Genomic DNA, 57,671 nt, shown 5'->3' on the forward strand with positions numbered 1-57,671 from the left:
AATATTTTAGAGGGAATACTGATTCCACATCAATATCCCCCTTAATAATTTAGAGCGAATTTCGCTAAAGCACTCGATTATTTAGAGCGCCTTTTTCTTATACTCTTCCATATTTTATATGATAAAGTGCTTCTAATAATTCAAAAATGTACGTAATCGAAAACTTACCAATCAAAGATAAATGATCTGTTCCTACTTGAATAATCATATCAAATTGCTCTTGATATGGTATATTTTCTACTTGAGTAATACATATTTTGTGTGCTTTACTTTTTGCAATCTCTCTTAACATATCTGGATGATCTTGCCAATAACCTCCTGCAATCGAAGAAACAATAATCAAATCATTTTCTGTTAAATCATGAACCACTTCTTTTTGACTTTGTAAAGGATACATCCCTGTACATTTCTTTCCTAAATAAGATAATTCAATTTGTAATTGCATGGAAACTGACTGAGTAAAAAAGTTTCCCGCAAAACAAATTTCATTACTTTGATAAATAAGATCTACCAGTTTTTCTAATTCTTCAAATTCGATCATTTCATAAGTTGATCTTAAGTTTTGTACAATATTTTCAAAATGATCGCTAAATAAATCTTTGGTTGTTTTTCCTTCAACAGGAAAAACAGGCAATTGATGATCAAATTGCATACGCATGGAATCATGATTAAAATAACGTAAATTCATGGTGACATCCATTTTAAAGTCACTAAAACTTTCATAATTTAATTTTCGACACAACCTTGAAATCGTCGCTGTAGAAACAAAACACATTTCTGCCACATCCGTAATATTATATTCTGGTATTTTATTAATATTTTCTAAAATCATCTTTGCTGCATTGGAATAAACATCATCTACTTTTGATGTATTGATAAAATTAATTAAAGCATAAAAAGCACTACGCATCGTTTACCTCACTCATTTTAAGGACAAATACTTGTCCATCATCTAAACAAATACAATTAAGTTGACCTCTTTCTCCTAAAGCAAGTCCCCCATCAATTCCAATTTTATTATGAAATTCATCATCATACCAAACATTAAAACTTTGATTTCTATTAATAAAACAAAGTGGGGTATGACCAAAAATATAAGTCTTATTTAAATCACATTCGCTTAAAAAGAAATAATCACGAATCCATAAAAGAGTATCCTCTTCTTGATCATCAAGATTTCTTTCAGGATCAATTCCAGCATGAACTAGAACATAATCTTTATTATTGACTGTTAATTCTAAATACAAAGGTAAGTTTTTAAGATAATTATAGAGATTTCTTAAAAAAACATTTCTTACAATGGTGTAATCACAATGATACAATTTCTTTTTACGTAGATATGAACGGATATTTTCAATCGTTTTTTCTCCGCCATTTTGTGACCAAAGCTTAAATTCACAACTTGGAAAATCAAAATCATCGTGATCAATGGCTTCTTTTAAAGCCTCTTGCATCATATATTCATGGTTTCCTTTGAGTAAGGTAATATTATCAAATTTTTGAATATAAAAATAAATATCCAAACTACAAGGTCCACGATCACAAATGTCTCCAAGTATATAAAGTTGATCATGACTATTAAATTGTATTTTATCTAACATTCTTTTGAATATTTCAAAATTACCATGAATGTCAGAAAGTACATATGTCTTGCCTTTCATGATGATCACCTAAAATTATCATAGCACAAAATTAAACAATTTGCTTAAAAAAGAGTTAATTTTAAAAAGATGCTTACGCATCTCTTCCAATTGTCGCTACCATAACTGCTTTAATTGTATGCATTCTGTTTTCAGCTTCATCAAAAACAACAGAATTCTTTGATCTAAAGACTTCATCTTCAACTTCACGAATATCGATTCCTTCGTCATGTTTTGTTTTAGCAACAGTTGTTTCAAAATCATGGAATGATGGTAAACAATGCATAAATAATGTTGAATCTTTACCTGTTTTACTCATCATTTCTTGAGTAACTTTATATGGTGACAACATTTCTACTCTTGGTTTATACAAGCTTTCATCTTCACCCATACTTACCCAAATATCTGTATAAATAACATCTGCATCTTTTACTGCTTCATCTACATTATCTGTCACTTCAATTGTTCCACCCGATTTTTTAGCTTCTTCCTTACAATAAGCAAGTACTTCTGGATCGATATGTAATGATTTTGGACCAAGGCAAACAAAATGCATTCCCATTTTAACAGCTCCATACATTAAACCATAACATACATTGTTACGAATATCTCCAGTAAAGACAAATTTAATATCTTCTAATGGTTTATCTAAATGTTCTTCAATTGTAAGAAAATCAGCAAGTGTTTGTGTTGGATGATCAACATCAGTTAAGCCATTCCAAACTGGAACTCCTGAATATTTAGCAAGAGCTTCTACTGTTTCTTGTTTAAATCCTCTAAATTCAATACCATCATACATTCTACCTAATACTTTAGCTGTATCTTCAATGGATTCTTTTTTCCCCATTTGTGAGTTACTTAAAAATGTAGCATGTCCACCTTCATCTAAAGCAGCCACTTCAAATGAACAACGTGTTCTTGTTGATGTTTTTTCAAAAATCAAACATACATTTTTCCCTAATAAATGTTGTCCAATTTTTCCTGCTTTTTTATCAGCTTTTAATTGATGTGCTAAGTCCAATAAATATCTAATTTCTTCTTTTGAATAATCTTTTAATGTTAAAAAATGTCTATTTTTAAAATTCATAATAATCCCCCTTTTAATAACCATAATTTTATCAAAATATTGATATTTCTTCAATATTGATAAATAATTATTATTTTGTTTAAAAATAAGACAAATTATATATAATAAGGAACAGGGAGAAAATGAAAGATGAGAAAAATTGGATTTAGTAACGAAAAATACATTGAATTACAATCAAAACATATCAAAGAACGTATCAAACAATTTGATAACAAGCTTTATTTAGAATTTGGTGGTAAATTATTTGATGACCACCATGCATCTCGTGTTTTACCAGGATTTGAACCTGATAGTAAATTAAAAATGTTATTAGAATTGAAACAAGATGCAGAAATTATTATTGTCATTAACGCCAATGACATTGAAAACAATAAAATGCGTGGTGATCTAGGAATCACTTATGATTTAGAAGTTTTAAGATTGATTGACGCTTTCCAAAACATTGGACTTTATGTTGGAAGTGTTACAATTACACGTTTTGAAAACCAAGTACATGCTATTGCTTTTCAAAAGAAACTAGAAAACTTAGGAATTAAAGTCTTTAGGCATTATCCTATTGCAGGTTATCCAAATGATATTGAAAAAATCGTCTCGGAAGAAGGATTTGGAATCAATGATTACATTGAAACAACAAAACCACTTGTTGTCGTAACAGCGCCTGGTCCAGGAAGTGGAAAAATGGCGACTTGTTTATCACAACTTTATCATGAATACACTCATGGTATTAAAGCAGGATATGCAAAATTTGAAACATTTCCTATTTGGAACATTCCTTTAAAACATCCTGTAAACTTAGCTTATGAAGCAGCTACAGCAGATTTAAATGATGTCAATATGATTGACCCATTCCATTTAGAAGCTTATAACAAAACAACTGTCAACTATAATAGAGATGTTGAAATCTTTCCGGTTTTAGAATCAACATTCAAAAAAATCATGTCAACTTGTCCTTATAAATCACCTACTGATATGGGTGTAAATATGGCTGGAAATGCAATTATTGATGATGAAGCATGTAAAGAAGCAAGTAAACAAGAAATCATTCGTCGTTATTATCAAACAAAACTTGATTTTAAACGTGGTCTTGTTGATAAATCAGCAATCTCTAAAATTGAAGCCATCATGCTTACTTTAGATTTAAAAGCTATAGATCGTAAATGTGTCAATCATGCATTAGAAATCGAAGAAAAAACCAACGAACCAGGATTTGCGATTGAACTTAATGATGGACATATTATCACTGGTAAAACAACATCTTTACTTGGAAGTGCTTCAGCATGTTTATTAAATGCATTAAAATATCTTGCCAATATTGATGATGATATTTTACTAATTGAACCTGAAGTTATTGAACCTGTTGCTAAACTAAAAAAGGGAATCTTAAAAAATAAGAATCCTCGTTTACATACAGATGAAATTTTACTTTCATTAGCTATTTCTGCAAATAATAATGAAAACGCTAAAAAAGCTTTATCATGTATTGAACAATTACAATACTGTGAAGCCCATTCATCAGTCATCTTATCTGAAACAGATATCGATACTTTAAAACGTTTAGGTATTCGTTTAACTTCAGAAGATAAATTCCAATTTAATCGTATATATCAAAAATAAGCCAATTTTGGCTTATTTTTTTAATGTTTTAAGCAATACTGTAAATAGTTCTTTATTTCTTGTTTTCTTGCTTCTATTTTCAAATAAATACTCTTTTCTAAGTATTCTATTTCTTTTACATAACAATGTTGATGTAAATATTTAAAATCTTCTCCTTGACTATAAGGAATAGAGAGTTCAAATACTTCATAATCTTTAAAGAGAAGATGTGAGATTTCATCTTCTAATAAATCAAGACCTCTTTTATATTTTGCTGAAATAAAAACATAAGGTGATTGTGGTTGGATATAAGCATATTTATTTAAATCAATTTTATTATAAACATAAATCATTGGTGTATTTTCAACGCCTAATGATTTTAAGACTTCATTGGTTGTTTCTATTTGCATTTGATAGTCTTCAAAACTTGTATCTACAACATGTAATAAAAGATCTGCTTCTTTTACTTCTTCTAAAGTGGAACGAAAAGCTTGAATTAAATGATGAGGCAATCTTTCAATAAAACCAACAGTATCTGTAAGTAAACAATCATGATTTTTTATTTTAATATGTCTTGTGGATGTTTCTAAAGTCGCAAATAACATATCTTTTTCAAAAACTTTCTTTTGTTTATCAGGACATAACGTATTCAATAAAGTCGATTTTCCGCTATTTGTATAACCTACTAAAGCAATAACCGGAATTTGGTTATTCTTTCTTCTTTGTCTTTGTACTTGTCTTTGTTTGACGATTTCGGCCAGTTCTTTTCGAGAGCGGGCAAGCTTTCTAGCAATGATTCTTCGATCAAGTTCAATTTGTTTTTCACCTGAGCCCCTAAAACCTGAACCACCTTGTTGATGAGACATATGTTCTTGCATTCCCACAAGACGTGGTAATAAATACTGATCACGAGCAATTTCTACTTGCAATTTAGCTTCTTTTGTTTTAGCACGCTCATTAAAAATACGTAAAATCAAATCTGTTCGATCTGTAACTTCTGTTTCAAGTAAATCCGTTAAGTTTTTAACTTGTAGTGGTGTCAATTCATCATCAAAGATAACCATTTCATCTTGAAGTTTTAATTTAATTTCTTCAATTTTACCTTTACCAATATACGTTGCTGGATTTATTTTTTCTAATTTTTGAATCACAACATCAATCACTTCAATATGACACGCCTCACATAAAGATTTTAATTCTTCTTCATAAAAAGGATTTGTTGATGTTAATACTAAGATTGCTTTCATTCTTTCACCTCTTTAAGTATTCTACCAATTAGGAGACGCTATGAAAAGATATAATGACTATTTTACTTTACTCTTTGTCACATTTTTAACACTTTTTTCTTTTTTTCATATGTCAACAATTGTTGATGTCAGCCATGATGTCATTACCATTGTCTTTAAAAATCTTCTACCCTCTTTACTTCCGTTTATGATTCTTGTTTCACTTTGTTTAAATCTAGGTATTTTAGATATCCTTGCTTATTTTTTACAAATTCCTTTTTATAATTTATTTTCATTGACACCAATGATGTCCTCTCTTTATTTTGTCTCCTTTTTTTGTGGTTATCCAACCAATATCAAAATTATTAAAGAAGCTTATGAACTTCATTATATCGATCTTGATGAACTTCAACATCTTCTCTCCATTGCTTCTTTTAGTTCCATCTCTTTTATTTTTGTTTCCTTAAACACACCCTATTCTCTTTTGATTTTTATTTGTCATCTTCTACCAAGTCTCATACTTGCCCTATTTTATCACCATCCTCAAAAAAAACTTACCTTTAAACAAGTACGACAAACTTTAAAACAACCACATCTTTCTTTTGTAAAAGCCTTTAAAAAAAGTGTTCTTTCCAGTGTCTATGCTTTCCTCTTTATTTTAGGATATATGTTGATTTTCCAATTTTTTGTTTCTTTTTTACAAGATGTTTTTCCTCAATTTTCTTTTGATTATCTTAAAGGAATTTTAGAATTTAGTAGTGGCTCTTTAAAGATCATTCATCAGTCCAAAAAAATGCTTCCTTTTGTATGTTTCTTTCTCTCTTTTAGTGGTTTTTCCGTTATGATGCAAGCTGATAATCTCTTAGAAGCTATTCCCTATTCTTTTAAAAAATATTTTCTTTCTCGTCTCTATCATGGAATTCTTTCTTTTATTCTTTGTTTACTATTTCTTCAATTTGGATTGATTTGACAGATGTATGGTATTTATTTATAATAATAGTAACCATTACTATTAGGAGAAAATTATGAAAGAAATTAAGATTCGATACTCTAAACAAAGAGAGCTCATTTTCAACAATTTAAAACATAGATACGATCACCCTACTGCAGAAATGATTTATCAGGACTTAAAAGTAGATTATCACCATTTAAGCTTAGGAACAGTATATCGTAATTTAAATCAACTTGTTGAAACAAAACAAATCAAAAAACTCGATTTAGGAGATACCATGGTTCACTATGATGGCAATATTCAACCACATATGCACTTTATGTGTAACTGTTGCCAAACAATCTATGATCTTGATAATAATGATAAAAAAATTATTAAACAATTTGAAAAAACGTACAAGCATCATATTGATGTTATTGATATCAATATGTCAGGTATCTGTGAAAAATGTTTAGAAAAAAAGGCAGCTTAATTGCTGTCTTTTAATTCACTTTAGATGGATTATAAACACTTGGTCTTTTTAAAGTTTTAACTAGTATATCACATTGTTGCTTATTTAAATCTATTGCGTCAATATGATAATAATATTGACTTGCTGCTTGAATCCCATAGTTCCCTTCACCTAAATAAGTAATATTCAAATACATTTCTAAAATTTCATCTTTACTATAGTGATCTTCTAAATCTTTAGCGATAAAGACTTCCGCAAATTTACGTGAAAGATTTTTTTTAAAAGAAAGACAAAGATTTTTAGCAAGTTGTTGCGTAATAGTTGAACCACCCTCTTTAAAAGAAAAGGTTGTAATATTTATAAACATGGCACGTGCTAAACCATAATAATCTACAGGACCATGTTTATAAAAACGTCGATCTTCGCTTTCTAATACTGCTTCTTTATATATCGGTGAAATTTGATCAAGAGTTACATAATCTTCTTTACTCTTTAGTTGATTGACTCTTTCAGATAAAGATTGTTCTTGGATTTTATCTTGGTAAATTTGATAGCCTAAATAACCATAGTACCCACAAAAACCAGTAATAATAACTAATAATATTATAATCATTTTAAAAAGTAGTTTTTTCATAGAATACTCCTTATGTTATAATCACGTAGAGGTGAATTTATGTCTTTTATTTATAAAATTTTTCTTTTATATCCTTATTGGTTTATTAAAACACTTATTCATTGGATTTTTCAATTTTATAAAAATATTTTTTGTTTACATATCAATGAAAATAAAATTGATCAACTTTCTGGCTTTGAATTTGAGTTACTGATTCAAAAATTGCTTATTAAAAGCGGTTATCATTCTGTCAAAATCACTCAAGCAAGTGGTGATTACGGCATTGATCTTCTTGCCAAAAAGAATCAAGTTTCTTATGGATTTCAATGTAAAAGATATCAAAAAAATATTGGTGTCAGCGCTATTCAACAAGCATATGGTGGTATTTCTTACTATCATTTAGATCGAGCAATCGTTATTACCAATTCTTATTTTACAGAAGCCGCTTATCAATTAGCTGCTGTCAATGATATTTTATTAATTGATCGTCAAAAGCTTTTAAAAATGCTTAAAAAATCCAAACTCTTTTCTAGTCAAATACCTTTTTATTGTTATATTGTTGATATCTTCATTATTGGCCTTTTTTACTACATATACTTACAATTGCGTGATCTTATTTATTTGAGTATCTGTCTTTTTCATCTTCTTTTACTTATTTATATGTTTTTTAAAACATTACGTTATAAAAAATATAATCAAATTAAAGAGTATACGATTCATGATTATCAATAGCTAGAATCGTTTTTTGATAATGTTGATAGATTTTATAACAAATAAATGCACTGAATAAAACAATAAAAACAATCAATATAAAACAATGCATAAAAAAGTTTTCAGGCAAAATATTAATAATTGGATCTAGACGAGGATTAAAAAGCCAATAATCATTACTAAACACCAATTGATGAAACATCACAAATAAACGATCAAAATCAATAAAAGCAAAGAAGCCTAAAATCAAAGGAATGACAATCGTTAAAATGGCTGTCAATTTAAAAAAGCGATATTCTTTTTGTTTAATTTGTCTATAAACCAAATAAGAAGTTGTACAAAAAGTAAGCAAACATACTATTTGAATTATTTCAAAAATGCGTTTCACTTCTTCAAAATGAATACGTCCACCTTTTGACATGATAAAATCTTTAAAAACAAGTTTTCCTTGATAAAAGATAGATTGATAATGTATTAAGATTTGATAATTTTCTTTAATTTGTTGATATGTATAATGTGTATTTTCAACAAGTTTTAAATGATGAATATCAAAATAATAAAGTGGTTTAAAAAAGGCAACAAAAACAACAGAAAAAGAAATGATAAATAGCATGAAAGATATACTTGTCAGTATATCTTTTTTACTATAAGTCATATAAAAATTCTTCACCTTTTTGAACTTCTACTTTAGAAAGGTTTGGATAATCTTGTTGTCTTAAAACTTCATAAATCGTAAGCGCTGCACAGTTAGATAAATTAAGACTTCTTACTTTATCTGACATTGGAATACGTACACAACGATCTAAATTTTCTTTTAAAATTTCTTTAGGAATTCCATCATGTTCATGTCCAAAGAATAAATAATGTTCCTTAGAACTATCACTATAATCTTGATCCGTATAACAAAGTTTTGAATAGCGTGTAAAAAAATGATATTCTCCTGGGTTTTTAGCTTTGAATTCTTCATAAGATTCATAGACATGTAAATCTAAATCTTTAATATAATCAAGCCCCGCTCTTTTCATTTTTTTATCATCTAATTCAAATGACATAGGTTTAATAATATGTAACGCTGTATTGGTTGCGACACATGTTCTCATAATATTTCCAGTATTTTGAGGAATTGCTGGGTGTACTAATACAATATGGTTCATTTTTATCTCCTTCTATAATTCTTTTAAAATTGCATATAATTTTTTAAGTGCTTTAGCACGGTGTGAGTATTTATTTTTTTCTTCTAAAGTCATCTCTGCACTTGTTTTTTGACAAGGTGGGAAATAGAAAATCGGATCATAGCCAAAACCATTGACCCCGGCAATATGATCATGAATTTCACCTTCAAATGTTTCTTGAATCAAGATAGGTTCTTGATCTGGAATACATAAAGCTAGAGCACATACAAAGCGGCATGTTCTTTCTTTACCTTCAATTGCATCAATGATTGCTTGATTGATAATTGGATAAGGGGTATCTTTTCCTAAAAAGCGAGCAGAATAGATTCCTGGAAGCTTTCCAAAAGCATCGATTTCAATGCCACTATCATCCGCTAAAACAATTTTATGTAAATCATCAGCAACATATTTTGCTTTAATCAAAGCATTTTCTTTAAATGTTTTTCCATCTTCAACAATATCTGGAACATCATCATAAACATCTTTTAAAGATTTGACTTCAATATTTAAATCCTTTAACATTGCTTGAATTTCTTTAACTTTTCCTTGATTGGTTGTCGCCACTATGAGTTCTTTCATATTTTCATCTCACTTTCTTTGTATGTATTTTAGCATTTTTTGTATCATAGTTCACTTATTTTCTTTATAATATCTTTAGGAGGTTCATTATGATTAAAAAATTAATTGTTAACGCTGATGATTTTGGTTTATCAGAAGGTGTATGTTTAGGAATTTTAAAAGCACATAGAGATGGTATTTTAACTTCAACAACTTGTATGATGAATATGGAAAATATTGAAAAATATTTAGAAATGACAAAAGCGTATCCAAATTTAGGTTTAGGAGTTCATTTAAATATTACCGTTGGAAAGCCTTTAACGAAAGTTAGCTTTATTGATGAAAAAGGAAATTTCAAATCAAGAGATACTTATAAAAATCGAGAAGCGATTGTATTACAAGAAGAACTGTATCAAGAATGGAAAGCCCAAATTGAAAAGTTCATCAAAATTACAGGGCATAAACCAACCCATTTAGATTCTCATCATCATGTTCATTTACTTAAAAGCAACAGGGATGTCGTTTTAAAACTGGCCCATGAATATGATTTACCTATTCGTCAAGAAACGTACTTACAAAAAGACTTTGAACCGGTTTATTTTGAAGAACTTTTCTATAATCAAGATGCAACTTTTGAAATGATTAATATGATTTTACATAAAAATATTGAAAATTATGAATTGATGTGCCATCCTGCCATGATTGATTGGAAACTTTACCAAATATCTTCTTATCATTTAAGACGTGCTCATGAATTAGATCTCTTATGTAGTCAAAAAGTTAAAGAAATGACGAAAGATATTGAATTCATTAATTACCATGCTATTAAAAAAATCTAGCTTATTCGCTAGTTTTTTTTGGTCGAATCATTAAATAGATTGGTAAGCCAAGAAGAATGCTTCCCCCAATAATATTTCCTAAAGTCGAAAGTAACATATGTAATCCTACTCCACTCCAAGATATGCTTGTACCCAAAGCGGTAAAGGTCATAGAAAATGTTCCCATATTCGCAATGCTATGTTCAAATCCTGGTAAAACAAATGTCATGACAATAATCATCATAATAAATGTTTTAGCCATTTCTTCTTTTAGTTTCATGCCAACAAATGCAGCCGCACATACAATAAAATTACATAGAATTCCTTTAATAAAAAGTTCTAAACCATCAAAACTTAATTTATTAGAAACGACGTTTGCAAGATATTGATTCATCGCTTCATGATTGACACCACTTTTAATAAATAAAAAACAAATCAAGGCAATTCCCACGAAGTTTCCTACATAACAAATTCCCCACATTGGTAAAATATCTAAAAATTTTAATCTTTTATGGTAAACTGGAAACATCGTGGTAAAACAATTTCCCGTAAATAGCTCTGATCCAAGTAAAACAATAATCACTAAACCAATTCCAAAAGCTCCCGCAAATGCAATCTTAGCCGCAATTACATGATGTTCTACAAGTAAAACTGCCAATGTATAAGATAAAATGGTCGCAAGACCTAAATAAAGACCTGCCACAATACTTCTTATAAAAAAACGAAACGGATCTTTTTTAGACATTTCATATTTTGTCATGGCAGCTTTCTCTAATAATTCATAATCCATAAAATTTCCTCCGTTTCTTACAATAACATAAAAAACATATAAATGTAACCACTTTCATTGTTTTTACTTATTTTACATGTTATTTTATCTATGAGGTGGTCTTATGTTCAATCATATAATTCAAGAACTAATTACAAAAGCTATTGAAAAACAAGCAGAAAAAATAATTACTAAAAAAACATCAAAACAAATACAAAAAGATGCAAATACTTTTAATAAACCCCATCTTTTTGTTTCTGGATATTATCAAGCTTATGCATTTTTACTTGTCCTTCCTATTTTAATTATTGTTTTATTATTATGTATATTTATTCAATTTCAAATACATCATTTTGATATGGTTGCTTTATGTTGCATTTTAATGATTTTCTTACTTTATGCTACTTATAAAAGAGTCCATAAAATGTATTTACTTGCCTATTGGCAAGCAGGCTTAACTTTTTATGACCGCAAAGGAAACCAACTTGTACAAATTCCTTCATCCTATTTAAAAAATGCTACTTCAAAAACCAACAAACTTATTATTCCCTATCATAATGAAACTTGGATCATAGAAAAAAATAAAAATGATAATTTAAAAGAAGTAGAAAAAATGCTTTCCTATTTTAAAAACGACTCATTTTGTTATGAATGCCAAAATTTGTACCAATAAGTTATCAGTCTTGACTTCTAAAAAAAGAAGCATAAAATATAGTTTGAATCCAAACTATATAGGAGGCACTTATGTTAGAAGATCAATTTTATTTTCAATTACTTAAATGTTCTAATCATCAAAAAAGATGGATCAATCAAAGAACAATACAAATCGATGTTTTACCAGGACAAAGTAAAGTCCTTCAATGTTTAGATGAGCATGGTCCCTTGTCTCCTAAAGAAATAGGAAAACTATGTATTGTAGATAAATCTACAACAACCTCCTTACTTAATAAGATGGAAAAGATGAATTATATTGAAAAGAAAAATCAAAATCATGATAAGCGTTCTATTCTAATTCATCTAACTAAACTTGGAAAAGAAAAAGCAAAACTTGTCAAACAAATTTGTTTAGAAAGCGACCAATTTATTTTACAAGGACTTTCTAAAAAAGAACAACGAGAAATTATTAGTTTGCTTAAACAAATGAATAATACCTTAGAAAAGGAGGATACACATGGAAACACAAAATAACTTTGCGATAGGAAGTATTCCTAAACATATTATGTCAATTGCGGGACCAATGATTGTCGCTCAACTCATTAATGTTTTATACAATGTTATTGATCGTATTTATATTGGACGTATTCCTCATGTAGCGACCCTTGCTATGGGTGGTCTAGGAATTTGTTTACCAATTATTTCCATTGTCATGGCTTTTGCAAACCTCTTTGGTATGGGTGGTTCCCCTCTTTGTTCAATTGCGAGAGGTCAAGGTAAAAATGATGACGCTGAAGAAATCATGGGTAATTCATTTTCTTTACTTGTCATCTTTGGAATTATTCTTACGATTGTTGGTTTTATTTTCAAAGAAGATATTTTATGGGCTTTTGGTGCCAGTAAACATACCATTAGTTATGCTTTGGATTATTTATCTATTTACTTAATTGGAACTATTTTTGTTTTAGTAAGTCTAGGGATGAATAGTTTTATTAATAGTCAAGGTTTTGCGAAAGTCGGAATGATGACAGTTCTTATCGGTGCTATTTTAAATATTATTTTAGATCCTCTATTTATCTTTGTTTTACATATGAATGTTAAAGGAGCTGCCATTGCGACCGTCATTTCTCAAGGTGTTTCTGCTTTATGGACCTTACAATTTTTAACAGGTAAACAAACTATTTTGAAACTTAGAAAAAAATATTTTAAACTTAATTTCTACTATGTAAAACGTATTTTTTCACTTGGTACAGCTGGCTTTATGATGGGGATTACCAATTCTGTTGTGACGATTGTTTGTAATTCGACTTTACAAACTTACGGTGGAGATCTTTATATCGCCATCATGACAATTATCAACTCCATTCGTGAAATTGCTCAATTACCCGGTCAAGGAATGGCCAATGCCTGTCAACCAGTTTTAGGTTATAACTATGGGGCTAAAGAATATAAACGTGTTCTTACAGGTATTAAGTTTGTCACAATTGTTTCTTTTATAATGATGTTTGTGATATGGCTTGCAATTACCCTATTCCCTGAATTTTTCATTCAAATCTTTACACATAATCAAAAAATCATTAGTCATGGTATCACATCTTTACATCTTTATTTTTTTGGTTTCTTTATGATGACTTTCCAAATGGTTGGACAATCAACTGCCGTTGGTTTAGGAAAATCAAAACAAGCGATTTTCTTTTCGATCTTTAGAAAAGTAATCATTGTTGCTCCTTTAACTGTCATTCTACCAAAATTTATTGGTATTAATGGTGTCTTTATTGCTGAAGCTATCAGTAACTTTATCGGTGGTGGTGCTTGTTATATTACCATGTGGTTGACGATTGGTAGAAAACTTCAACAAAAATGTAAGGAAGCCGTATGAATACCCCAACATTAAACACACGTAGATTGATTTTAAGAAAATTCAATGAAAATGATTTAGAAGCTTTTTATGACATTTTTTCTGATAAGGAAGTCAACCAGTTTCTTCCTTGGTTTCCTTTAAAAAATCTAGATGAAGCTAAAAGCTTTTATCAAGAAAGATATGCTTCTATTTATCAAAAGGAACAAGGATACGCTTATGCTATTTGTTTAAAAAAATAATACTGGCATCAAGGAATTGTGAGTGAAGCTGTAAAATCCATTATTCAACAAGCTCAAAAAGAGGGACTTAATTATTTAACTGCTACCCATGATATTAAAAATATTCATAGTGGTCATGTTATGAAAAAAGCAGGTATGCATTATTGTTATTCTTATAAGGAACACTGGATGCCTAAAAATATTCCAGTTATTTTTAGAATGTATCAAATAAATCTTGATGGAAAGAAACGGATTTATCAAAAATATTGGAATCAATATGAACATTTTATTGAAGAAAACATATAAAGGACAAGTTATTTAAAACCTGTCCTTTTTCCTATATAACGATTAACTTGTTGATAATATTGAAGGTATTGTTCCTTAAATTCTTGTTTTAAAAATGGTTCTTCCACATATTTAATTTGAAGATGAAACATTATCATTGCAAGTAATGAAATAATCAATAAAATTGTATTAAAAAACATTAAACACATTCCTAGATAAGCAAGATTAAAACCTAAAAAGGCTGGATTACGACTAATTTGGTAAATACCATCTGTAATCAAATCTGTTTTTTCTTCATAGCTCACTCCTACACGCCAACTATCTTTCATTGTTAAAACAGAAGCAATAAAAACAATATCTCCTATGATTCCTAAAAATATTCCCATGATGCGAATTATCAATGGAAAAGTCGTTGTATTTAAATACTTAGTATTTCTATGATAAAAGTAGCAATCGTTGCTCCTTTCATCATTATTTCTATCTTCTTTTGAATTCCTTGTTTTCCTTTTCCCATATGATCTGTTTGAATTCCTTGTTTTCTTTGTTGAAACATCTTTATAAAATAACAAAGATAAAAGACAAGCAAAATCATATATCCTACTATTTGCATCTTAATTCCTTCTTCTACTTATTAAATCTATAATGATCATCACGACACCATATAAAACACCAGCTATTGCCCAAATAATCCAACTATATTGTATTTGTCCATTACCATTTTCACCAAAGGTATAATAAAGAAAAATAGCGGTCACAACAAGCCAATAGATGGCACTTATTTTTGATTTTAAAGCATTTTTCTTTTTTTGTTCAGGTGTATAATCCCCTGTTTGTAGAATCTTATCCAATGCATTTTGATAAATTCCTGCTAAAACAAGAAAAAAACAACCAATACTTACAAACAATAAAAGAAAACAAACAGCAATACTTTCTAAAAATTCATAATTTAAAAAGATAAAAATAGGTAAAACTGATAAAATACATAGAGCAATGCCTAGAATTTGATAACGGTGATAGTGATCTTGATAAGCTTCTTTTTCTTTAACTGCGTATTCTTTCACACTATTTTCAAGAGAAAAATCTTCTTTTTCTAAAAAATCATATTTTTTAACTTTAAAAGCACATAAACAAAATAAGATAACTGCTATCGTAATACAAATAATTAAAAAACTAAGACCTATACTTATTGCTAAATTTTCTGCCATATAAAATCGTTGGTACTGACATAGCGTTGTAAAACCAATTAATGGAATAGGTGAAATCACACATAAAAAGGTTGCAAATGCAATTTTTAAAGATGATTGTTTTCTAATCTTTAAATATTCTTGTACTTGTGTCAAAGATAAATAAATCCCTGTTTGAATGTTCCCTTCATTTTCCTGATCTAATAATAGATAATCTGTCGTTACATGAAAGAGTTGGCTAAGTTGAATAATTTTATCGGTATCAGGCATCGATTGACCTGACTCCCATTTTGAAACAGCTTGTCTTGAAATTTGAAGATGGTTAGCCAGTTCTTCTTGTGACCACCCTTCTTTTTTTCTTAACATCATTATTTTTTCTGATAAATTCATAACTTCCCTCCTGTTTCTATCTTAGAACAATTATCCAAAAAGTACTACCAACTCTACTTTTCGTTTTGTCAACTATCAGTTGACATTTAGATATTTGTTTTAAAAAAGCTTATAATTCCTACAACAATTAATAAAACAAAGGCAAAATAAAGCAAACCACATGAGACCATCACCATTAAAGTAATCGGCAATAAAATAATCGTTAAAACAAATTTTGAAAGTCCCCAAGCTGCCTTTAAGCCAAAGAAAAATAATTTTCCAAAAATGTAAAACATCAAAATCATAAATAAAAAATAGAACATTTTAATCTCCTCTTATCCTAAAAAAACATCCATTAACATCATGATCACAAAACCACTCAAAACACCAAAAGTTCCGACATGACTATGTTTACCAAGCTGTGCTTCTGGAATGAGTTCTTCTACTACAACATACATCATCGCTCCTGCAGCAAATGATAAACAAATAGGTAATATTGTTTGCATAATATGAATTGTAAAACCAGCAATAACTCCTGCAATAGGTTCAACAATTCCTGAAAGACTTCCATAAACAAAAGCCTTTGTACGTGACATTCCTTCCTGTTTTAAAGGAAGAGAAATAGCTGCTCCTTCAGGTAAGTTTTGAAGTCCAATTCCAAGAGCTAAAGCAAGTGCAGAAGCAAATGTAATACTCGAATTACTTGCTGCAATCGCAAAAGTCAAACCTACCGCAAATCCTTCAGGAATATTATGTAAAGTGACTGCTAAAACAAGCATCGTATTTTTCCCCAACATACTTTTAGGACCTTCAGGCTTGTCTTCATTTAAGTGTTGATGAGGAATCACATGATCTAAAAAAAGCAAGAATAAAGCTCCAATGATAAATCCTCCACCTAAAATAAGGGCACTATTTTGACCATTGGCTTCCGCCATTTCCATGGAAGGAATCAATAAAGACCAAACAGAGGCTGCAATCATAATACCTGCCGCAAATCCTAAAAAAAGTTGTTGATAAAAATCTTTGATTTCATCTTTAAAGAAAAAAACCAACGCACTTCCTAAAGTAGTCATTAAAAATGTAAATAAGGTTCCAAATAATGGATATAATAATGTATTCATAAATTTCTCCTTCTTCTTTTATTATAAAGATTTTGAATATTTTGCATAATGATATGCTAAAATAATTATGTTTTTGTTATAATAAGGACAAATGGAGGAATTTTATGAAAGATGGATATATAAGAGTTGCCAGTGCATCAATTGATACACTTATTGGCAATGTTAAACATAATGCTAATGAAATTAAAAAGATCTTAAAAGAAACAAGAGAAAAGAAAGCACAAGTGGTTGTTTTTCCTGAACTTGTTTTAAGTGGTTATACTTTAGAAGATTTATTTTTACAAAATCGTCTTTTAAATGAATGTCTTGTTCAATTAGAAGAAATTATGCATGATACAAAAGGACACCAACAAATTGTCGTTATTGGTTTACCTTTTCATTATCAAAATAATTTATATAATGTATCTGCTGTTTTATATGATGGAAATATTTTAGGAATTGTTCCTAAATATCATATTCCAAATTATAATGAATATTACGAAGGCAGACGTTTTACATCTTGTTTTGAAGATAATATTGAAATTGAGCTTTTTGGACAAATTGTTTTATTTGGTCGTAAAGTAGTTTTTGCTTGTCAAAATTTACCAAGTTTTACATTAGGTGTAGAAATTTGTGAAGATTTATGGCTTCCAAATGCGCCAAGTAATGAACTTGCTTTAAATGGAGCAACGGTCATTTGCAATACATCTGCCAGCAATGAATTAACTGCTAAAAAAGATTATCGAAGAAACCTTGTTTCAATGCAATCAGCAAAACTTGTTTCAGGATATGTTTATAGTAATGCAGGAAGTGGAGAAAGTACAACCGATGTAGTTTTCTCTGGGCATCATTTAATTTGTGAAAATGGAACGATTATTAATGAAAGTACTGGTTTTGATGCTGAAGTGATTTATGGTGATTTAGATGTTGAAAAACTTATTAGTGAAAGAAGAAAGATGACAACTTATCAATCTCATCATGATTATGACTATGTTTACTTTGATATGGATTTGATTGATATTGAAACAAATCATTACTATGATCCTCATCCTTTTGTACCAAGTAATCCTGCCCTTCGAGAATTACGTTGTAAAGAAGTCTTTGAAATTCAAACAAGAGGTTTAATGCAAAGATTAAAAGCTACTCATATAAATAAAGTCGTAATTGGTATTTCAGGTGGCTTAGATTCAACACTTGCACTCCTTGTTTGTGTCATGGCATTTGAAAAATTAGGTTATGATAAAAAGAATATTTATGCAATTACCATGCCTTGTTTTGGAACAACATCACGTACAAAAAACAACGCTTTAGGTCTCATGGAAGAACTTGGAGTGACAAGTCAAACTGTCAATATTGCTGAAGTTGTAAGAATGCAATTTAAAAATATTGATCAAGATGAAAATGTACATGATGTTACTTATGAAAATGTTCAAGCCCGTGAACGTACTGAAATCTTAATGAATAAAGCAAATCAAATTGGTGGACTTGTCATTGGAACAGGTGATTTAAGCGAAGTTGCTTTAGGTTGGTCAACTTATAATGGTGATCATATGTCCATGTACGCTGTCAATGTTTCGGTTCCTAAAACACTTGTGCGTTATCTTGTGGACTATGTTTCTTCTCTTTATAAAGGTCAAGTTCTTGAAACAATTTTACAAGATGTTTTAGATACTCCTGTATCTCCTGAACTTCTTCCTCAAGAAGATGATAAAATTGTTCAAAAAACAGAAGATATCGTTGGTCCTTATGAACTCCATGATTTCTTTATTTATCATATGGTACGTTTTGGTGATGAACCTCGTAAACTTTATAAAAAGACAAAACTTGCCTTCAAAGATAAATATGATAAAGATACAATTAAAAAATGGTTACGTTTATTCTACTGGCGTTTCTTTAGTCAACAATTTAAACGTAGTTGTATCCCCGATGGTCCAAAAGTTGGATCTGTCGCTTTATCACCTCGTGGTGATTGGCGTATGCCAAGTGATGCCAATGTTCAAATATGGCTTGATGAAGTCGAAAGAATTTAGAACTGCTTGCAGTTCTTTTTTTATTAACTCCGTATTTTATCCTTTTAATAAGAGTTTTCACTAAATATTTAAATCTATCTATGATAAAATAAAGCAAGAGGTGACATTATGCATATTTATAACTCAAATCACTATAGTTCAACAATAAAACAAATCATAAATGATTGTTTACACTCTGCAAAAGAAAATCCTTTTGCTATTCATTACATCATTGTTGATGATCCTAAATATTACGAAGAAATTTTCTTAAAATGTACAGATACCCTTTTTAATATTGAACTCATGACATTATCGTCGTTTTATCAAAAGCTTCTACAAATATATCATCAAGATTTTAGAAAAAAAACAGATATTCAAAATCTTTTAGAAATTATTAAAATGAATAAAGAAGATACCTCTTCTTTATTTCATTTAAGTGCTAATCATGTTTTAACAGCTAAACAAATATTAGATATTTTTAAAAGTTTCTATCTTTATAATATTCAAGAAACAACAAAAGAGTTACCAGATTTATCAAAAGAAAAAATTAAAACACTTTTCAATTTATATCATCAATTTGATCAAACTCATTTTTTAGAACATGATCTTATTTATTCACTTATTGATGAAAAGTGCCACAATTATTATTATTTTCTAACAAATCAAATAACAATTCCTAAAAATCAAGCACTTATTCAAAAGCTTGATCAATATGGTCATGTTTTTATTTATCAAGATACAAAAGAAAATGAAATTCTTGATTATACAGGTTATGTCACAAATCATTTATTTGATTCATCACATACAAAAAGTGATTTTGAACATCCTTATCAAATCTTAAAAGCATCAACGATTCAAGAAGAAGTCAAACAAGTTGTTTTTGATATTAATACATTACTTAAAGAAAATGCTTTACGTGATTTTGTGATTTATTACCCAAATGATGATTATTATCGTCATCTTTGTCGTATTTTAGATCAATTTAACCTTGCATATAATCGAAAAGAAACAATCACTAATCAAGCTTTTCAAGTCGTTAATATGCTTTTACAATATTGCCTAAGTAAAGATGAAACATATCTTTTAGATGCAATCAGTTCTTTATATTTATTAAATTTTCAAGATCATCAATATGTATCCTATTTAAAAAATTTATATACTTTACAAGGTTTTATTGATGATGAAAATTATCTAGCATTAAAAAAAGCAGTTTTAAAGATTCAAGGTCATGATTTATCATCCTATTCTTTATCTTTGATTGATTTTATTGAACACTTTTTTTGTAAAAATGAACTTGTTTATGCTTTACTTTCAAGTTTAAAACTTGAAGGAACTGAACCTCTTTCTTTAAAAGAATATTTAAGTTTACTTCAAGAAACGTTTTCTAAAAAAACACATTCTCTTAAGGAAAGCTATGACAGTCTTTATTTACTTAATTACAATCAACCTTACAGTGAACTCTTACAAGCAAAATATGTTTATTGTTTAGGTTTAAATGAAACAATTATTCCTCAAGAATTTAAAAATACCAATTTACTTTTAAATCAAGAAGCACTTGCATTAAAGTATCCTACAACCTATGATGCACTAAATAAACATCAAAATACTTTAAGACATCTTTTTTCTTGTCACCATCAAAAAATCATTTTAAGTTATGCATTAAGAGATTTAAATGGTGGAGATTTGGTTGTTTCATCGATTATTCAAAAATTAACGAAATTATTTACGATACCAACTTTTAAAAAACATATACTTATTCATCCTTCATTAAAAGAAGATTATTATTTAAAAGGACATCAAGATGATTCATTATCTGTTTTAAATCATCATCTCTTGGTTTACAAACAATCCCATCATCAAGTATTACCAATGCATATCAATCATCAACATAATCCTCTTTCCGCAAGTAAATTAGAGGTCTATAACCAATGCCCTTATAAATACTATCTACAATATATGTTAAAAGTAGATTCTATAAATAATTCTTTAATACAAAGTAATGAAATCGGTACTTTAGTTCATTATGTTTTAGAAAAAAATCATCATTATTTCAATAACTATCAAGCTAAAAACTTTGATTCCTTAAAAGAAGATATTCATTTAAGTATTCAAAACTATTTAAAGACTCATATGTTAAAGAAATATGCTTTGAAAAAAAATCAATTCTTTTTAAAACTAATTGAAGATGATTTATATAATACAATTATTGTTCTAGCAAAACAGATGCAACATGGTTTATTTGAACTCTCTGCTTGTGAAGAAAGAGTTTATGATAAGATTCAAGATATTGAACTTAAAGGTTTTATTGATCGTGTAGATTTATATCAAAATTATTTAAAAGTCATTGATTATAAATCTTCGAATAAAGAATTGAATTTAGAACTAGCACGTTTAGGATTTAATATGCAAATGTTGATTTATTTAGAAATGTTATCAAAGAATAAAAACTATGATAAAGGCGCTGTTTTGTATTTTAATACAAAGAAAAGAATGTTAAAAAGTGAGATTTCTATTTTAGAAAAACAAGATTCTGAAAGTTTTTTTAAACTTTATAAAATGGATGGCTATAGTGTAGATGACACTTATTTAGAAATTGATCATGAAATGGAACAAGAAAGTGATATTATCAAGATTAAACTTAAAAAAGATGGTAGTCCTTATAGTAACGCTAAAATTATTTCTCATGATGAATTAGATACCCTTTTACAAGAAATCACTTTACACATTCAAAGTCTTTACCAACAAATGATTACTGGAGATATTCGTATTTATCCAACACGTAGTGATAATCCAAACATTGATATGCATATTAATCCTTGTCGTTTTTGTCATTATAAAGCCATTTGTAATTATGATATTTTCTATAATGAAGATCATCAAATTGAATTAGGAGGTCAAAATGAAGAAAGATAAAAGTTTAAATGATGAACAAAATCTCGCTGTTTATAGTCGTGGAAGTTCTATTTTAGTTTCAGCACCTGCTGGTTCTGGAAAAACAAAAATTCTTGTTAATCGTATGATGTCTTTAATTGAAGATGATCATGTAAGTGTAGATTCTTTACTTGTTTTAACTTTTACGAAAGCAGCTGCTTTAGAAATGAAACAAAGACTCGTAGAAAGTTTAAATAAAAGAATTCATATTGTTGATGATTCTTTAAAAGTACATTTAGAAAAACAAAAGATATTATTAAATGATGCTTATATTACAAATTTCCATTCTTTTTGTAGTGATTTATTAAGCCAATATGGCTATACAATTCATTTAGATTCTAAGTTTGAAATTCTTGAAAACCCTACTTTAATTAAAGAAAATATTTTAAATCAATGTCTTGAAAAATGGGTTCAAGAAAAAGAATTTTATGATTTTTATCAAGAAAATTATACTGGTTATCAATTTAATTCTTTTAAAGAAATTCTTTTTCAATTAGATAATTTATCACATACTGTTTATCATTTTGATGATTATTTAGATCAAGTGAAAATAAAACTTTATGATCGTGTCATCAATGATCAAACAATTGAAGATACGCCTTTTGAAAAACCATTAAAAAAAATATTACACGAAGCTTTTCAAGAAGCCTATGATAGTTATTTAAAGCTTGAAGATTATTGTCAAACATATGGTTTAGGTTTTTACTTTGAAGAAACAAAGAAATTACCTGCACCACATACTGTTTTAGAAAATTATTTTCAAAATTTAAAAGAATGTTTTAATCAAGGAAAATATTTTTCAATGGGTATAGAAATTGAAAAACATCGTATGGCTAGTTATAAAGATGTTGATGATTCAATCAAAGAAACATATAAATCCTTATTAGATCAAACTAAAAACACTTTTAGTAAAGCTTATCAAAAATGTATGCCTTCTTCGATTGAAGAATTAAGTGAGGTTTTAAAAGTTTCTTATCGCCATTTAGAAATCTATTTAAAATATCTTAAAGAATTTCAAAAAGAATACCAAGCTTATAAAAAATCTCTTTCTTATTTAGATTTTAATGACCTTGAACAATATACCCTTCAATTATTGAGTGAAAATCAAGGGGTTGCTCAAACTCTTTATCAACAATTTCATGAAATTATGATTGACGAATACCAAGATACAAATGAAATTCAAGAAAATTTGATTTTATTAATTTCTCGTTTTCAAGAACCTGAAATTAATCGTTTTATGGTTGGGGATATGAAACAATCGATTTATCGTTTTAGAAAAGCGGATTTAGATATTTTTAATGAAAAATATCTCACTTATGGTCTTGAAGATAATAATCAAAGAATCGATTTAAAATTCAATTATCGTTCAAATAAAATTGTTTTAGATAGTATTAACTATATCTTTAATGCGATTATGGATCGTCGTTATGGTGGTTTGGAATACGACAATGATCCTCATGCCCAACTAAATTACGACTTTTTACGAAAAGAAAAATGTGATACTGATGAAAAATTACAACAAGCCATGTTACGTTACGATCAAGAAAAACGTTTCGATAGTGAAATCATGCTGGTTTTAAAACCCGAAGATGAAACAGTGGATATGATTGAATATGAAGCAAAAATGATTGGAAAAAAAATTCATGAGATGGTTGGTCATCTTGAACTTGATTTTTATACTGGAAATCGTTTGGCAAAGTATCAAGATATTGTTGTTTTGATGAGAAATGTTGCTAATTTTATAACTTATAAAAAGGTCTTTGATGCTATTTCTATTCCTAATTTAATTGTTCTTACTAAAGGATTTTTTGAAAGTAATGAAATTTTAGATTGTGTTTACTTTTTAAAAGCATTAGATAATTGTTTAGATGATTTGGCACTTATTTCATTGCTTAAAGGAAATTATAAAAAAACATGCTTTGATGAAAACTGGCTTTACCTTCATAAAATAGAAAATACATCTATGTATGAATCTTTAAAACAAGCAGCCGATCAAGAAGCGATTGATTTTTTAAACTATTATCATAAAATGCAAGAATTTGCTAGAAATCATCCAGTATATGAAGTTTTAGAAAAATTTATTAAAGAAAACGAATATGATCTATTTATCAGTTCTCTTTATAATGGTAAACAACGCTATGCCAATGTTCAACTTTTAATTGAAATGTTGAAAGCAGATGAAGGTCTTTCTTTATATCAAATCGTGCATAAATTTGAACAAACAATGACTTTAGGAATTGATTATAAACCTGCTACCCTTTCAAGTGATGGTGATGCTGTTACTTTTATGACGATCCATCAATCAAAGGGACTTGAATTTCCTATCGTAATCGTTAATCAAATGAACCATCAATTTAATTTTGCTGATGGAAAAGCACCTTTAATTCAAGATAAAAATTTAGGAATCATTTTAAATCCTCATCAAAAACAAGATTTAGGAGATTTTCAAAATGTCCTTATTGAATATCCACATCCTTTACGTGGTATCTTTTCAACAGTTCTTGATAATGAAACCATTAATGAAGAAATGCGTATTCTTTATGTAGCTCTTACAAGAGCATCTCAAAAGTTGATTTTAACGGGGGGGTTAAAAGAGATTAATATGATTGAAAAATGGCAAAAACAAGTCATTGATTATGCGCTGGATGCTTCATGTCATCTTTTACCTGCAACGATTCGTAAATCAAATCAAATGTTGAATTGGATCATGCTTGCTTTAATACGTCATCCTGATTTTATTCAACAATGTATTGATTTATCATTATTTGATGAAAAAATTAAAAATTATTATGATTTGGATCAAGTAAAAAATAACGCTTTACAATTAAAACTTTATCAAGAAAACACGATGCAACTTAATACCTGTCATTCTAAATTTCATACATCAATTATTGATGTTCATACAATTGATGAATATATCTATCCAACAAGTCAAATAGAAAATAATGATCGAGAACTTTATTTAAAAAATAGTCAATTTAATTATCAAAACAAAGCACCTTTTGATAAAACAGTAGCAGTTACTTCTATTATTGATGATGGAAATCGTTTTTTTGAAAGAGATGATGAAGAAAATGAATCATCAATGAAAGCAACTGATCGAGGAACTCTTGTTCATTTATTTTTAGAATTATATCCTTTAGATAAAGAATTAAATTTTGAAGAATGTTTTCAAAATATTATACAAAGATCTTTATTTAATGAAGAAGCGAGAACTCTTTTAAATCAATATAAGGTTCATTTAGAAAGCTTTATTGAAAGTGATATTTATCAATTGATGTTAAAAAGTTCATATTGTTATAAAGAAAAAGAATTTTCATTTTTAAATGAAAATAAACAAATTATTCATGGTATTTTTGACGTTTTATGTATTAACGAAGATAAAATAACAATCATTGATTATAAGACAGATACATTAGCTAAAAATAGTTCTGATGAACTCTTAAAAGAACTTCATCAAGGTCAAATGTATTATTATAAAAAGATTATGAAGCAAATGTTTCCAAATAAAGAAGTGGAAGCTATTGTTTATTATTTACACATTCATCGTTATGTTACACTTTAGGAGGTTTCTATGAAAATATTAATTGCAAGTGATTCTTATAAAGGAAGTTTATCTTCTTTAGAAGTATCTAAAAGTATTCAAAAAGGATTTAAAGAAGTTTTTGAAGATGTTTCTTTTAAAACGCTATCAATGGCTGATGGAGGAGAAGGAACAACACAAGCTATTGTTGAATCCTTAAATGGTCAATATATAACAATTGACTGTCATAATGCCTTACAAGAGCCTATTCAAGCAAGCTATGGTATCACTAGTCAAGGAGCTATTATTGAAATGGCAAGTGCTTCTGGACTGCCTCTTGTTAAAGAAAAGAAAATTAGAGAAGCAAATACAAAAGGAACTGGTGAACTTATTAAAGATGCACTAGATCGTCATTGTCAAAAAATCTATCTTGGAATTGGCGGTTCAGCTACCAATGATGGTGGGATTGGAATGGCTCATCATTTAGGAATTCGTTTTTTAGATAAAAATCACCAAGTTTTAGAACCTATTCCTGAAAACTTACCTTTCATTGAAGATATTGATACTCATCAACTTGATTCTCGAATAAAAGATACACAAATCATCGTCATGTGTGATGTAACAAATCCACTTTGTGGTAAAACAGGTGCCAGTACTATCTATGGCCCTCAAAAAGGAGCTAATGAAAAGGATATTCAATTTTTAGATCAAGGATTAAAACATCTTGTAGAAATATGTATTAAAAAAGGCTATCAAGATTATAGTGAAGAAGCTGGTTCTGGAGCTGCTGGTGGTTTGGGATTTGGTTTAATGACGTTTTTAAATGCTAAACTACAAAGTGGAATTGAAACTGTTTTAGATGTTGTTCATTTTGATGAATACGTCAAAGATTGTGATCTTGTTATTAGCGGTGAAGGACGTATTGATCATCAATCAATGTATGGAAAAGTACCTACTGGAGTGAGTCAAAGAGCAAAAAAATATGGTGTTGACACAGTTTGTATTGTTGGCTCTATTGGAGAAAATGTTGGTGATATTTATGATTGTATTACCACGATTGAAAGTTGTATCGATCATTGTTGTCCTTTAGAAGAAGCTTTAGAAAATGCTGGTGAAAATGTTTATAAAGCTGCTTTTAGGCTTGCAAGAAGTATCCAATTAGGGCAAAAGATGCGTCACTAAACGCATCTTTTTTGTTTCATAAAATTCCAAAAAGCAACTCCAATGATAATTATATAACCGATTACACTATAAACATCAGGTACTTGATTTAATAAGAAAAATCCAAGTAGAGCTGCAAAAATAACTTGTGTATAATCATAAATCGATATTTCTTTAGCAGGTGCATATGTATAAGCATTCGTAATTGAAAATTGTCCTCCTGCTGCCATTAATCCTGCCATGAGTAAACAACCAATTTGTTGAAGTGTCATAGGTTGAAAATGAAAAATTAAATAAGGTACAACAGATAAACATGAAAATAATGAGAAAAAGAAAACAATTTTTGCTCCAGCAACACCTTGTTGTCCTAATTTTCTAACACAGGTATAAGCAATCCCTGCTCCCATCGCTCCTAAAACTCCAATAAACGAATTGATATTACTTACAAAATGAATAGAAGGTTTAATTACAAATAAACTTCCTATAAAAGCAATCACAACTGTTACTTTTTGAATCGTATTTGCTTTTTCTTTTAAAAATAATGAAGAAAAGATAATAACGAAAAATGGTGATAACTTATTAAGCATAGATGCATCACTTACTAATAAATGATCTACTGCATAAAAATTACATAAGATACCTAACGTTCCAAAAGTAGAACGTAAAAGCAACATCGGTATATCCTTCTTTTGATAGGTAAAACCTTCTTTACTTTTAATTAGAATAATAAATGCAAAAAGTGCTGCAATTAAATTACGAAAAAAACTTTTTTGAATAGATGATAAATCACCTGATAACTTAACAAAAACATTCATACTTGCAAAAAAGAATGCTGCCATCATAATAAATAACATTCCCTTTTTTGTATCGTTCATAAAATACCTCCTTAAAACAAAAGAATAAGGACACTGTCCTTATTCAGTAATTTTAACAACTTGATGTGCTTGAAGACCACGATCTCCTTCAACTAATTCAAACTCAACCTTTTGTCCAGGATCAATTGTTTTAAATCCTTCTTGAACAAGTTGTGAATAGTGGAAGAAAATATCTCTTTCTTCACCTTCCATGTTGATAAATCCAAAACCTTTATCTTTGTTAAAATTCTTTACAATACCAATAGCCATGAACACTTCTTCTCCTTCTTTTTTATCTACTTAATATTTTACATCATATTGCTTATCTAGACAACCACATTATTCTAAAATTAAAACATTTTTCACCAATTTTTTTTCTACAAGTTCTTCTATTAAATCTGTTGGTGAAATAATACGATATTTAAAAACTTGTGTTTGTTTAGAAAGAGTGATATTCATTTTTTTTAATGAACAAACCACCAGCTCACTACAATATAATTCTTGATCACTTGATAAATCCATTTGATAATCATAAGGATAATTTAAATAATCTAAAGCATTTTTCAAAAAATCTTTAATAAAAGTATTCTCTTTTAAAAAACGAAAACATGTCATGGCTTTTAAATAAGACTCATTTTTTAAATTAGCCATTTGATCAAAGGTACGTATCTGTACACCTCCAACATTTGCATCTAAAACAAGTATTTCCTTTTGCGTTTTATACATCTTCATGATTTTTTCATAATATGGAAAAGAAGTATCCAAAAGTTCTTGAACTTGTTTTAAACTTCCTAAATAGATAAGTGTATGTTTCCACCTACCAGGAATCGCAATATTTGAAATATAATGACTATTTTCAATATTAATAATATCCCCACATTGCAACTTTGAAAAATTTTCTGAAACCTCTTCATAACTAAAATTTTCCTTTTGAGTTGATACCTCGATATCTTTTTTTTGTGTACATCCCACAAGACATAAACATAATATCAAAGCATATATTCTATACACATCATCACCTAGATCATACTTAAACTTACTCTTTTTTTATTTAAATCAACATCTATGACATTGACTTCTACAATATCCCCTATACTTAAAACATCTAATGGATGTTTAATTCTTTGTTTTGACATTTTTGATATATGCACTAAACCATCATTTTTTAAGCCAATATCCACAAAAGCTCCAAAATCAACAACATTTCTAACAGTTCCTTCTAAAACCATTCCTGGTTTTAGATCTTCTATATGAAGAATATCTTTTTTTAAAAGTGGTGTTTGATATTGATCTCTAATTGAACGATTTGGTTTAATTAAACAATCAATAATATCATCTAATGTATATTGGTCAATTTTTAAAGTTTCTATAACTTCTTTTTTATTAATTTTTAATAATTTATCTTTAAGTTCCACTGTTCCTAAATCAGCTAATGATAATTGACATAAATTTAATAAATCTAAAGCTTGTTGATAATTTTCAGGATGAATAGCAGTAGCATCTAATGGATGATCACCATCTAAGACACGCAAAAAACCTATTGCTTGTGTATATGTTTTGGCTCCTAATTTTTTTACATTTTTTATTTCATTTCGATTATGAAATTTACCATGTTCATTTCGATATAAAACAATTTGTTGTGCTACACCAGCATTTAATCCTGCAACATATTTAAGTAATGACTTAGAAGCTGTATTGATATCAACACCTACATTATTTACTGTTTTTTCAACAACGAAATCCAATTGTTCTTCTAAATTTTTTTCAGGAATATCATGTTGATATTGTCCAACTGAAATTGCTTTGGGTTCAATTTTAACAAGTTCAGCAAGTGGATCTTGTAAACGTCTTGCAATTGATACTGCAGATCTTTCTTCTACATGATAATTTGGAAATTCTTCTTTAGCAATTTGACTTGCTGAATAAACAGAAGCACCTGCTTCAGAAATAATAGCAAATTCTACATTTAAATGATATTCTTGAATAAGTTTAGCAATAAAGGCTTCGGATTCTCTTGAAGCAGTTCCATTTCCAATAGCAATAATTTCAATTTTATATTTTGAAATAATATCTAATAAAGCTTTAATATCTTTATCATAATTATCTTTAGGTAAAGTAATAAAGACTTTATCAATGTGTAAGACTTTACCTGTTTGATCAACAACTGCTAATTTACATCCTGTTCGATAAGCAGGATCAACACCTAAGACCATTTTATTTTTTAATGGTGCTTGTAATAAAAGATTTTCTAAATTGACTGAAAAGACTTTTAATGCTTGTTCATTAGCTTTTTCTGTTAATTCTTTTCTTATTTCTCTTTCAATAGAAGGGAATAATAATCTTTGATAACTGTCTTCTACTGCTTTTTGAATGTATGGTAAAAGATTTGTTTCTCTGCTTTTTGTAACACCTCTTGTAATGTATTGTAAATAATAATCTTTATCTCCTTCTATATTTACATTGATTACTTTTTCTTTTTCAGCTCGATTGATTGCTAAAATACGATGTGATACTAAAGTTTTTACTTTTTCTTGATAGTTATAATACATTTCATAAACTTTATTTTCATCATCATGTTTTTTCTTTTCACTTGTTTTTAAAATACCACCTTTATAAAGCATATCTTTTAAAAACTTACGATATTTAATATCATCAGCAATATCTTCAGCAATAATATCTAAAGCTCCTTGAATGGCATCTTCTACATTTAAAACATCATCATTTAAATATTTTTTAGCTTCTACTAAAATATTTCCTTTATTTAAAGCTAAGATCCATTTAGCTAAAGGTTCTAATCCTTTTGCTTTAGCGGCTGTTGCTTTTGTTTTTCTTTTTTCTTTATAAGGACGATAAAGATCTTCAACTTCGCTTAATTGTGTAGCTTTTAAAATATCTGTTTTTAGTTTTTCATTTAACATTCCTTTTTCATCAATTAAACGAATAACATCTTCTTTTCTTTTTAATAAATTCACTTGATATTGATAATATTTATCAATTGTACGTATTTGATCTTCATCTAAAGCACCCGTCTTTTCTTTTCGATAACGTGCTATAAAAGGAACTGTATTACCTTCTTCTAATAAAGATAACACTGCTTCAATTTGATGTACTCTTACATTTAATTCTTCACTAATTGTTTTAATAATTTCTTGATTCATATAAACCTCTTTAAATACTTGTATATTCTTTTAACGTATAGATAATATCTTGGTAAATTTCATCACATAAATAATCTTTTAATTCATCAATTGAACACCATTTATAATCCGTATGTTCAAAAGAAATAGAAACATGATCATCATCTGTAGATGCTAAATAACCAATACCTACTGTTTGATAATCCTTTCTTATTTTGGTAAAAGTATATGCTGGTTTAACAACATCGATCGTTAAACCCGTTTCTTCTTTCAATTCTCTTTTTAAAGCTTCATTCGGTGTTTCCCCATATTCTAAACCGCCCCCAGGAAGCTCCCAATATCCTAGTCCATCACTAGATGGTCTAACTCTTTTCATTAATAATACTTTTTGTTTAAAAACAACAATTCCTTTTACTGTAATATGAAATCTTATATTTTCCATTGATATTTCCCCCTATACTGTCTTTATCATAACATTATTTTATCAAATATGTTTAAAAATTATTATGAAAAATGTATAATATATGCTGAGGTGATTTTAATATGATTAACTTTAAAGAAGAAGTCGAAAAAAGAAAGGAACAGCTTATTCAAGATATTGAAACATTATGTGCAATTCCTTCCGTTTATAATGAAAAAACAATCGGTGAAAACCAACCTTATGGAAGTGAATGTAGACAAGCTCTTGATGCTATGTTAGCAATTGGAAAAAGAGATGGTTTTGTTGTACATGATGAAAATGGTTATGCTGGACATATAGATATTGGTGATCAAGAAGAAAGTTTTGGTATTTTAGGTCATTTGGATGTTGTTCCTGTTGATTCAAGAGGATGGGACAGCGATCCATTTAAAGTGGTTCAAGCTAATGGTAAACTTTATGGTAGAGGTGTTGCTGATGATAAAGGACCTTTACTTGCTGGATATTATGCTGCTAAAATCATTCATGATTTAGATTTACCTGTTAAAAAGAAAATTCGTGTTATTTTTGGTTGTGATGAAGAACGTGGATCTTCTTGCGTTGAACATTACTTTACTAAGAATCCATATCCATCTATGGGGTTTACTCCTGATGCTGAATTCCCTGTTGTTTATGGTGAAAAAGGAATTGTTCGTTTCCATATAACAGGAAATGTAAAAAAAGATGGATTGATTGCAATGGTAGCTGGTGATCGTGTAAATATTGTTCCTGGTGAATGTGAAGCAATTATCGAAGGCAATCATAAACAATATGAAGAATCATTTAAACAATTTTTAAGTGATCATCATGTAACTGGTATCATTGAAGAAGAAGGAAATTGTACAAAACTTGTCTTAAAAGGAAAAAGCGCACATGCTTCTTTACCAGAAGAAGGAATTAACGCTGTAAGTTTACTTGCAACTTATTTAGATACTGTTATTAATAATAAACTTGTACATTTTATTGCAACTTATTTAAATGATTATTATGGAAAAGGTTTACAAATTAATCATGAAGGATTAATGGGTAAATTAACAATGAATTTAGGTGTTGTCAAATATGTTAAAGAAGATGCTGATATTGAATTAGACTTACGTTGTCCTCATGAAATTGATTTAAAGGAAATGTGTGATGGTGTAAAAGAATTATGTCAGTCTCTTGGATTAAATTTAGAAAGTGATATTCATGAACCACTTTATATCGATCCAAACAGTGAGCTTGTTCAAAAACTTCATAAAGCTTATGTTGAAGTTTCAGGTGATACAGAAAGTCAACCACAAGCAATTGGTGGAGGAACTTATGCTAAATCAATGCCAAATTGTGTAGCTTTTGGATGTGAATTCAAAGATGAAGATAACGCAATTCATGGTAACAATGAAAACATAAAGATTGATTCATTATTAAAATCAACAGAAATCTTTGCTAAAGCAATTTATGATTTAATTAAAGAATAGAAATTTCTATTCTTTTTTTATACAAAAAAACTTATCTTTAAAGATAAGCTTATCAACTCTATGGTGCGGCCGACCGGACTTGAACCGGCACGGCATAAGCCATAGGTCCCTCAAACCTACGTGTATACCAATTTCACCACGGCCGCATCTAACATATTTAATTTAACACATTTTGAAGATAAAAACAAGACGACTATTTATTAGTCGTCTTCATTTTTAATAAATCATCTAAGTTATATGGTGTATTTTGATATACATAATAGTTAAGCCAATTTGAAAATAATAAATAGGCATGACTACGCCACTTAACTAAGATTTCATCATTGACATCATCATTTTTATAATAGTTTTTAGGCATTACACAATCCCCACCTTTAGCTAAATCACGGTGATATTCCTTATCTAATGTATCTGGATCATATTCTGGATGCCCTGTAACAAAAAATCTTGACCCGTCCTTTTCTGCTACCAAATAAACACCCGCATCGTTTGAAGAAGCTAAAATATCTAATGAATCAATTTTTTCAATATCTTCTTTTTTAACAGAAGTATATCTTGAATGGGGTGCATAAAATTGATAATCAAAACCTCTTAGAATTCTTCTTCTCATCTTTTCTGGATTTGTATGATGATGATAAACACCTGTTAATTTTTCTTTCAATTGATATTTTTCAACACCATAATAATAATATAAAGATGCTTGAGAAGCCCAACAAATAAAGAATGAAGAAAAGACATTTGTATTGGCCCAATCAAAAATATTTGTAAGTTCATCCCAATAATCTACATCCTCAAATTTTAATTTTTCAACAGGAGCACCTGTTACAATCAAACCATCATACTTATTATCTTTAATTTCATTAAAGGTTTTATAAAATTCCATTAAATGTTCTTGTGATGTATTTTTAGAATTATGACTTTCCATACATAACCAATCTACTTCAATTTGTAAAGGTGTATTAGAAAGCAATCTTAATAGCTGTGTTTCTGTCACGATTTTAGTTGGCATAATATTAACAATAATTAATTTTAATGGACGAATTCTTTGTGATAAAGCTCTTGTTTCATCCATAACAAAGATATTTTCTTCTTTTAATATTTTACTTGCTGGTAAATCATTTGGTATTTTTATTGGCATATGTAACTTCCTCTCTATGAAAATGAAATAAATTCATTAAATATTTTTAATATATAAGCATCTGACATTCCTGACAAATAATCTATAATACTTTTAGCCATTGCATTTTTATCATGTTCAAAATCATAAATAATATGATTTTGATATAATGGATTTCTATTAAAATGCTTCATTTGACTATACTTTTCTAACCAATGCATATATCCTTGAATAGTTACAGGATATTTTTTTTGATCTTTCTTTAAAGCTTCTAAAACATTTATTTGATTATCATTTGCTATCTTATCATATTTATATAAAAATTGAAAAATAGAATTTAAAATAAGTTGTACATAATTTGTGTGGACTTCTATACGATCAATTAGATAAATATTTTGATAATTGAATTTCATAATATACTTCATGACTTCAAAAGCTTCATCTGATAAGCATATTCCTTTCTCTATAGAAGAATTTTGACAAACATCTAATATAAAATAATTAACAATTGTTCCATTATTAATAGCATCAAAATGAGATTTTGTTAATTGATTTAGATGATTTCTTAAATCTTCTACAAGCTGTTCATCAATAATATTTAATCGTAAAGCATCTTCAATATCCCTAGCAAGATAAGCAATTTTATCTGACATTTTAACAACACAGCCTTCCCAAGTATAAGGATTGTATTGCCCAGGATATAAATAATCTTTTAAATCAATAGATTCATTCCTTTTAATAATTGCTTTTTGATTCATTTCTCCACAATGAGAAATAATTCCATCTCTTACAGCATACGTTAAATTTAAATTTCTACGAACATGATGATCATCTTCCAAAGTTTCAATTTGATCTACAAAATATAAACTATTTTTTTCATGCCAAAAATCTTGTAGACCATGTTCTTTAGAAATCTGATTAATGATCTTTTCTCCACCATGTCCAAAAGGTGCATGTCCTAAATCATGTCCAACAGCAATTGCTCTTGTAAGTTCTGTATTTAATCCTAAATAATGAGCAATAGTATAACTTACTGAATCTACAAGATTTACATGCTCACTTCTTGTACAAACATGATCATCTTCAACTGCAAAAAAAACTTGCGTCTTATGTTTCAATCTACGATAAGCAAGAGAAAAAATAATACGATTATAATCTCTAGAAAAAGGACTTCTTAAATCATTTTTTCTTTGATAAAGTGCTTCATTTCTTGAAATTGCTTGTTGATATTGAGGATGATTTTCATACATTGCTTCTTTTAAAAAACTATTTTTTGACATTTTTTATACCTCGCTTTTTTATTATATAAAAATTAAAAAAAAAGATAAAGAAAAAGATTATCTTTCGATAATCTTTTAGAATTTTAAGAATCTTCTCATTGAAACAAAACTTCCAATTAAACCTACTCCAGCACCTAAGCCAGCCAAAATAAATGAGAAATCTCTAATAAATGGCATTGGGGCTTTTAATACAAGCATTGATGACATTAATGAACCACCTGTATAGTTATATAACGCTCCATAACCATAAACAAGAACAAGAATTGGAATAATTGCTCCAAACAATCCAATGAGCATACCTTCTAACATAAATGGAATACGAATGTACCAGTTACTTGCTCCAACCATTCTCATAATTGAAATTTCAGTAGATCTTGCTGTAATTGTAATTTTAATTGTATTAGATATCATGAATAAGGCGACAATAACTAAACCAACAATAAAAACTGATCCAGCTTTTTGTATTGTATTCAATGTTGTGACCATACTTTGTGTAGAATCACCACCATAATTAACAGAATTTACATTAGGAATATCTTGAATCTTTTTAGCTAAACTTGCAAGTTTTGTTGGATCTTTTGCTTCTACTTCATAAGCAGAACCTAAAGGATTATCTTCACGATAAGACTCAAATAACGTCTTACCATCTTTACCTTGTTTATCGATAAGTTTATTCAACTCTTCATCTTTTGATGAATATGTAACAGATCCAACACCTTTAAGTTTTTTGATTTGATTCCCTACTTCTTTTTCAGCATTTTCATCAATCGATCTTTCTAATTTAACATAAATACGCACGCCATCTTCAATATTTGCTGAAATATCTTGAACATTAAGTGCTAAAACACTAATAACACCAATAAGTAATAAAGTAATTGTTACAGCAAAAATTGAAGAAAAAGACATTGCACCATTTCTCCATAAATTAACCAATGATTCTTTAAAATGTTTTGGTAAATTTTTTATACAACTTATTAATTCTTTCATTATAAATCATATCCTCCTAAAGATGTATCAGCATTAATGCAACCATCTTCCATTAAAATTGTACGTTTTTTATGTTCTTGTACAATCTTTTGATCATGAGTTACAACTAACACAGTTGTCCCTTGTTCTTCATTAATACGCATTAATACATTAATAATTTCTTTTGAAGTTTCTGGATCCAAGTTTCCTGTTGGTTCATCAGCAATTAAAACTTTTGGACGATTTACAATTGCTCTAGCAATTGCAACTCTTTGTTGTTGACCACCTGATAATTCATGAGGGAAAGCATTGACCTTATCTTCCAAACCAACAAGCTCTAATGTTGCTCTTACACGTCTTCTGATTTCTACACGTGGTGTATCAATAACTTCTAAGGCATAGGCAACGTTTTCAAAAACTGTTTTTTTAGGTAATAATCTAAAATTTTGAAAAACAACACCTATATTTCTTCTAAAATAAGGTACTTTACTATTTTTAATTTTAGAAACATCTTGTCCCACAACTTCAACTTTTCCTGAAGTTGGTTTTTCTTCACGATATAATAACTTAATAAAAGTAGATTTTCCTGCACCAGTTGTACCGATAACATATACAAATTCTCCAGGTTCAATTGTAAGATTTACATCATTAAGTGCTCTTACTCCTGTTTTATAAATTTTTGTAACATTTGTTAGTTTTATCATTTCTATTCAACTCCCAGGAGTATTATAGCACAATTTGTAAGTTTTGTTTGAATATTGAGTCTATTAATTATGTTTTTTCATGTTATAATATGTTTATTGAAGGAGTGGCTAAATGAAAAGAACATGCCCTAGATGCAATAATGAACTATCTACAAATTGTTATGTAAAAGATAAAGGAATCAATACTTTAAGCTATCTAGAATTAATTATAAAAAAAGATCAATTCAATAAAAAATATAAAGAAATTAAATCATGTTACTGTCCTAAATGTGGTTATGTAGAACTTTATGTTGATGTCAATCATCAAAATCAACATTTAAAAAAGGATGATGATTTAAATTCTTTAAGACAAACTGTAAGGCAATATGCTATTGATTATCATCAACGTATAGAATTAGAAAGAAAAAAAAATGAAAGAAAAGAAATTCTAGATAAAAAAAGGAAACTTGAATCTCTTATTTATCAATCACATATACAAAACGATAAAAAAAGAAAACGTAAAAAAACTTTACGTAAAACACATTTACTAAAAAAAGTGCTAAGAAAATAGCACTTTTTTTATAAATCTATATTAGGTAATGTAAATCCTCTTCCTCTTACATTATGTGTCTCATTTGTAATAATAAATGCTGCCTCATCAATTTTTAAAATTTCATTGGTAAGTGTCACTAATTCTCGGCGGCTGACAACAGACATCACTGCATACATATCTTGTTTTTTATAACCTGTGGTAATATTCATAAGCGTACATCCTCGATCTATTTGATCATAAAGAATACTTTGAATCTCATTCCATTTTGGTGAAATGACCAATACTTGAATTTTAGATTCACCTAATAAAATCATTTTATCCATGACCAAAGCAGTAATCAAAACAACTAAAATACCATAAAGAATTTGTTCAACATTTGAAAAAGGAACTTGTAAAGCTAGGATAATACAATCAAAGCCATTAATAAGAACAGTCGTAGAAATACCTGTTTTTTTATTTAGAACTAATGGTGGTATATCCATTCCTCCGGTACTTGCTCCCATTCTTAAAACAAGTCCTAATCCTCCACCTACAAAAATTCCTGCATAAACAGAGGATAAGAGTAAATCATTTGTAAGATGTGTAACCCCCGAAGTATTTTCAAATATTGTTAAAAATGTTGGGAAAATAATTGTACTTAATAATGTTTTAGCTGCAAAAGATTTTCCTAGAAAAAAATAGCCTGCAATAAACATAATAATATTGATTACATAAACAACAAGCGATAAAGGAATTCCTGTTATTTGTTTGACAATTAATCCTAACCCAGAAGCACCACCAACAATAATCCCATGAGGGGTAATGAAAGCACAAATTCCAAATGCTAGAATAGCATTACCAATAACAATCACAGCAATTTCTAAACATTTTTTAAAAAATTTATTCTTCATGACTACCCTCCTGTATACGAGATTTCAAATACGCATAAATAAAATCATCTAAGTTTCCATCTAAAACATCTTTAGGATTATTAGACTCATATAATGAACGATTATCTTTTACTAAAGAATATGGATGTAAAACATAAGAGCGAATTTGTGAACCCCAAGCAATTTCCTTCTGCTCACCTTGTATTTCTTTTAATTCATTTGCTTGTTTTTCTTCCATTAAAGCAAATAACTTACTTTTTAACATCATCATCGCTTGTTCTCTATTTTGAATTTGGCTTCTTTGACTTTGACAAGTAACGACTGTTCCTGTAGGAATATGGGTAATCCTAACTGCTGAATCTGTTTTATTAATATGTTGTCCACCTGCTCCACTTGCACGATAAGTATCAATTCTTAAATCTTCTGGTTTAATGTCAATTTCAATTGTATCATCTAATTCAGGAATAACATCAATGGATGCAAATGAAGTATGACGTCTTTTGGAAGAATCAAATGGAGATATTCTAACAAGTCGATGAACACCTTTTTCAGCCTTTAAATGTCCATAAGCATATTTTCCTTTAACCAAGAAAGTAACTGATTTAATACCTGCAACATCTCCATCTAAATAATCTAAAACTTCTATTTTAAAATCTTTCGTCGAACAATATCTTTGGTACATACGATACAACATTTCTGCCCAATCTTGGCTTTCTGTCCCTCCTGCACCTGGATGAATTTCTACGATGGCATTAGCACTATCATACTTTCCAGATAAAAGTAAATTTTTTTCAAATTCACCCATTCTTTGTTCAAAATCTTGATAATCACTTTCTAAAATAGTTTGAAATTCTTGATCATCCGTTTCTTTAACTAATGTATATGTTTCATCTAATGAATTTAATGATTGACAAAGACTTTCATATTCATCAGTAATTTTTTTCATATCATTTAATTCGTCATAGATCTTTTTAGCTTTTGTTGGATCATCCCAAAAGTCATCTTGCATTGTTTGATATGAAAGACCTTCTATTTCTCTTAATTTTTCATCAATTTGTGCAGATTTTCTATATTCGTCTATTAATAAATGGGCTTTATCAAGCCCATTTTTTATTTCATATAATTCCATTATTTAAATTCTACTTCTAATTTTAAATGAGGAATATTTTCTTCTGCTGAACTACCAGGACGAATACCCATATGCACAATATTTTTAGAAATCATATCAACAATAGAAAGTTTCATTTGTTCAAACATATAGAACGCTTCTTCTGTATATTCAGAAAGTGGATTCTTTTGTGCATACGCACGTAAATAAATACCATTTCTAAGTTTAGTCATTGCGTCAATATGATTGATCCAAGTATAATCAATAACTCCTAATAAAACACTTCTTTCATAATTAACGATTTTTGCATGATCAATATCTTTATTTAATCTCATTTGATATTGAGAGAAGCAAATTTCTGTTAAAGTTTCTAATAATTTCTTAGAATCATTTTTAACAACATCTTTATTCTTAGCATCAATTTCAGCAAGCAACATATAATTTTTAGCTACAAAATCTAAAACAGCATCCACATCAACTTCATCATGTTTACCATGAGTTGTACATCTATTGATTGTCATTTCAATTGCTTGATTGAACATACCTTTGATAATATCATCTAAATTATCTAATGACATGATTTCATCACGTTCTTTATACATAATTTCACGTTGTTGTCTCATAACATCATCATATTCAAGAATATGTTTACGTGAATCAAAGTTTTGACCTTCAACACGTTTTTGTGCATTTTCGATAGCTTTTGAAACCATTTTATTTTCAATAGCCATATCATCATCTAAATAATTACTAAATGATTGTAATTTTTCACCAGCAAATCTTTGCATTAATTCATCATCAAAAGAAACATAGAATACAGAATATCCTGGGTCACCTTGACGTCCAGAACGTCCACGTAACTGATTATCAATACGTCTAGATTCATGTCTTTCAGAACCAATAACTGCTAAACCACCAATTTCAGGTACACCTTTACCAAGTTTAATGTCAGTACCACGACCAGCCATGTTTGTAGCGATTGTCACCGCACCTTTTTGACCTGCTCTTGCAATGATTTCAGCTTCTTTAGCATGGTTTTTCGCATTTAATGTATTATGTTTAATTCCTCTTTTATCTAACATTTTTGATAAAATTTCTGAAGTTTCAACCGATACAGTCCCAATTAGAATTGGTTGACCATAAGCATGTCTTGCAACAACTTCATCACATAATGCTTTAAATTTATTTGTTTTTGTAGAATAGATCTTATCATTACGGTCATCACGAATAACTGGTTTATTTGTTGGAATTTCAATAACACGCATGTTATAGATCATCATAAATTCTTCTTCTTCTGTTTTTGCAGTACCAGTCATCCCTGCTAATTTATTAAATAATCTGAAGAAATTTTGATATGTGATTGTTGCTCTTGTTTCTGTTTCTTCTTTAATTGGAACACCTTCTTTAGCTTCAATTGCTTGATGTAACCCATCAGAATAAGCACGTCCTGGCATAACACGTCCAGTAAATTGATCAATGATCATAATTTTTGCATTACGAATATCTCTTGTACCATCTTCTGTTGCAATCATATATTCAACATCACGAGTCATCGCATAGTTTGCTTTTAATGCTTGATTGATATGGTGAACTAATGAAGTATGTTGAATATCATATAAGTTATCAATCTTAAATCCTTTTTCTGCTTTTTCGATTCCTTTTGGAGTTAATGAAACAGTTTTTGTTTCAATATCAACTTCATAATCTTTTTCAGCAATTAATGATTTAACAAAACGATCTGCTTGTAAATATAAAGCAGCTGTATTTTTCTTACCACCTGAAATAATCAATGGTGTTCTTGATTCATCAATTAAAATAGAGTCAACTTCGTCGATCAAAGCATAGTTAAGTCCTTTAACTAATACTTTATCTTCCATTGAAGTAACCATATTATCTCTTAAATAGTCAAAACCTAATTCAGCATTTGTTGTATAAGTAACATCACAACCATGTGCTTCTTGTTTTTGTTGAGGTGTTAATTCTCTTTTATTTAATCCAACTGTTAATCCTAAAAATTCTAATACTTTACCATTATTTCTAGCATCACGTTCAGCCAAATAGTCATTAACAGTAATAACGTGAACTCCTTTTCCAGTTAATGCATTTAAATAAACTGGGAAAATAGAAGTTAATGTTTTACCTTCACCTGTTTTCATTTCAGCAATATCACCATTATGTAATGCAATACCACCCATTAATTGAACTTTAAAAGCTTTTAAATGAATTTGACGCCATGCAGCTTCTCTTGCAACTGCAAAAGCATCAATTAAAATATCATCTAATTCACTACCGTTATTTAATTTTTCTTTTAATACATTTGTTTGATTTGCTAATTCTTCATCAGACAAAGCACTATACTTATCTTCTAAAGAAATAATTTCTTGAGCAATCTTATCTAATTTTTTAAGTTGTTTTCTTTCATCATCGAAAACACCTTTAATTTTTGAAACAAAGCCTTTTTTTGTTTTTTGTGGTGTTGTAGAAAATGGAATAACTTCTCCATTATATTCTTCATTTTTAAAATCTTCTACATGTATATCTTCACCTTGTTGATCTTGTAAATCAACAATATTTTTAGCTGCTTCAACATCGATTCCTAATTTAGCGTTTTTCTTTTTAATTTCTTTTCTTATTTCTTGCTTTCTACTAGCCATACATACACGCTCCTTTTACGCTTGTAATCGAGTTTAATTATATCAAATAATTGTGATTATTAAAAGCAAAATTTAAATATCCCTACTTAAAATAAAAATCTAGAGATTATCTCTAGATTTTTACGACATGTTTTGCCTGCATACCGCGTTCGCTTTGATATAATTCAAACTCAACTAATTCGCCTTCATTAAGTGTTTTATATCCATTTTGAACAATTTGGCTATAATGAACAAAAACATCTTTTCCTTCTCCTCGATCAATAAATCCAAATCCCTTTTCGGCATTAAACCATTTGACTCTTCCTTGCACTTTCATCATCCTTTCCTTGTCTATTTCAGTATATTTAATATTTTATAAAAAAGTTATCATTTTCATTCGACAAATAAATTTTACGTGTCATTTACAACAAAAAAATGTCATCTCTATTGTCAAATAGTTCACACTATTTTACATATTTGTTGAAAAAGTAATAAAAAACATTTCTAGCAAAAGCATAAAGCTTACCCTTACTATTGGTTAGTGGTTTTCTTAGTGTCTACAATAGAATTGATTATTTTTTAAAATAATCAATATGAGGGCAAGCCAATACTAATGCTTTTATTTGTTTAGGGTGATATTTTTCTACTTGTTGAAATGCTGCTTGTAAAGTATTTGATGAAGTCATCACATCATCAAATATTAAAACATTCTTCTTATAAAGAAGATTTCCCTCTTTAATAGATAATATTTTCTTTACTTGGCTTCGATCTTTTTGTTTTGTCTGTTTGTAGTCTTCTTTTTTATACAAACCTGTAAAAATATGTCGAGAAAATGTCTTAACAATTTCAACATTAGGACAAAAGCCACGTCTTTTATTATCTTTTTGACTACTAGGAATAACAACAATGATATAATTTTTGTAGGTCCTTTTTAATTCTTGAAATGATTCTATAAAACAATCTTTTAAAGCATAATCATCTAATGCTTTATATTGAAAAAGGAGTTGTCTAAAAAAATCATTATATTCATATAAAACCTTGACATGATATCCTTGAATCCTTATATCACTATTTATTATTTTAAATTTTCTTATACAGCTTAAACAAAGAGAAGAATTATTCACCAAGTGAAAAAGATCTTGTTGTTGATTTAACTCTTTATGGCAGATAAGGCATTGCTTTGTTGAAGATCCTTGATACATTCTTTAATAGCCTTCGTTTGTCTATTTGTATAAATGATAATATCTCCATTTGTATAGGGTACTTTTCGCCCTGTTCGCCCTGCTATTTGAATAAGTATTTCTTTATCAAAAAGGGGATGTTCACCATGTAAAATAATAACTTGTACATTTTCAACAGTCATTCCTCTTTCTAAAACTGTTGTACATACAATAACATCTATTTCATGGGATTTAATCATTTCTAATGATTGATGAATATTTTTTTCTTTTGACGTAGCACAGTGACTTTTAATAGAAAAGAATTTAAGAAATTTTTGTACTTGTCTTGTCATTTCAATACGTGGTACAAAAAGAAACACCGGTTTTTTATCTTTTTGATACTTTTTTAATTGATAAACAAGATGACACAACATCATAAAGTTTCCCATTACCTTACAAGTAGGAATTGGTAATGGTTGATGATGAAACCTTTGTAAGACTTGTACATCTCCACTTTCAATCGTTGCAGACATAAACACATAATTTCCCTTTATACTATTCATTAATATATTTTCCAAAACTTCATTATCACGATATGGAAAAGCATCATACTCATCTAAAATCAATAAATCAAACATTCGTGGATACCGGTACAGCTGATGTGTTGTACAAATAATAAATTGTCCTTCTAAACACTCTGTATGTCCTCCATAAACAAGAATGGGCTGAATATTAAAAAATTGTTTTTGAATTCTCTTTGCTAATTCTATAACCAATTCTTTTCTTGGCATCGTCAAACAAACATGATGTCCTAAATTCAATGCATATTCAATGACACCATAAATCATTTCCGTCTTCCCTGCTCCTGTTACTGCTTTTAATACTGTATTTTGATGATTTTGATATCTTTCTATCAATAATCTTGAAGTTCTTTCTTGTTCTAAGTTTAATGAATAATTTAAATGATAGTATATTTTCTTTTCATTTTTAACAGGTTTTAAGTTAACTGTCTTTGTAGAAAAAGCAATACATTTTCTACAATAAATACGCCCATTGTTTTCAAAAAAATATTGAACATCTTCATTTTGACATCTCGAACATTTCATCTTCTTCACCCACATCTATTTTAATACATTTTACAAAATAATTCGTCTCGAATTTGTTTCACATTTGTCTCATTTTTGTCTCAAATTTGTTTCACATTTGTCTCACGATTTTTTCAATAAAATCATTTTTGTATTTCTTAGAAATAGGAATAACTTGTTTATTTTTAGTGATACAATTCATTCCTTCTATCCTCTCAACATATTTTAAATTAACAATATAGCTTCGATGACAACGACAAAAAGAATCATCTAATTGTAAAACTATTTCTTTTAAACTGAGATAATTTCTTTTTGCTATATCATTTTGATGAATCATAACATGGTGTTGATAAGCTTCTATATAAATAATGTCTTCATAAGGTATTTTGTGAACTTCTTTTTTAAACTGATAAATAAATGTCTTAGAATGTTGATGTAATAAAACGCGATCAAGTATTTTATATATTTCTTGTTGATCAAGTGGCTTTAATAAGTAGTGCATCGCTTGTACTTGATAACTTAATATCCCATAATGTGTATTTTTTGTTTGAAAAACAATCGGTATTGATAAATCTTTTTTTCTTAAGATCTTTGCAAATTCAAAACCATTGATATGTTTCATATCTAATTCTAAAAATACAAGATCACAGTTTTTTAAACATTTTGGTAATTGATAATAAAGCTGTTTATACCAATGAAAATAGATTTCTTGTTGTCTTTCTATACCCCATTTTTCAATAATCGATTTTAAAAAAACATAATCTTTTAAATTATTTTCTCCAATAAAAATATTCATTTGATCACCTCTTTATCAGTGTATATGATTTACAATCTACTCTATGATTTTAGAACAAATTGGACTAAAAAAATCGCCGAAGCGATTTATTGATCTTGATATACTTTTTTTAATGCATCTTCAACACACTCTGGCACTAAGCCTGTAAGTGGCTTATGATAACTAGCTATTTCTTTAACGACAGATGATGAGATAAAAGAATGTGATGGCTTTGTCATTAAATACATTATTTCTATTTGACTATTTAAATATTGATTAGATTGTGCATATTGTAATTCATAATCGAAATCTGTTGTTGAACGTAAGCCACGGATAAGCACTTGTCCATTGACTTTTTTGACATAATCCATAAAAAGTTCATCTGTTGAATCAACAATTACATTTTTTAAATGAGCTGTTGCTTTTTTTAAAAGTTCTTTTCTTTGTTCAATCGTAAACAAGCCTACTTTTGTTGGATGAATAGCTACCGTTACATATAATATGTCAAATATCTTTGCAGCACGTTCAATAATATCTAAATGTCCATTTGTAACTGGATCAAACGATCCATTATATACAGCAATTTTCTTCATGATTTAATCCTCATAATAAAAAATATTAAGAGCTGTAATTCCATACTCTTTTCTTTTATTTAACTCAATTCCTTCTATTTCTTTAAACTCAACTTCTTTTAATTCTTCTACTACAATACACGCTTGTGGATTCAACATTTGATGATCAACTAAATATTGAAGAATATCATCAACAAGTCCTTTTCCATAAGGTGGATCTAAAAAAACATAATCAAACTTTATACCTTTTTCATACAAATATTTTAAAGCTTTTTTATAATCCATTTTCAAGGGAAAACAATTTTCCAATTTTAAAAGAGAAAAATTTTCTTTAATTGTTTTAAAAGCTTCGTATTGATGATCCACACTATAAAGTGTATTACACCCTCTAGAAATCGCTTCTATTCCAAGTCCACCACTACCTCCAAATAAATCTAATACCGTTCCTCCTTGAAAATATGGTCCAATCATATTAAAAAGGTTTTCCTTATTTTTATCTGTTGTCGGTCTTGTTAATTGACTCTTAGGAACTTTTAATTGTCTTTTTTTATACTTTCCTGCAATCACTCTCATAATTTATACCCTGATGTATCTAATGAATCACTAATATCTTTAAAAACAATTTTTGTTACTTCATCGAGTAATTCATTGATTTTATAATAACTTTGATAATATTTTTGAATGTTTTCATTTTGTGACATTCTTTTTCTTACTTCATTTAATTCTTGTCTTTTCTGTGTCAAATCAATATATTTTTCAAACTTTTTCAAATCATCTAATTCTTGTAAAAGATTTTGATAATTATCTAATAATTCTTTTGTTTCTTGATTTAATAATTTTAAAGATTGCTCTTTAAATTGTAGATAGCGCTTATCTTCTTTGATAGCATCTATTAAATCATATATTGTTTCATTCATTGTAACATCTCCAACATACTCATTAGTATTGATATTCTTTCTAGCTTTTCTAAAACTGTACTTTGTTTTTTTTGATGTATTTCATCTAATAAATCATCATATTTTTCTGGATAATGACATAATGTAACATACCAAACAGGATGCTTACGTATATAATCTAAAACTTCTTCTTTCATTATTTACCTTCTTTATTTTTATCTAAAAGATTAGAAACAATTCCTAAAACTTTTTCGATTGATTGCAAAGAAGAAGATAATGCTTCCAAATCAACATTTTTGATAATTTCTAAAACATTCATATTTTCTATTGGATGTTCCTTATACGGTTTGAAAAAATGATCATCTTCTCCATACATTGTATAGATTTCATATATTTCTTGCCAAGTATAGCGATGATTTAATACATCTTCTTTAATACTTGGTATTGTCTTTAAAAAAGCTTTAAACTCTTTTAAATTATCCATCAAATCACCTAATATATCATATGAAACATTTATAATTGTGTGTCTGTTTTTTCTAGTTGTTCTTTGTTGAACTTGGAAATAATTGCTTGGGCAATACCTATTGCTATTAAAGCAGCAATCGTTGAAGATCCCCCAGATGATACCAATAATAATGGAACACCTGTCATTGGAATCAATCCTGAAACGCCACCTAAATTAACAAATAAATGTAACATAAAATATGAAGCTATTCCTATCAAAATAACTCTTGATTTATTATTTTGAATTTGATCTGCATATTTTAATAATCTAAAAATAATAATAGCTGTTGGAATAATCATTAAAGCCAACCCAAAAATACCAAGTTCTTCATAAATAATGGCCCCTATAAAATCATTATGTGCCTCTGGAATATAATCATATTTTTGAATAGAATTTCCTAATCCAAGTCCAAAAATACCACCATCTGTAAAAGCAATCAAGGAATTGACAAGTTGCCATGAACTATCATAAATATTTTCTATTTTTAATGGTTTTAACCAAGAATCAATACGTTGTAATTGATATCCCTGTAAAACAGCTGTAATTAAGAATCCTAAAATAATAACCGCTACAGCTAAAGCAATCCAAACGAGTTTTTTATATTTTTTATAATAATCTCTTGGTGTTGACATAAAACAAACAAAACAAATTGCTGCTAGAATAAGAGAACTTCCTAAATCCTTTTGTACAATAACTCCTATTCCAAATGCAAAAACCATAAGAGCTAAAGGGAACAAAACACATTTGTTAAATTTATCTTTATAAAATTTACTTTTTAATTCAGCTGTTCTAAATTTTCCTTTTACTACAAATGCTGAATCAGTTTCAGTAAGCATATAAGATAAAATAAGAACCATACCAATTTTCATAAATTCTGCTGGCTGTACTGTAAAAGGACCTAAATGAATCCAAGCATGTGAACCTTTGGTCGTCCAAAAAACACAGCCACACATTGAGATGATTCCCATAATATATACAGCCATTGAACTTCTGTAATTAATCATTTTTAATTTAAAACCCTTTGTAAGAACCATCATAATAAAAACACCTATTGCTACATAAATAGATTGTGTAATCATATTTTTTATTGCAAATGCCGTTCCTTTTGAAGAGACCGCTCCAATTGATGCTGAACCAATCATTACAATTCCTAAACAAATCAATACAAAAACTGCAAAAAAGATAGGCTTATCTGCCCCTTTTTTTCTAAAAAAAGCTTTTATTCTTTTTGTCATTATAATTTGATCCAATCATTTTCTTGACTTGCTTTAAAAACTTTATAAATAGAATATCCAGAAACATCTTGGAATTCTTTATCAATTTGCTTTTCTTCACTCTTTGTCCCAACAACATTTTTAAATTTTCTATAAGCATTTAAAAAATCTGTTTTACTTATTCCTTCTTCATATGCTTTTTCTACTGCATTATATAAAGACATAACATCAATAATATCTTCTGTTGACCATGTATAGTCTAGTGGATAATTATAGTCCATTATTTACACCTCATTTCAGTAAAATATTATAACTTAAAAAAGTATAAAAATAAATGACTTATGATAAATCCCCCATACAATTATTTGAAATCATAATATGGTAATAGTAAAGGAGGGATAAACAATGAACTGTGATTATAACTGCAATGGATATGTCAATAATCCATTTGGCTGTGGTGGATGCAACACATGCGGCTATACACCTATTATGGGTGGCTTTGGTTGCAACAATACAGGATGTAGTTGGTTTGCAATTGTTTTAGTTGTTTTCTTATTATTAATCATTTGTGGTAATTCAAGAATTAGACCTTAGATATTTCAATCACCTCAAAATATGTTATAATAACCACGAATGAGGTGAAAAAAATGTTATTAATGAAAGATATTATAGATGATTCAAACGAATTAATTAGAACAGTGTCAAAAGAGGTTGAACTTCCTCTATCCAAAGAAAATCATGATTTACTCATGAAAATGCATGAATTTTTAGTTGCAAGCCAAGATGAAGAACTTTCTGAAAAATATGATTTAAGACCTGCAGTAGGTATTGCAGCTATTCAACTTGGTATTCCAAAAAGAATGTGTGCCATCCATGTTTTAGATTATGATGAAGAAGGAAATGTAACAAAATCTACTGATTATGCTTTAGCGAATCCTAAGATTGTTTCTTATACACCTAAACAATCTTATTTAAAAACTGGAGAAGCATGTTTATCAGTTCCTGAAGATGTAAAAGGTTATGTTCCACGTCATGCTAAAATCACTGTTGAAGGATTTGACGTACTTACAAACAAAGATGTAAAAATTGTTGCTCGAGGATTTTTAGCTATTTGTTTACAACATGAACTTGATCATTTTGATGGTGTTTTATACTATGATCATATTAATAAAGAATATCCATTAGTACCAATCGAAAATGCTATGGTTATTGAATAAATAAAAGGTTCTTTCGAACCTTTTATTTTACTTTAAAATAATGAATTGTTTTGGGCTTTAATACTATTTGTCCTTGATTTTCAATTTCTTGTTGATCAATTAAAGAAATAAGATTTTCATTTAAAGAAATGGTAAATTCTTGATCATCTAAATTTAATGCTACAATAATTCTTTCTTGTTGATCATTTCTTTCAAAAACAAATTGTTTATTTGTTAAAACCAATTCTTTAAACTCACCTTTTTGTAAAGCAGATGATTGATTTCTAATAGAAATCAATTTTTTTATATATTTTGTTAAATCATTAGGCATTGGTTTGGTAAACTCTGGTCTTAAAGAATCATCACTTCCCTGTTCTTTCTTTCCGGTTTGTCCCCATTCACTTCCATAATAGATACATGGTATTCCTGGTAAAGAAAATAACATACCATAAATAAGTGGTAATTTTTCTAAATCTGTTAATTTAGATGCTATTCTTTCTACATCATGATTATCAACAAAACTAAATAATGTTTGTCCTCTATACATTTCTCCATAATTACGTTTTATTGTATGAGCCATTTCAAACATATTTAATGAATTAAACGAAGACCAAAGTCCTTTAAAACCAGGATAATCTGTAATACTATCTAAATGTGCTTCACTAAACATATATCCTGCATTATCACCTAAAACTTCACCTAACAAGAAAAAATCCGCCTTTTTTTGTCTACAATGATCTTTTAACATTGCCATAAACCATCTTGGTAAACTATAGGCAACATCTAAACGAATACCATCAATATCAAAGGCATCAATCCAATAATCAACAGCACTTAATAAATAATTTTGAACATCTGGATGATCTAAATTTAATTTAACTAATTCATAATGTCCTTCCCATCCCTCATAATAAAAACCATCATCATAAGGTGAATTGCCGTTAAAATCAATTCTAAACCAATCTTTATATTGACTATTTTCTCTATTATTTAAAACATCTTGAAAAGCAAAGAAGCCTCTTCCTACATGATTAAAAACACCATCTAAAACAACACGCATCCCTTTATCATGTAAATTTTTACAAATTTCAATAAAATCTTCATTTGTTCCTAAACGTTCATCAATTTTACAATAATCTCTTGTATCATAACCATGATGATCACTTGAAAACACAGGATTAAAATAAATAGCATTTATTCCTAAATCTTCAAAATAATCCATAAAATCATTCAATCTTAAAATACGGTGTTCCACAATTCCATCATTATCACGAGGAGCCCCACAAAAATTAAGAGTATAAATTTGATAAAATACACTTTCATTAAACCACATTATAAAAAGCCTCCTTATACATCTATCTATTATTATACACTATTTAGTTAGAGTTATTTAAAAAATATGATATAATATACTATATATAAGGAGGTTCTTATTATGACTCAAAAAATTATTACTATTACAAGAGAATATGGTTCTGGAGGAAGATTGATTGCTAAAAAAGTAGCTGAAGCTTTAAATATTGCTTTCTATGATAATGAACTTATTGATGAAACAGCGCGCCAATTAGGTATTGATATTGATACAATTCGTAAAGCATCTCAAGAAAAATCATCAAGTTTTGCTTATTCACTTAATAATGGTCCTCTTGTTTTACCAATTAATGACCAAGTTTATGCTACACAAGCCAAAATCATTAAACATCTTGCTGAAAAAGAAGATTGTATTATTGTTAATGGATGTGCAAACTATATTTTAGAAGACTATCCTCATGTTTTAAGAATATTTGTGTATGCTCCTTTAGAATCTAGAATTGAACGTGTTGAAAAAGATTATAAAGAAGAACACGAAAATACTAAAAAATATGTTCAAAAAAGAGATAAACAAAGAAAGAGTTATTATAATTATTACACAACAAATACATGGGCAAATATGAAAGACTATGATTTATGTATTAATAGTGATATGGGAATTGATGAAATCGCTCAATTAATTGTTAAAGTTTATCAAAACGGAAAATTATGGAAATAATATAAAAAATATTCAGGACACCCTGAATATTTTTTATTCTGGTAAAAATTGAATTGCTACTCCTAAAAGTCCTGAACCAAGATAACAAGATAAAGCAGCACCAACATGACCATCGATTATATATGTAAATTGAGGAAACCTTTCTTTTAACATTCCTTCCAAAATATTTCTTTCTTCCAAATTATTAGCATCTGCAATAGCCAATGCAAATTTTTGATGTGGATTTTCTTCAAGATGACTTTCTATTAAATCTATCAATTTTGATTTTACTTTCTTTGAACCTCTCACTTTAGCTGGAACATAAATTTCTCCATTTTCTTTTTCAAAAGAAAGAATTGGTTTGATCTTTAGTGTTGTTCCTAAAAATGCCGAAGCCTTACCAATACGTCCACCTTTTTGTAAATAATTTAAATCATCTATTGAAAAATAAGCATAATTTTGATGGCACAAGAAATCTGCAATTTCAATTAATTCATCAAAAGACTTTCCTTCTTCTCTATATTTAGCAAGACTAATAGCAATAACTCCTAATCCCACTGATGCACTTTGACTATCAACAATATGACATTTTAATTTCTCATAAGTTTGACAAAATAACCTCATTTGATTACCTGTCCCAGATATACCACTAGATAAAAATAAACCAATAACATGAGTACATCCTTTATCTTTTAGTTGATCTAATAAATTAAACAAATCTTCTCCAACTGGTGAAGAAGTTTTAATTACTTTTTCATCTTGAATCGCATAAATATCATTAGAAGTAATATCTACACCATCTCTATAACTCTTTCCATCATATTGAATTTGTATTGGTAAAACATGTATATCATATAACTCTCTATATTCTTTTTTTATATCACTACATGAATCTGTTATAATTGCAATTTTTTCCATTTGTATCTCCTTAAAATTATTTTGAACTTCATACTAATGGAACTTATTATAACTATTTGTATATAAAAAGCAAGATTTTTAAAAAATAAGTATCGCATCAATGATATGCGAAACACATTGAACTACTACCGATCCCATCATTAATGCTCCTAAAATGATTGTGACTAATCCCTTATTTGATAATTTTTCCATAATAGTTCCTCCTTTTGTTTCTTTAATTTCAACTTTTAAAATTTATTTTTATTAATGTATCTTTTTAAGACACTTATAATATAACTCCATCTCTAAGTTTCGTCAATACTTTTGTGTCTTTTTTAGATATTTTGTTTACTACATAGTCTATGATATGGTAATATTAAGACACAAGGAGTGATTAGATGACAGGTGAACGTATTAAAAAATTAAGAAAAGAAAAGGGTTTAACTCAACAACAACTAGGAGAAATGCTCGGTGTTCAAAAATCAGCAATTGCAAAATATGAAAACGGACGTGTTCCAAATTTAAAAAAGGAAACACTTTCCCGACTTGCAGAAATATTTAATGTTACTCCTAATTATTTATTAGGTATTGATGAGCCAGCCTATCATGGACATAGTCATAATATAGATATTCCCTTATATAGTGATGTTTGTTGTGGAGATGGTATTTTTGTTGAAGACAATATTGAAGAATATATTTCTTTACCTGAATCTCTATTAAGTTCTCGAAAGGATTACTTTTGTCAATATGCTGATGGAGATAGTATGATTGATGAAAATATTCAATCTGGGGATCTTATTATTTTTGAAAAGACACAGCAACTTAATAATGGTGATGTGGGATGTTTTGGCATTGAAGATAATATTGCAACATGTAAAAAATATTTTAATGATTCTAAACAAAATTGTATTATTTTACAACCTGCAAATGATAAATATTCTCCAATTATTATTAATGAATATAATTATCATGAATTTAAAATCATTGGAAAACTTGCCCTTGTTATTTCTAAAAGAAACTAAAATTAAAACTCCGTTTCAAATGAAACGGAGCTTTTTTTATTAATTTTAATTATTTTACTGTAATTAATTCTAAGTAAGAAGTAGTTCCAGCAACACCTGGTGTACCAGCAGTAACAATGATTTGTTCACCTGGTTCAACTAAGTTTTCTTTAGCGATAACTTGAGCATATTCAATCATAGCAGCTCTTGTATCCATTTGTTTACATAATACTGATTTAACACCCCAGTTAATAGCTAATGCTCTTGTAGTTTGTTCATTTGGAGTAGCAGCAATAATCATAGATTTTGTACGATATCTAGACATTTTTCTAGCTGTAAATCCTGAATCAGTGAATGCAACGATTGCAGCAACGTTGAATTTAGATGCGATTTCAGCAACTGACATACAGATAGCTTCACTTTGATCTAATGAAGCAGTTCTGATTGCTTTTCTTTGTAATGAAGCATAATCTAAAGTTCCTTCAGTTTTTAAAGCAATTTTAGTCATAGTTTCAACAGCTTCTACTGGATATTTACCTTGAGCAGATTCACCAGATAACATGATTGCATCAGTACCATCATAGATTGCGTTAGCAACGTCAGATACTTCAGCACGTGTTGGTCTTGGGTTTTCTTGCATACTATCTAACATTTGAGTAGCAGTGATAACGATTTTACCTGCAGCACGACATTTATTGATTAATTCTTTTTGAATTAATGGTACATCTTCAGCAGGAATTTCTACACCTAAGTCACCACGAGCAACCATGATACCATCAGCAACTTTTAAGATTTCATCCATGTTTTCAACACCTTCGCTGTTTTCGATTTTAGCGATGATTTGAATTTCAGGACGACCGTTTTCAATTAATAATTTTTTAACATCTAAAACATCTTGTGGACGTCTTACGAATGATGCAGCGATGAAATCAACACCTTGTTGACAACCAAAAGTTAAATCTCCGATATCTTTTTCTGATAAGTAATCGAATCCTAATTTGATTCCTGGAACGTTGATTCCACGTTTGTTTTTAACAACACCATCGTTAGCACAGATACATACGATATCAGTACCATCAACATGATCAACTAATAATTCTACTTGACCATCGTTTACTAAGATGAAACCACCTGGTTTAACATCTTTATATAAATCTTTATAAGTGATTGTAAATCTTTCACTTGTTCCTTCAATATCTTCTACACAGATAGTAGAAACTTGACCTTTTTTGAATTCAGTTTTTCCACCAACGAAATCACCAGTTCTAATTTCAGGTCCTTTAGTATCTAATAAGATAGCTACGTTTTTGTTTAATTCTTTGTTGATTTCTCTTAAAGTTTTAATTCTTCCCCCATGTTCTTCGAAATCACCATGAGAGAAGTTTAATCTCATTACGTTCATACCAGCTTGAACTAATTTAGTTAAGACTTTTTTATCTTCAGAAGCTGGCCCAATTGTACACACAATACGTGTTTTCTTTTTTCTTTCTTTTTCTAATACCATCCTAATATCCTCACAATCATATTTTCATTTAAGTTTATATTAACGAAGTTTAATAGCATCTTCGTAAATACTAAAGTCAGTTTCACGTTTATGTCCTAATACTTCAGTAATTGGTAATCCTTTGATTTGACCATTTACTTCACTTACACATAAACCACCTTTTCCAGCTTCAAGTAATTCAACGGCATAAACACCCATTCTTGAAGCAAGAACTCTATCTCTTGCTGATGGTCTACCACCACGTTGCATATGTCCTAAAACGTTTGCACGAGTTTCAAAACCAGTTGCAGCTTCAACTTTTTTAGCTAATTCATGTACATCTGTAATATGTTCTGTAATAACAACGATTGCATGTTTTTTATCAGATGCTTTTGAAGCTTTTAATACTTCAATTACTTTATTTTCATCAAAACCAATTTCACTAGTGATTACCATTTCAGCACCATCAGCGATACCAGCATTGATAGCTAAATCTCCACATCTACGTCCCATAACTTCAAGAATAGTACATCTTTGATGAGAACTTGATGTATCTCTTAATTTGTCTAATGCATCAACAATTGTATTTAATGCAGTATCAAATCCAATTGTATGATCAGTATCAGGAATATCATTATCAATTGTTCCTGGAATACCGATACAGTTGATACCCATTTCAGTTAACTTTAATGCACCATTGTAACTTCCGTCACCACCGATAACAACTAAAGCTTCCATTCCTACTTCTTTCATTTTTTCAATTGCTTCTTTTCTTACTTCAGGATCTTTGAATTCAGGGAATCTTGCTGATTTTAACATAGTACCACCAATATTAATAATGTTACGTGTGCTATGACGATCAAACTTAATAAATTCTCCATCGTGTAATCCTTTATAACCAAGTTTTACACCATATACTTCAATTCCTTTATTTAAGCATGTACGCGCTACTGCTCTTACAGCAGCGTTCATTCCTGGAGCATCTCCTCCAGAAGTTAAAACTCCTATACATTTAACCATAATGTTCACTCCCTATTTCATAACATTTCATACATAGTGATTTTAGCACAAATCATGACTTTTCTACAAGAATTTTTACACATTTATTATGCTAAATCTTATTGTTTTATCATAATTGGCATACTCATTGTAAATATTGTGTTAAGTAAGCGCTCTACTTTTATTTTTTCGCGGGCATCTTTTTTCAAAGTATAGATTTTAATTAAATCATCTTGGGTGTATTGACTGGTAAATAACGTTATCTTTTTATTTTGATTACGATATGTCAATACAGCTGCTAAAACTTCATCTCTTGACCAGCCTGTTACATTTTCTCCACCTAGATCATCAATCACTAAATAATCTACATTACGAAGTTCCTCTATATTATTATCATTTCCAAATTCATTAAAAGAATTCTTTAAATCGATTAAATATGTAGGAAAATGCACATATCCTAAATGATATCCTTGTTTAGCAAGTGATCTTGTTAAAAAACCAGCTAATGTTGATTTTCCACAACCAGATGGTCCACAAATAAATAAACCTTTTTTTGACGTATTCGATAAAAAATGATCAATTGTACTTGCAAGTTCTTTGTTCATAATATCTTTAATTGATTTTAAATCAGATAATAATAAATCATCACTCACATTTGAAACAGTAATATGACTTAAAATATTTTGCTTTTCTAATATTTCTTTTCCATACTTACAAGGGACAAGTATTGTTTTTAAATGATGATTTTCAACATGAACCGCTTGCTTCATTCCTTTAGAAACTTTATGACATTGATAAAGCCCCATACAATCTTTACATTTTTGCACATCTTCTTGAAAATCTAAAAATTCAACCCAATTTTCTTCTATAAAATCTCGTCCTACTTGTCCATCAGATAAAACTTTCATTATGTAAGGATCCTTTATAAGTTCATTGATACTTTCTTCTTTTTGTTTTTGAAAATTTTGATCATCATCAAATAAATGTAAATCTTGTAAACTTTGCATTTTTTCTCCTCCTAGTCATATTTTTCTAACATTGCAAGAGCATCTTCATCAATATTATCAGCTGTTGATTTTTCTTGAGAAACAATTTGAATATCTTTTGTAAAATCATCCCAGTCATGATGTTGTTGATTTTGATATTTCAAATAAGCTTTTCCTTCTTCTATCGCTTCTTGAACTGTTTTTATTTTTTTTCTTTTCCATTGACTTCCTAAAGCTTCTATAAAATTTTTAGGTAATGATTGATTACACTTTTGAAGTGTTGTTTCTATTAAAACATTGACAACTCCTGGCTCTAATTGTAACGTTGTTAAAACAGATTCGACAACTTGAAGATCTCTTTTTAATGGTTCTTTACCACCCATTTTATCTTTTAATAAATCATAAGGTGAAATATTTTCTAAATAATAAATATGTTTTTGTAAAGAAGATTCTCCGTGTTTTTCACTTTGAAGCAAAGGGGATTGCTTATGAAATACCTCTGTAAATTTTTCTGGCATTTTTAAATCATAATAGTTTCGGCAGTTTTGAGCCAATAACCGACTATTTAAATGATTTTCAATCATTGATTGTTTGACAAGATCTTGCATATCTAAAGCATTGATATGATATAAGATTCCTAATTGTTGAATTATTTTTTCATCTTCTTGATCAAACATTTTCTTAGATAATTGTAAATTTTCAATACCTTGATAAAACAACGTTAGATCATAACTATTTTCAATAGAATTATGTATTTTTTGTTTATATTTTTTTTCTTTTAATATATTTTTTTCATGATGATGAATTTCAAAAACATCTGTAAACGATGCTGTCATTTCTTGATAATCATTTAAATTAACATTATACGTTTGAAAAATCGCTATTGTTTTTTCATATT

At 28.6% G+C, this 57,671-nt stretch carries 61 protein-coding genes, 1 tRNA gene and 1 pseudogene (1 of these 63 running past the window's edge); 19 read left to right on the top strand and 44 right to left on the bottom strand.

Annotated features, from left to right (window positions below):
- Positions 1–97: 97 nt before the first annotated feature.
- The 3 genes from LJD34_RS02075 to argF form a co-directional block, all read right to left on the bottom strand.
- Positions 98–910, bottom strand: a complete 813-nt coding sequence (locus LJD34_RS02075; protein ID WP_147579535.1) for a MurR/RpiR family transcriptional regulator — start codon at positions 908–910, stop codon at positions 98–100.
- Complete coding sequence (locus tag LJD34_RS02080) at positions 903–1,661, bottom strand: metallophosphoesterase (protein WP_175300979.1); 759 nt, start codon at positions 1,659–1,661, stop codon at positions 903–905. Before LJD34_RS02080 ends, LJD34_RS02075 begins: the two co-directional genes overlap by 8 nt.
- Positions 1,662–1,734: 73 nt before the next feature.
- Positions 1,735–2,733 carry an ornithine carbamoyltransferase gene (gene argF / locus LJD34_RS02085; protein ID WP_227359118.1) on the bottom strand — a complete coding sequence of 333 codons (999 nt, stop codon included), beginning with the start codon at positions 2,731–2,733 and terminating at the stop codon, positions 1,735–1,737.
- A gap of 123 nt (positions 2,734–2,856) precedes the next feature.
- Here argF and LJD34_RS02090 point away from each other — a divergent pair, with 123 nt between their 5' ends.
- Positions 2,857–4,341 carry a DUF1846 domain-containing protein gene (locus LJD34_RS02090; protein WP_227359074.1) on the top strand — a complete coding sequence of 495 codons (1,485 nt, stop codon included), beginning with the start codon at positions 2,857–2,859 and terminating at the stop codon, positions 4,339–4,341.
- A gap of 20 nt (positions 4,342–4,361) precedes the next feature.
- Here LJD34_RS02090 and hflX read toward each other — a convergent pair whose 3' ends face one another.
- Complete coding sequence (hflX, locus tag LJD34_RS02095; protein WP_227359075.1) at positions 4,362–5,567, bottom strand: GTPase HflX; 1,206 nt, start codon at positions 5,565–5,567, stop codon at positions 4,362–4,364.
- Positions 5,568–5,607: 40 nt separating this feature from the next.
- On the opposite strand from hflX, the gene LJD34_RS02100 reads away from it, so the two are divergent.
- Positions 5,608–6,516 (top strand): hypothetical protein, encoded by a 909-nt coding sequence (locus tag LJD34_RS02100; protein WP_147579531.1) that lies wholly within the window; start codon positions 5,608–5,610, stop codon positions 6,514–6,516.
- 55 nt (positions 6,517–6,571) lie between these two features.
- A complete protein-coding gene (locus tag LJD34_RS02105; protein WP_147579530.1) occupies positions 6,572–6,970 on the top strand; it encodes a transcriptional repressor in 399 nt (132 codons plus the stop codon).
- Between the two features lie 10 nt (positions 6,971–6,980).
- On the opposite strand, the gene LJD34_RS02110 is transcribed toward LJD34_RS02105, so the two are convergent.
- Entirely contained in the window at positions 6,981–7,583 is a 603-nt protein-coding gene (locus LJD34_RS02110) for a biosynthetic peptidoglycan transglycosylase (protein ID WP_147579529.1), read from the bottom strand.
- A 39-nt stretch (positions 7,584–7,622) separates the two neighbouring features.
- Between LJD34_RS02110 and LJD34_RS02115 the strand changes: the two genes are divergently transcribed.
- Positions 7,623–8,294 (top strand): restriction endonuclease, encoded by a 672-nt coding sequence (locus LJD34_RS02115; protein WP_119363675.1) that lies wholly within the window; start codon positions 7,623–7,625, stop codon positions 8,292–8,294.
- Here the strand turns inward: LJD34_RS02115 and LJD34_RS02120 are convergent.
- The 3 genes from LJD34_RS02120 to rdgB are packed head-to-tail and all read right to left on the bottom strand — an operon-like array spanning position 8,263 to position 10,024.
- On the bottom strand, positions 8,263–8,928 hold the full coding sequence (locus tag LJD34_RS02120) for a TIGR01906 family membrane protein (protein WP_227359076.1): 666 nt from the start codon (positions 8,926–8,928) through the stop codon (positions 8,263–8,265). The two genes, LJD34_RS02115 and LJD34_RS02120, sit on opposite strands and share 32 nt — an antisense overlap.
- On the bottom strand, positions 8,918–9,427 hold the full coding sequence (locus LJD34_RS02125) for a tRNA (cytidine(34)-2'-O)-methyltransferase (protein WP_032090495.1): 510 nt from the start codon (positions 9,425–9,427) through the stop codon (positions 8,918–8,920). The genes LJD34_RS02120 and LJD34_RS02125 overlap by 11 nt, the downstream gene beginning before the upstream one ends.
- 12 nt (positions 9,428–9,439) lie before the next feature.
- Entirely contained in the window at positions 9,440–10,024 is a 585-nt protein-coding gene (gene rdgB, locus LJD34_RS02130; protein ID WP_119363677.1) for an RdgB/HAM1 family non-canonical purine NTP pyrophosphatase, read from the bottom strand.
- Between the two features lie 89 nt (positions 10,025–10,113).
- On the opposite strand from rdgB, the gene chbG reads away from it, so the two are divergent.
- Positions 10,114–10,842, top strand: coding sequence for a chitin disaccharide deacetylase (gene chbG, locus LJD34_RS02135; RefSeq protein ID WP_227359077.1), 729 nt, complete (start codon positions 10,114–10,116; stop codon positions 10,840–10,842).
- Between the two features lies 1 nt (position 10,843).
- Here the strand turns inward: chbG and LJD34_RS02140 are convergent, their stop codons facing one another.
- Complete coding sequence (locus LJD34_RS02140; protein ID WP_032090498.1) at positions 10,844–11,611, bottom strand: formate/nitrite transporter family protein; 768 nt, start codon at positions 11,609–11,611, stop codon at positions 10,844–10,846.
- A gap of 103 nt (positions 11,612–11,714) precedes the next feature.
- Here LJD34_RS02140 and LJD34_RS02145 point away from each other — a divergent pair, with 103 nt between their 5' ends.
- From LJD34_RS02145 to LJD34_RS02160, 4 genes and pseudogenes are all read left to right on the top strand, one after another.
- Positions 11,715–12,263 carry a hypothetical protein gene (locus LJD34_RS02145; RefSeq protein ID WP_227359078.1) on the top strand — a complete coding sequence of 183 codons (549 nt, stop codon included), beginning with the start codon at positions 11,715–11,717 and terminating at the stop codon, positions 12,261–12,263.
- A gap of 71 nt (positions 12,264–12,334) precedes the next feature.
- Positions 12,335–12,778 (top strand): MarR family winged helix-turn-helix transcriptional regulator, encoded by a 444-nt coding sequence (locus LJD34_RS02150; RefSeq protein ID WP_147579523.1) that lies wholly within the window; start codon positions 12,335–12,337, stop codon positions 12,776–12,778.
- Positions 12,762–14,123, top strand: coding sequence for an MATE family efflux transporter (locus LJD34_RS02155; protein WP_227359079.1), 1,362 nt, complete (start codon positions 12,762–12,764; stop codon positions 14,121–14,123). The genes LJD34_RS02150 and LJD34_RS02155 overlap by 17 nt, the downstream gene beginning before the upstream one ends.
- Positions 14,120–14,629: pseudogene (locus LJD34_RS02160) on the top strand (GNAT family N-acetyltransferase). The gene LJD34_RS02155 and the pseudogene LJD34_RS02160 overlap by 4 nt, the downstream one beginning before the upstream one ends.
- Before the next feature lie 8 nt (positions 14,630–14,637).
- Here LJD34_RS02160 and LJD34_RS02165 read toward each other — a convergent pair.
- From LJD34_RS02165 to LJD34_RS02185, 5 genes are all read right to left on the bottom strand, one after another.
- Complete coding sequence (locus tag LJD34_RS02165; protein ID WP_227359080.1) at positions 14,638–14,994, bottom strand: methyltransferase family protein; 357 nt, start codon at positions 14,992–14,994, stop codon at positions 14,638–14,640.
- Positions 14,995–15,026: 32 nt separating this feature from the next.
- Positions 15,027–15,218 carry a hypothetical protein gene (locus LJD34_RS02170; protein ID WP_227359081.1) on the bottom strand — a complete coding sequence of 64 codons (192 nt, stop codon included), beginning with the start codon at positions 15,216–15,218 and terminating at the stop codon, positions 15,027–15,029.
- Between the two features lies 1 nt (position 15,219).
- Entirely contained in the window at positions 15,220–16,182 is a 963-nt protein-coding gene (locus LJD34_RS02175) for a helix-turn-helix domain-containing protein (protein WP_227359082.1), read from the bottom strand.
- A gap of 86 nt (positions 16,183–16,268) precedes the next feature.
- A complete protein-coding gene (locus LJD34_RS02180) occupies positions 16,269–16,484 on the bottom strand; it encodes a hypothetical protein (protein WP_022002891.1) in 216 nt (71 codons plus the stop codon).
- Between the two features lie 12 nt (positions 16,485–16,496).
- Positions 16,497–17,282, bottom strand: a complete 786-nt coding sequence (locus LJD34_RS02185; protein WP_032090504.1) for a ZIP family metal transporter — start codon at positions 17,280–17,282, stop codon at positions 16,497–16,499.
- 104 nt (positions 17,283–17,386) lie between these two features.
- On the opposite strand from LJD34_RS02185, the gene LJD34_RS02190 reads away from it, so the two are divergent.
- The 4 genes from LJD34_RS02190 to LJD34_RS02205 all read left to right on the top strand — a co-directional run bounded on the left by LJD34_RS02190 (position 17,387) and on the right by LJD34_RS02205 (position 26,906).
- Positions 17,387–19,291, top strand: coding sequence for an NAD(+) synthase (locus LJD34_RS02190; protein ID WP_227359083.1), 1,905 nt, complete (start codon positions 17,387–17,389; stop codon positions 19,289–19,291).
- Positions 19,292–19,399: 108 nt separating this feature from the next.
- Positions 19,400–22,183, top strand: coding sequence for a PD-(D/E)XK nuclease family protein (locus LJD34_RS02195; protein WP_227359084.1), 2,784 nt, complete (start codon positions 19,400–19,402; stop codon positions 22,181–22,183).
- The gene (locus LJD34_RS02200; RefSeq protein ID WP_227359085.1) at positions 22,170–25,766 is read left to right on the top strand and encodes a UvrD-helicase domain-containing protein; all 3,597 of its coding nucleotides are present in this window, start codon (positions 22,170–22,172) and stop codon (positions 25,764–25,766) included. Before LJD34_RS02195 ends, LJD34_RS02200 begins: the two co-directional genes overlap by 14 nt.
- A 9-nt stretch (positions 25,767–25,775) precedes the next feature.
- Positions 25,776–26,906: a glycerate kinase gene (locus LJD34_RS02205; RefSeq protein ID WP_227359086.1), complete on the top strand. Its 1,131-nt coding sequence runs from the start codon at positions 25,776–25,778 to the stop codon at positions 26,904–26,906.
- On the opposite strand, the gene LJD34_RS02210 is transcribed toward LJD34_RS02205, so the two are convergent.
- From LJD34_RS02210 to LJD34_RS02230, 5 genes are all read right to left on the bottom strand, one after another.
- A complete protein-coding gene (locus LJD34_RS02210) occupies positions 26,903–27,760 on the bottom strand; it encodes a DMT family transporter (protein ID WP_227359087.1) in 858 nt (285 codons plus the stop codon). The two genes, LJD34_RS02205 and LJD34_RS02210, sit on opposite strands and share 4 nt — an antisense overlap.
- Before the next feature lie 39 nt (positions 27,761–27,799).
- Complete coding sequence (locus LJD34_RS02215) at positions 27,800–28,009, bottom strand: cold-shock protein (protein WP_022002898.1); 210 nt, start codon at positions 28,007–28,009, stop codon at positions 27,800–27,802.
- Positions 28,010–28,078: 69 nt separating this feature from the next.
- Complete coding sequence (locus LJD34_RS02220; protein ID WP_032090510.1) at positions 28,079–28,750, bottom strand: YiiX/YebB-like N1pC/P60 family cysteine hydrolase; 672 nt, start codon at positions 28,748–28,750, stop codon at positions 28,079–28,081.
- A gap of 8 nt (positions 28,751–28,758) precedes the next feature.
- Positions 28,759–30,897 carry a Tex family protein gene (locus LJD34_RS02225; RefSeq protein WP_227359088.1) on the bottom strand — a complete coding sequence of 713 codons (2,139 nt, stop codon included), beginning with the start codon at positions 30,895–30,897 and terminating at the stop codon, positions 28,759–28,761.
- A gap of 10 nt (positions 30,898–30,907) precedes the next feature.
- The gene (locus LJD34_RS02230; protein WP_022002901.1) at positions 30,908–31,318 is read right to left on the bottom strand and encodes an NUDIX hydrolase; all 411 of its coding nucleotides are present in this window, start codon (positions 31,316–31,318) and stop codon (positions 30,908–30,910) included.
- 101 nt (positions 31,319–31,419) lie between these two features.
- On the opposite strand from LJD34_RS02230, the gene pepV reads away from it, so the two are divergent.
- The gene (pepV, locus tag LJD34_RS02235) at positions 31,420–32,787 is read left to right on the top strand and encodes a dipeptidase PepV (RefSeq protein ID WP_119363693.1); all 1,368 of its coding nucleotides are present in this window, start codon (positions 31,420–31,422) and stop codon (positions 32,785–32,787) included.
- A gap of 61 nt (positions 32,788–32,848) precedes the next feature.
- Here pepV and LJD34_RS02240 read toward each other — a convergent pair.
- The 5 genes from LJD34_RS02240 to ftsE form a co-directional block, all read right to left on the bottom strand.
- Positions 32,849–32,933 (bottom strand) — tRNA-Leu (locus LJD34_RS02240).
- A gap of 47 nt (positions 32,934–32,980) precedes the next feature.
- Entirely contained in the window at positions 32,981–33,925 is a 945-nt protein-coding gene (gene metA, locus LJD34_RS02245; protein WP_032090514.1) for a homoserine O-acetyltransferase MetA, read from the bottom strand.
- 14 nt (positions 33,926–33,939) lie between these two features.
- Positions 33,940–35,184: a deoxyguanosinetriphosphate triphosphohydrolase family protein gene (locus LJD34_RS02250; protein ID WP_119363694.1), complete on the bottom strand. Its 1,245-nt coding sequence runs from the start codon at positions 35,182–35,184 to the stop codon at positions 33,940–33,942.
- A gap of 75 nt (positions 35,185–35,259) precedes the next feature.
- Positions 35,260–36,171, bottom strand: coding sequence for a permease-like cell division protein FtsX (ftsX, locus tag LJD34_RS02255; protein ID WP_175301573.1), 912 nt, complete (start codon positions 36,169–36,171; stop codon positions 35,260–35,262).
- Positions 36,171–36,854, bottom strand: coding sequence for a cell division ATP-binding protein FtsE (ftsE, locus tag LJD34_RS02260; RefSeq protein WP_022002906.1), 684 nt, complete (start codon positions 36,852–36,854; stop codon positions 36,171–36,173). The genes ftsX and ftsE overlap by 1 nt, the downstream gene beginning before the upstream one ends.
- 112 nt (positions 36,855–36,966) lie before the next feature.
- On the opposite strand from ftsE, the gene LJD34_RS02265 reads away from it, so the two are divergent.
- Entirely contained in the window at positions 36,967–37,404 is a 438-nt protein-coding gene (locus LJD34_RS02265) for a hypothetical protein (protein WP_227359089.1), read from the top strand.
- 8 nt (positions 37,405–37,412) lie between these two features.
- Here the strand turns inward: LJD34_RS02265 and LJD34_RS02270 are convergent, their stop codons facing one another.
- From LJD34_RS02270 to LJD34_RS02335, 14 genes are all read right to left on the bottom strand, one after another.
- Positions 37,413–38,276: a YitT family protein gene (locus LJD34_RS02270; RefSeq protein ID WP_052010909.1), complete on the bottom strand. Its 864-nt coding sequence runs from the start codon at positions 38,274–38,276 to the stop codon at positions 37,413–37,415.
- Positions 38,266–39,384 carry a peptide chain release factor 2 gene (gene prfB, locus LJD34_RS02275; protein WP_227359090.1) on the bottom strand — a complete coding sequence of 373 codons (1,119 nt, stop codon included), beginning with the start codon at positions 39,382–39,384 and terminating at the stop codon, positions 38,266–38,268. The genes LJD34_RS02270 and prfB overlap by 11 nt, the downstream gene beginning before the upstream one ends.
- A complete protein-coding gene (gene secA, locus LJD34_RS02280) occupies positions 39,384–42,017 on the bottom strand; it encodes a preprotein translocase subunit SecA (RefSeq protein ID WP_032090518.1) in 2,634 nt (877 codons plus the stop codon). The genes prfB and secA overlap by 1 nt, the downstream gene beginning before the upstream one ends.
- Positions 42,018–42,129: 112 nt before the next feature.
- Complete coding sequence (locus LJD34_RS02285; RefSeq protein ID WP_022002911.1) at positions 42,130–42,333, bottom strand: cold-shock protein; 204 nt, start codon at positions 42,331–42,333, stop codon at positions 42,130–42,132.
- Positions 42,334–42,568: 235 nt separating this feature from the next.
- A complete protein-coding gene (locus tag LJD34_RS02290) occupies positions 42,569–43,198 on the bottom strand; it encodes a ComF family protein (protein ID WP_227359091.1) in 630 nt (209 codons plus the stop codon).
- Complete coding sequence (locus LJD34_RS02295; RefSeq protein WP_032090519.1) at positions 43,147–44,262, bottom strand: DEAD/DEAH box helicase; 1,116 nt, start codon at positions 44,260–44,262, stop codon at positions 43,147–43,149. Before LJD34_RS02295 ends, LJD34_RS02290 begins: the two co-directional genes overlap by 52 nt.
- Before the next feature lie 91 nt (positions 44,263–44,353).
- Positions 44,354–45,037, bottom strand: a complete 684-nt coding sequence (locus LJD34_RS02300) for a LytR/AlgR family response regulator transcription factor (RefSeq protein ID WP_227359092.1) — start codon at positions 45,035–45,037, stop codon at positions 44,354–44,356.
- A gap of 86 nt (positions 45,038–45,123) precedes the next feature.
- Entirely contained in the window at positions 45,124–45,609 is a 486-nt protein-coding gene (gene coaD, locus LJD34_RS02305; RefSeq protein WP_022002915.1) for a pantetheine-phosphate adenylyltransferase, read from the bottom strand.
- 3 nt (positions 45,610–45,612) lie between these two features.
- Positions 45,613–46,161 carry a 16S rRNA (guanine(966)-N(2))-methyltransferase RsmD gene (gene rsmD, locus LJD34_RS02310; RefSeq protein WP_227359093.1) on the bottom strand — a complete coding sequence of 183 codons (549 nt, stop codon included), beginning with the start codon at positions 46,159–46,161 and terminating at the stop codon, positions 45,613–45,615.
- The gene (locus LJD34_RS02315; RefSeq protein WP_022002917.1) at positions 46,158–46,505 is read right to left on the bottom strand and encodes a YlbF family regulator; all 348 of its coding nucleotides are present in this window, start codon (positions 46,503–46,505) and stop codon (positions 46,158–46,160) included. The genes rsmD and LJD34_RS02315 overlap by 4 nt, the downstream gene beginning before the upstream one ends.
- Positions 46,502–46,681, bottom strand: coding sequence for a YlbE-like family protein (locus LJD34_RS02320; protein ID WP_119363703.1), 180 nt, complete (start codon positions 46,679–46,681; stop codon positions 46,502–46,504). The genes LJD34_RS02315 and LJD34_RS02320 overlap by 4 nt, the downstream gene beginning before the upstream one ends.
- Positions 46,681–46,968 carry a spore coat protein YlbD gene (ylbD, locus tag LJD34_RS02325; protein WP_022002919.1) on the bottom strand — a complete coding sequence of 96 codons (288 nt, stop codon included), beginning with the start codon at positions 46,966–46,968 and terminating at the stop codon, positions 46,681–46,683. Before ylbD ends, LJD34_RS02320 begins: the two co-directional genes overlap by 1 nt.
- Before the next feature lie 29 nt (positions 46,969–46,997).
- Entirely contained in the window at positions 46,998–48,224 is a 1,227-nt protein-coding gene (locus LJD34_RS02330) for an FtsW/RodA/SpoVE family cell cycle protein (protein ID WP_227359094.1), read from the bottom strand.
- On the bottom strand, positions 48,224–48,484 hold the full coding sequence (locus LJD34_RS02335) for a UPF0223 family protein (RefSeq protein ID WP_032090522.1): 261 nt from the start codon (positions 48,482–48,484) through the stop codon (positions 48,224–48,226). Before LJD34_RS02335 ends, LJD34_RS02330 begins: the two co-directional genes overlap by 1 nt.
- A 124-nt stretch (positions 48,485–48,608) precedes the next feature.
- On the opposite strand from LJD34_RS02335, the gene LJD34_RS02340 reads away from it, so the two are divergent.
- Together LJD34_RS02340 and def are read left to right on the top strand one after the other, a co-directional pair.
- Positions 48,609–48,797 carry a hypothetical protein gene (locus tag LJD34_RS02340; protein WP_022002922.1) on the top strand — a complete coding sequence of 63 codons (189 nt, stop codon included), beginning with the start codon at positions 48,609–48,611 and terminating at the stop codon, positions 48,795–48,797.
- 53 nt (positions 48,798–48,850) lie between these two features.
- Positions 48,851–49,420 (top strand): peptide deformylase, encoded by a 570-nt coding sequence (gene def, locus LJD34_RS02345; RefSeq protein WP_117480217.1) that lies wholly within the window; start codon positions 48,851–48,853, stop codon positions 49,418–49,420.
- A 22-nt stretch (positions 49,421–49,442) separates the two neighbouring features.
- On the opposite strand, the gene LJD34_RS02350 is transcribed toward def, so the two are convergent.
- A complete protein-coding gene (locus LJD34_RS02350) occupies positions 49,443–50,732 on the bottom strand; it encodes an alpha-amylase family glycosyl hydrolase (RefSeq protein ID WP_032090525.1) in 1,290 nt (429 codons plus the stop codon).
- Between the two features lie 102 nt (positions 50,733–50,834).
- Between LJD34_RS02350 and LJD34_RS02355 the strand changes: the two genes are divergently transcribed.
- Positions 50,835–51,428, top strand: a complete 594-nt coding sequence (locus tag LJD34_RS02355; protein WP_032090526.1) for an AAA family ATPase — start codon at positions 50,835–50,837, stop codon at positions 51,426–51,428.
- A 33-nt stretch (positions 51,429–51,461) separates the two neighbouring features.
- Here LJD34_RS02355 and LJD34_RS02360 read toward each other — a convergent pair whose 3' ends face one another.
- Positions 51,462–52,325 (bottom strand): DegV family protein, encoded by an 864-nt coding sequence (locus LJD34_RS02360; RefSeq protein WP_227359095.1) that lies wholly within the window; start codon positions 52,323–52,325, stop codon positions 51,462–51,464.
- 377 nt (positions 52,326–52,702) lie between these two features.
- On the opposite strand from LJD34_RS02360, the gene LJD34_RS02365 reads away from it, so the two are divergent.
- The gene (locus tag LJD34_RS02365; RefSeq protein ID WP_022002928.1) at positions 52,703–53,326 is read left to right on the top strand and encodes a LexA family protein; all 624 of its coding nucleotides are present in this window, start codon (positions 52,703–52,705) and stop codon (positions 53,324–53,326) included.
- Between the two features lie 49 nt (positions 53,327–53,375).
- Here LJD34_RS02365 and pyk read toward each other — a convergent pair whose 3' ends face one another.
- From pyk to LJD34_RS02385, 4 genes are all read right to left on the bottom strand, one after another.
- Complete coding sequence (gene pyk / locus LJD34_RS02370; protein WP_032090528.1) at positions 53,376–54,809, bottom strand: pyruvate kinase; 1,434 nt, start codon at positions 54,807–54,809, stop codon at positions 53,376–53,378.
- Between the two features lie 39 nt (positions 54,810–54,848).
- Positions 54,849–55,808: a 6-phosphofructokinase gene (pfkA, locus tag LJD34_RS02375; RefSeq protein ID WP_022002930.1), complete on the bottom strand. Its 960-nt coding sequence runs from the start codon at positions 55,806–55,808 to the stop codon at positions 54,849–54,851.
- 98 nt (positions 55,809–55,906) lie between these two features.
- On the bottom strand, positions 55,907–56,794 hold the full coding sequence (locus LJD34_RS02380) for an ATP-binding protein (RefSeq protein ID WP_032090529.1): 888 nt from the start codon (positions 56,792–56,794) through the stop codon (positions 55,907–55,909).
- Positions 56,795–56,805: 11 nt separating this feature from the next.
- Positions 56,806–57,671 carry the 3' portion of a DnaD domain protein gene (locus tag LJD34_RS02385; protein WP_032090530.1) on the bottom strand. It continues 388 nt past the right edge of the window, so only the last 866 of its 1,254 coding nucleotides appear in the window; its start codon lies beyond the right edge, outside the window — the gene reads right to left on this strand; its stop codon occupies positions 56,806–56,808.

This window comes from Faecalibacillus sp. MSK20_93, from assembly GCF_020589945.1.
Lineage (GTDB): Bacteria > Bacillota_I > Bacilli_A > Erysipelotrichales > Coprobacillaceae > Faecalibacillus > Faecalibacillus intestinalis.

Bases quoted from the DNA above. Each gene is read 5' to 3' on its own strand.
- LJD34_RS02225 (WP_227359088.1), bottom strand. From the start codon at position 30,897: ATGAATCAAGAAATTATTAAAACAATTAGTGAAGAATTAAATGTAAGA.
- LJD34_RS02120 (WP_227359076.1), bottom strand. From the start codon at position 8,928: ATGACTTATAGTAAAAAAGATATACTGACAAGTATATCTTTCATGCTA.
- LJD34_RS02330 (WP_227359094.1), bottom strand. From the start codon at position 48,224: ATGACAAAAAGAATAAAAGCTTTTTTTAGAAAAAAAGGGGCAGATAAG.
- pyk (WP_032090528.1), bottom strand. From the start codon at position 54,809: ATGGTATTAGAAAAAGAAAGAAAAAAGAAAACACGTATTGTGTGTACA.
- LJD34_RS02335 (WP_032090522.1), bottom strand. From the start codon at position 48,484: ATGGACTATAATTATCCACTAGACTATACATGGTCAACAGAAGATATT.
- LJD34_RS02290 (WP_227359091.1), bottom strand. From the start codon at position 43,198: ATGTATCAAGGATCTTCAACAAAGCAATGCCTTATCTGCCATAAAGAG.
- ylbD (WP_022002919.1), bottom strand. From the start codon at position 46,968: ATGGATAATTTAAAAGAGTTTAAAGCTTTTTTAAAGACAATACCAAGT.
- LJD34_RS02080 (WP_175300979.1), bottom strand. From the start codon at position 1,661: ATGAAAGGCAAGACATATGTACTTTCTGACATTCATGGTAATTTTGAA.
- LJD34_RS02185 (WP_032090504.1), bottom strand. From the start codon at position 17,282: ATGAATACATTATTATATCCATTATTTGGAACCTTATTTACATTTTTA.
- LJD34_RS02125 (WP_032090495.1), bottom strand. From the start codon at position 9,427: ATGAACCATATTGTATTAGTACACCCAGCAATTCCTCAAAATACTGGA.
- LJD34_RS02090 (WP_227359074.1), top strand. From the start codon at position 2,857: ATGAGAAAAATTGGATTTAGTAACGAAAAATACATTGAATTACAATCA.
- LJD34_RS02300 (WP_227359092.1), bottom strand. From the start codon at position 45,037: ATGAATATTTTTATTGGAGAAAATAATTTAAAAGATTATGTTTTTTTA.
- LJD34_RS02360 (WP_227359095.1), bottom strand. From the start codon at position 52,325: ATGGAAAAAATTGCAATTATAACAGATTCATGTAGTGATATAAAAAAA.
- LJD34_RS02320 (WP_119363703.1), bottom strand. From the start codon at position 46,681: ATGAAAGAAGAAGTTTTAGATTATATACGTAAGCATCCTGTTTGGTAT.
- LJD34_RS02295 (WP_032090519.1), bottom strand. From the start codon at position 44,262: ATGAAATGTTCGAGATGTCAAAATGAAGATGTTCAATATTTTTTTGAA.
- LJD34_RS02110 (WP_147579529.1), bottom strand. From the start codon at position 7,583: ATGAAAAAACTACTTTTTAAAATGATTATAATATTATTAGTTATTATT.
- LJD34_RS02170 (WP_227359081.1), bottom strand. From the start codon at position 15,218: ATGCAAATAGTAGGATATATGATTTTGCTTGTCTTTTATCTTTGTTAT.
- rsmD (WP_227359093.1), bottom strand. From the start codon at position 46,161: ATGAGAGTGATTGCAGGAAAGTATAAAAAAAGACAATTAAAAGTTCCT.
- LJD34_RS02140 (WP_032090498.1), bottom strand. From the start codon at position 11,611: ATGGATTATGAATTATTAGAGAAAGCTGCCATGACAAAATATGAAATG.
- hflX (WP_227359075.1), bottom strand. From the start codon at position 5,567: ATGAAAGCAATCTTAGTATTAACATCAACAAATCCTTTTTATGAAGAA.
- LJD34_RS02210 (WP_227359087.1), bottom strand. From the start codon at position 27,760: ATGAACGATACAAAAAAGGGAATGTTATTTATTATGATGGCAGCATTC.
- ftsX (WP_175301573.1), bottom strand. From the start codon at position 36,171: ATGAAAGAATTAATAAGTTGTATAAAAAATTTACCAAAACATTTTAAA.
- prfB (WP_227359090.1), bottom strand. From the start codon at position 39,384: ATGGAATTATATGAAATAAAAAATGGGCTTGATAAAGCCCATTTATTA.
- LJD34_RS02155 (WP_227359079.1), top strand. From the start codon at position 12,762: ATGGAAACACAAAATAACTTTGCGATAGGAAGTATTCCTAAACATATT.
- LJD34_RS02075 (WP_147579535.1), bottom strand. From the start codon at position 910: ATGCGTAGTGCTTTTTATGCTTTAATTAATTTTATCAATACATCAAAA.
- LJD34_RS02200 (WP_227359085.1), top strand. From the start codon at position 22,170: ATGAAGAAAGATAAAAGTTTAAATGATGAACAAAATCTCGCTGTTTAT.
- LJD34_RS02285 (WP_022002911.1), bottom strand. From the start codon at position 42,333: ATGAAAGTGCAAGGAAGAGTCAAATGGTTTAATGCCGAAAAGGGATTT.
- rdgB (WP_119363677.1), bottom strand. From the start codon at position 10,024: ATGAAAGAACTCATAGTGGCGACAACCAATCAAGGAAAAGTTAAAGAA.
- ftsE (WP_022002906.1), bottom strand. From the start codon at position 36,854: ATGATAAAACTAACAAATGTTACAAAAATTTATAAAACAGGAGTAAGA.
- LJD34_RS02265 (WP_227359089.1), top strand. From the start codon at position 36,967: ATGAAAAGAACATGCCCTAGATGCAATAATGAACTATCTACAAATTGT.
- LJD34_RS02340 (WP_022002922.1), top strand. From the start codon at position 48,609: ATGAACTGTGATTATAACTGCAATGGATATGTCAATAATCCATTTGGC.
- LJD34_RS02115 (WP_119363675.1), top strand. From the start codon at position 7,623: ATGTCTTTTATTTATAAAATTTTTCTTTTATATCCTTATTGGTTTATT.
- LJD34_RS02350 (WP_032090525.1), bottom strand. From the start codon at position 50,732: ATGTGGTTTAATGAAAGTGTATTTTATCAAATTTATACTCTTAATTTT.
- LJD34_RS02230 (WP_022002901.1), bottom strand. From the start codon at position 31,318: ATGGAAAATATAAGATTTCATATTACAGTAAAAGGAATTGTTGTTTTT.
- pepV (WP_119363693.1), top strand. From the start codon at position 31,420: ATGATTAACTTTAAAGAAGAAGTCGAAAAAAGAAAGGAACAGCTTATT.
- LJD34_RS02150 (WP_147579523.1), top strand. From the start codon at position 12,335: ATGTTAGAAGATCAATTTTATTTTCAATTACTTAAATGTTCTAATCAT.
- chbG (WP_227359077.1), top strand. From the start codon at position 10,114: ATGATTAAAAAATTAATTGTTAACGCTGATGATTTTGGTTTATCAGAA.
- LJD34_RS02175 (WP_227359082.1), bottom strand. From the start codon at position 16,182: ATGAATTTATCAGAAAAAATAATGATGTTAAGAAAAAAAGAAGGGTGG.
- LJD34_RS02270 (WP_052010909.1), bottom strand. From the start codon at position 38,276: ATGAAGAATAAATTTTTTAAAAAATGTTTAGAAATTGCTGTGATTGTT.
- LJD34_RS02355 (WP_032090526.1), top strand. From the start codon at position 50,835: ATGACTCAAAAAATTATTACTATTACAAGAGAATATGGTTCTGGAGGA.
- LJD34_RS02165 (WP_227359080.1), bottom strand. From the start codon at position 14,994: ATGGGAATATTTTTAGGAATCATAGGAGATATTGTTTTTATTGCTTCT.
- coaD (WP_022002915.1), bottom strand. From the start codon at position 45,609: ATGAAGAAAATTGCTGTATATAATGGATCGTTTGATCCAGTTACAAAT.
- LJD34_RS02195 (WP_227359084.1), top strand. From the start codon at position 19,400: ATGCATATTTATAACTCAAATCACTATAGTTCAACAATAAAACAAATC.
- LJD34_RS02100 (WP_147579531.1), top strand. From the start codon at position 5,608: ATGAAAAGATATAATGACTATTTTACTTTACTCTTTGTCACATTTTTA.
- LJD34_RS02105 (WP_147579530.1), top strand. From the start codon at position 6,572: ATGAAAGAAATTAAGATTCGATACTCTAAACAAAGAGAGCTCATTTTC.
- LJD34_RS02215 (WP_022002898.1), bottom strand. From the start codon at position 28,009: ATGGCTATTGGTATTGTAAAGAATTTTAACAAAGATAAAGGTTTTGGA.
- pfkA (WP_022002930.1), bottom strand. From the start codon at position 55,808: ATGGTTAAATGTATAGGAGTTTTAACTTCTGGAGGAGATGCTCCAGGA.
- LJD34_RS02145 (WP_227359078.1), top strand. From the start codon at position 11,715: ATGTTCAATCATATAATTCAAGAACTAATTACAAAAGCTATTGAAAAA.
- LJD34_RS02250 (WP_119363694.1), bottom strand. From the start codon at position 35,184: ATGTCAAAAAATAGTTTTTTAAAAGAAGCAATGTATGAAAATCATCCT.
- LJD34_RS02365 (WP_022002928.1), top strand. From the start codon at position 52,703: ATGACAGGTGAACGTATTAAAAAATTAAGAAAAGAAAAGGGTTTAACT.
- def (WP_117480217.1), top strand. From the start codon at position 48,851: ATGTTATTAATGAAAGATATTATAGATGATTCAAACGAATTAATTAGA.
- LJD34_RS02380 (WP_032090529.1), bottom strand. From the start codon at position 56,794: ATGCAAAGTTTACAAGATTTACATTTATTTGATGATGATCAAAATTTT.
- LJD34_RS02205 (WP_227359086.1), top strand. From the start codon at position 25,776: ATGAAAATATTAATTGCAAGTGATTCTTATAAAGGAAGTTTATCTTCT.
- LJD34_RS02180 (WP_022002891.1), bottom strand. From the start codon at position 16,484: ATGTTCTATTTTTTATTTATGATTTTGATGTTTTACATTTTTGGAAAA.
- secA (WP_032090518.1), bottom strand. From the start codon at position 42,017: ATGGCTAGTAGAAAGCAAGAAATAAGAAAAGAAATTAAAAAGAAAAAC.
- LJD34_RS02190 (WP_227359083.1), top strand. From the start codon at position 17,387: ATGAAAGATGGATATATAAGAGTTGCCAGTGCATCAATTGATACACTT.
- LJD34_RS02315 (WP_022002917.1), bottom strand. From the start codon at position 46,505: ATGAATGAAACAATATATGATTTAATAGATGCTATCAAAGAAGATAAG.
- metA (WP_032090514.1), bottom strand. From the start codon at position 33,925: ATGCCAATAAAAATACCAAATGATTTACCAGCAAGTAAAATATTAAAA.